The organism is Spirillospora sp. NPDC048911 (genome assembly GCF_043198015.1).
Lineage (GTDB): Bacteria > Actinomycetota > Actinomycetes > Streptosporangiales > Streptosporangiaceae > Spirillospora.
This window is the reverse complement of sequence record NZ_JBICUD010000007.1, coordinates 284,279-341,223: the sequence shown is the minus strand read 5'-3', so window position 1 is coordinate 341,223 and position 56,945 is coordinate 284,279. Positions and strand designations below refer to the sequence as shown.

50 protein-coding genes and 2 riboswitches (2 of these 52 running past the window's edge) are annotated in these 56,945 nt (G+C 72.4%); of the genes, 32 read left to right on the top strand and 18 right to left on the bottom strand.

Annotation, left to right across the window (positions count from 1 at the left end; genetic code table 11):
- The 10 genes from ACGFNU_RS31120 to ACGFNU_RS31075 all read left to right on the top strand — a co-directional run.
- Positions 1–117, top strand: partial view of a cobalamin biosynthesis protein gene (locus tag ACGFNU_RS31120; RefSeq protein ID WP_392599358.1) — the end only. It extends 891 nt beyond the left edge of the window; the window shows 117 of its 1,008 coding nt (coding positions 892–1,008); its start codon lies beyond the left edge, outside the window; it ends in the stop codon at positions 115–117.
- On the top strand, positions 114–1,637 hold the full coding sequence (locus tag ACGFNU_RS31115) for a cobyric acid synthase (protein ID WP_392599357.1): 1,524 nt from the start codon (positions 114–116) through the stop codon (positions 1,635–1,637). Before ACGFNU_RS31120 ends, ACGFNU_RS31115 begins: the two co-directional genes overlap by 4 nt.
- A gap of 67 nt (positions 1,638–1,704) precedes the next feature.
- Positions 1,705–3,735: a hypothetical protein gene (locus ACGFNU_RS31110; RefSeq protein ID WP_392599355.1), complete on the top strand. Its 2,031-nt coding sequence runs from the start codon at positions 1,705–1,707 to the stop codon at positions 3,733–3,735.
- A 190-nt stretch (positions 3,736–3,925) separates the two neighbouring features.
- The gene (locus ACGFNU_RS31105; protein ID WP_392599354.1) at positions 3,926–4,507 is read left to right on the top strand and encodes a DUF1444 domain-containing protein; all 582 of its coding nucleotides are present in this window, start codon (positions 3,926–3,928) and stop codon (positions 4,505–4,507) included.
- Positions 4,508–4,628: 121 nt separating this feature from the next.
- Positions 4,629–6,083, top strand: a complete 1,455-nt coding sequence (locus ACGFNU_RS31100) for an AMP-binding protein (protein ID WP_392599352.1) — start codon at positions 4,629–4,631, stop codon at positions 6,081–6,083.
- A 101-nt stretch (positions 6,084–6,184) separates the two neighbouring features.
- Positions 6,185–7,762, top strand: a complete 1,578-nt coding sequence (locus tag ACGFNU_RS31095; RefSeq protein ID WP_392599351.1) for an ABC transporter substrate-binding protein — start codon at positions 6,185–6,187, stop codon at positions 7,760–7,762.
- 6 nt (positions 7,763–7,768) lie between these two features.
- Positions 7,769–8,779, top strand: a complete 1,011-nt coding sequence (locus ACGFNU_RS31090; protein WP_392599349.1) for an ABC transporter permease — start codon at positions 7,769–7,771, stop codon at positions 8,777–8,779.
- Positions 8,766–9,671 (top strand): ABC transporter permease, encoded by a 906-nt coding sequence (locus tag ACGFNU_RS31085; RefSeq protein WP_392599347.1) that lies wholly within the window; start codon positions 8,766–8,768, stop codon positions 9,669–9,671. The genes ACGFNU_RS31090 and ACGFNU_RS31085 overlap by 14 nt, the downstream gene beginning before the upstream one ends.
- Positions 9,665–11,245 (top strand): ABC transporter ATP-binding protein, encoded by a 1,581-nt coding sequence (locus ACGFNU_RS31080; protein ID WP_392599345.1) that lies wholly within the window; start codon positions 9,665–9,667, stop codon positions 11,243–11,245. Before ACGFNU_RS31085 ends, ACGFNU_RS31080 begins: the two co-directional genes overlap by 7 nt.
- Before the next feature lie 52 nt (positions 11,246–11,297).
- Positions 11,298–12,611, top strand: a complete 1,314-nt coding sequence (locus ACGFNU_RS31075) for a hypothetical protein (protein ID WP_392599343.1) — start codon at positions 11,298–11,300, stop codon at positions 12,609–12,611.
- Positions 12,612–12,635: 24 nt separating this feature from the next.
- Here ACGFNU_RS31075 and ACGFNU_RS31070 read toward each other — a convergent pair whose 3' ends face one another.
- A complete protein-coding gene (locus ACGFNU_RS31070) occupies positions 12,636–13,085 on the bottom strand; it encodes a MarR family winged helix-turn-helix transcriptional regulator (RefSeq protein ID WP_392599341.1) in 450 nt (149 codons plus the stop codon).
- Between the two features lie 125 nt (positions 13,086–13,210).
- On the opposite strand from ACGFNU_RS31070, the gene ACGFNU_RS31065 reads away from it, so the two are divergent.
- From ACGFNU_RS31065 to ACGFNU_RS31050, 4 genes are all read left to right on the top strand, one after another.
- Positions 13,211–13,552 carry a hypothetical protein gene (locus ACGFNU_RS31065; protein WP_392599339.1) on the top strand — a complete coding sequence of 114 codons (342 nt, stop codon included), beginning with the start codon at positions 13,211–13,213 and terminating at the stop codon, positions 13,550–13,552.
- Positions 13,553–13,610: 58 nt separating this feature from the next.
- Positions 13,611–13,859: a LysE family transporter gene (locus tag ACGFNU_RS31060; protein WP_392599337.1), complete on the top strand. Its 249-nt coding sequence runs from the start codon at positions 13,611–13,613 to the stop codon at positions 13,857–13,859.
- Between the two features lie 141 nt (positions 13,860–14,000).
- Positions 14,001–14,573, top strand: coding sequence for a hypothetical protein (locus tag ACGFNU_RS31055; protein ID WP_392599336.1), 573 nt, complete (start codon positions 14,001–14,003; stop codon positions 14,571–14,573).
- Positions 14,574–14,585: 12 nt separating this feature from the next.
- Positions 14,586–15,113 (top strand): hypothetical protein, encoded by a 528-nt coding sequence (locus ACGFNU_RS31050; protein ID WP_392599334.1) that lies wholly within the window; start codon positions 14,586–14,588, stop codon positions 15,111–15,113.
- Here ACGFNU_RS31050 and ACGFNU_RS31045 read toward each other — a convergent pair.
- Both ACGFNU_RS31045 and ACGFNU_RS31040 read right to left on the bottom strand, forming a co-directional pair.
- Complete coding sequence (locus tag ACGFNU_RS31045; RefSeq protein ID WP_392599332.1) at positions 15,070–16,032, bottom strand: MauE/DoxX family redox-associated membrane protein; 963 nt, start codon at positions 16,030–16,032, stop codon at positions 15,070–15,072. The genes ACGFNU_RS31050 and ACGFNU_RS31045 overlap by 44 nt on opposite strands.
- A complete protein-coding gene (locus ACGFNU_RS31040) occupies positions 16,029–17,849 on the bottom strand; it encodes an ABC transporter ATP-binding protein (RefSeq protein ID WP_392599330.1) in 1,821 nt (606 codons plus the stop codon). Before ACGFNU_RS31040 ends, ACGFNU_RS31045 begins: the two co-directional genes overlap by 4 nt.
- Positions 17,850–18,194: 345 nt before the next feature.
- Between ACGFNU_RS31040 and ACGFNU_RS31035 the strand changes: the two genes are divergently transcribed.
- From ACGFNU_RS31035 to cobN, 4 genes are all read left to right on the top strand, one after another.
- On the top strand, positions 18,195–18,365 hold the full coding sequence (locus ACGFNU_RS31035; protein WP_392599328.1) for a hypothetical protein: 171 nt from the start codon (positions 18,195–18,197) through the stop codon (positions 18,363–18,365).
- Positions 18,366–18,446: 81 nt separating this feature from the next.
- On the top strand, positions 18,447–21,155 hold the full coding sequence (gene lanL / locus ACGFNU_RS31030) for a class IV lanthionine synthetase LanL (RefSeq protein WP_392599327.1): 2,709 nt from the start codon (positions 18,447–18,449) through the stop codon (positions 21,153–21,155).
- Between the two features lie 35 nt (positions 21,156–21,190).
- On the top strand, positions 21,191–21,553 hold the full coding sequence (locus ACGFNU_RS31025; RefSeq protein ID WP_392599325.1) for a hypothetical protein: 363 nt from the start codon (positions 21,191–21,193) through the stop codon (positions 21,551–21,553).
- A gap of 11 nt (positions 21,554–21,564) precedes the next feature.
- Positions 21,565–21,722, top strand: a riboswitch (cobalamin riboswitch).
- Positions 21,723–21,778: 56 nt separating this feature from the next.
- Positions 21,779–25,393, top strand: coding sequence for a cobaltochelatase subunit CobN (gene cobN, locus ACGFNU_RS31020; protein WP_392599324.1), 3,615 nt, complete (start codon positions 21,779–21,781; stop codon positions 25,391–25,393).
- A 16-nt stretch (positions 25,394–25,409) separates the two neighbouring features.
- On the opposite strand, the gene ACGFNU_RS31015 is transcribed toward cobN, so the two are convergent.
- Entirely contained in the window at positions 25,410–27,095 is a 1,686-nt protein-coding gene (locus ACGFNU_RS31015; protein WP_392599322.1) for a serine/threonine-protein kinase, read from the bottom strand.
- Between the two features lie 184 nt (positions 27,096–27,279).
- On the opposite strand from ACGFNU_RS31015, the gene ACGFNU_RS31010 reads away from it, so the two are divergent.
- Positions 27,280–27,528, top strand: coding sequence for a hypothetical protein (locus ACGFNU_RS31010; RefSeq protein ID WP_392599320.1), 249 nt, complete (start codon positions 27,280–27,282; stop codon positions 27,526–27,528).
- 184 nt (positions 27,529–27,712) lie between these two features.
- Here the strand turns inward: ACGFNU_RS31010 and ACGFNU_RS31005 are convergent, their stop codons facing one another.
- The gene (locus ACGFNU_RS31005) at positions 27,713–29,575 is read right to left on the bottom strand and encodes a serine/threonine-protein kinase (RefSeq protein WP_392599318.1); all 1,863 of its coding nucleotides are present in this window, start codon (positions 29,573–29,575) and stop codon (positions 27,713–27,715) included.
- Between the two features lie 101 nt (positions 29,576–29,676).
- Between ACGFNU_RS31005 and ACGFNU_RS31000 the strand changes: the two genes are divergently transcribed.
- On the top strand, positions 29,677–30,642 hold the full coding sequence (locus ACGFNU_RS31000; RefSeq protein WP_392599317.1) for an alpha/beta hydrolase: 966 nt from the start codon (positions 29,677–29,679) through the stop codon (positions 30,640–30,642).
- A gap of 3 nt (positions 30,643–30,645) precedes the next feature.
- On the opposite strand, the gene ACGFNU_RS30995 is transcribed toward ACGFNU_RS31000, so the two are convergent.
- From ACGFNU_RS30995 to ACGFNU_RS30985, 3 genes are all read right to left on the bottom strand, one after another.
- Positions 30,646–32,412 carry a serine/threonine protein kinase gene (locus tag ACGFNU_RS30995; RefSeq protein ID WP_392599316.1) on the bottom strand — a complete coding sequence of 589 codons (1,767 nt, stop codon included), beginning with the start codon at positions 32,410–32,412 and terminating at the stop codon, positions 30,646–30,648.
- A 70-nt stretch (positions 32,413–32,482) separates the two neighbouring features.
- Positions 32,483–33,445, bottom strand: coding sequence for a quinone oxidoreductase family protein (locus tag ACGFNU_RS30990; protein WP_392599314.1), 963 nt, complete (start codon positions 33,443–33,445; stop codon positions 32,483–32,485).
- 87 nt (positions 33,446–33,532) lie between these two features.
- Positions 33,533–34,189, bottom strand: a complete 657-nt coding sequence (locus ACGFNU_RS30985) for a TetR family transcriptional regulator (RefSeq protein ID WP_392599312.1) — start codon at positions 34,187–34,189, stop codon at positions 33,533–33,535.
- Positions 34,190–34,463: 274 nt separating this feature from the next.
- On the opposite strand from ACGFNU_RS30985, the gene ACGFNU_RS30980 reads away from it, so the two are divergent.
- From ACGFNU_RS30980 to ACGFNU_RS30970, 3 genes are all read left to right on the top strand, one after another.
- Positions 34,464–34,739, top strand: coding sequence for a hypothetical protein (locus ACGFNU_RS30980; protein WP_392599310.1), 276 nt, complete (start codon positions 34,464–34,466; stop codon positions 34,737–34,739).
- 190 nt (positions 34,740–34,929) lie between these two features.
- The gene (locus ACGFNU_RS30975) at positions 34,930–35,205 is read left to right on the top strand and encodes a DUF6504 family protein (protein ID WP_392599308.1); all 276 of its coding nucleotides are present in this window, start codon (positions 34,930–34,932) and stop codon (positions 35,203–35,205) included.
- 7 nt (positions 35,206–35,212) lie between these two features.
- Positions 35,213–38,704 (top strand): DNA polymerase III subunit alpha, encoded by a 3,492-nt coding sequence (locus ACGFNU_RS30970; protein WP_392599306.1) that lies wholly within the window; start codon positions 35,213–35,215, stop codon positions 38,702–38,704.
- Positions 38,705–38,717: 13 nt separating this feature from the next.
- Here the strand turns inward: ACGFNU_RS30970 and ACGFNU_RS30965 are convergent, their stop codons facing one another.
- The 4 genes from ACGFNU_RS30965 to ACGFNU_RS30950 form a co-directional block, all read right to left on the bottom strand.
- On the bottom strand, positions 38,718–39,404 hold the full coding sequence (locus ACGFNU_RS30965) for a DUF4328 domain-containing protein (RefSeq protein ID WP_392599304.1): 687 nt from the start codon (positions 39,402–39,404) through the stop codon (positions 38,718–38,720).
- A gap of 88 nt (positions 39,405–39,492) precedes the next feature.
- Positions 39,493–39,837 carry a hypothetical protein gene (locus tag ACGFNU_RS30960; RefSeq protein WP_392599303.1) on the bottom strand — a complete coding sequence of 115 codons (345 nt, stop codon included), beginning with the start codon at positions 39,835–39,837 and terminating at the stop codon, positions 39,493–39,495.
- A 66-nt stretch (positions 39,838–39,903) separates the two neighbouring features.
- The gene (locus ACGFNU_RS30955; RefSeq protein WP_392599301.1) at positions 39,904–40,557 is read right to left on the bottom strand and encodes a response regulator; all 654 of its coding nucleotides are present in this window, start codon (positions 40,555–40,557) and stop codon (positions 39,904–39,906) included.
- Entirely contained in the window at positions 40,554–41,780 is a 1,227-nt protein-coding gene (locus ACGFNU_RS30950) for a sensor histidine kinase (protein ID WP_392599299.1), read from the bottom strand. The genes ACGFNU_RS30955 and ACGFNU_RS30950 overlap by 4 nt, the downstream gene beginning before the upstream one ends.
- A gap of 119 nt (positions 41,781–41,899) precedes the next feature.
- On the opposite strand from ACGFNU_RS30950, the gene ACGFNU_RS30945 reads away from it, so the two are divergent.
- The 5 genes from ACGFNU_RS30945 (at position 41,900) to ACGFNU_RS30925 (ending at position 45,692) form a co-directional block, all read left to right on the top strand.
- Positions 41,900–42,031 carry a hypothetical protein gene (locus ACGFNU_RS30945; RefSeq protein WP_392599297.1) on the top strand — a complete coding sequence of 44 codons (132 nt, stop codon included), beginning with the start codon at positions 41,900–41,902 and terminating at the stop codon, positions 42,029–42,031.
- Between the two features lie 101 nt (positions 42,032–42,132).
- Complete coding sequence (locus ACGFNU_RS30940) at positions 42,133–42,786, top strand: ABC transporter ATP-binding protein (protein ID WP_392599747.1); 654 nt, start codon at positions 42,133–42,135, stop codon at positions 42,784–42,786.
- On the top strand, positions 42,783–44,774 hold the full coding sequence (locus ACGFNU_RS30935) for an FtsX-like permease family protein (RefSeq protein WP_392599296.1): 1,992 nt from the start codon (positions 42,783–42,785) through the stop codon (positions 44,772–44,774). The genes ACGFNU_RS30940 and ACGFNU_RS30935 overlap by 4 nt, the downstream gene beginning before the upstream one ends.
- 48 nt (positions 44,775–44,822) lie before the next feature.
- Positions 44,823–45,311: a GNAT family N-acetyltransferase gene (locus ACGFNU_RS30930; protein ID WP_392599294.1), complete on the top strand. Its 489-nt coding sequence runs from the start codon at positions 44,823–44,825 to the stop codon at positions 45,309–45,311.
- Positions 45,312–45,470: 159 nt separating this feature from the next.
- Positions 45,471–45,692 (top strand): hypothetical protein, encoded by a 222-nt coding sequence (locus ACGFNU_RS30925; RefSeq protein ID WP_392599293.1) that lies wholly within the window; start codon positions 45,471–45,473, stop codon positions 45,690–45,692.
- 134 nt (positions 45,693–45,826) lie between these two features.
- Here ACGFNU_RS30925 and ACGFNU_RS30920 read toward each other — a convergent pair whose 3' ends face one another.
- Positions 45,827–46,747 (bottom strand): serine hydrolase, encoded by a 921-nt coding sequence (locus ACGFNU_RS30920; RefSeq protein ID WP_392599291.1) that lies wholly within the window; start codon positions 46,745–46,747, stop codon positions 45,827–45,829.
- Between the two features lie 172 nt (positions 46,748–46,919).
- On the opposite strand from ACGFNU_RS30920, the gene ACGFNU_RS30915 reads away from it, so the two are divergent.
- On the top strand, positions 46,920–47,714 hold the full coding sequence (locus tag ACGFNU_RS30915; RefSeq protein WP_392599290.1) for a methyltransferase domain-containing protein: 795 nt from the start codon (positions 46,920–46,922) through the stop codon (positions 47,712–47,714).
- Positions 47,715–47,720: 6 nt separating this feature from the next.
- Here the strand turns inward: ACGFNU_RS30915 and ACGFNU_RS30910 are convergent, their stop codons facing one another.
- On the bottom strand, positions 47,721–48,293 hold the full coding sequence (locus ACGFNU_RS30910; RefSeq protein WP_392599288.1) for a TIGR03086 family metal-binding protein: 573 nt from the start codon (positions 48,291–48,293) through the stop codon (positions 47,721–47,723).
- Positions 48,294–48,360: 67 nt separating this feature from the next.
- Positions 48,361–50,019, bottom strand: coding sequence for an acetolactate synthase large subunit (locus tag ACGFNU_RS30905; protein ID WP_392599286.1), 1,659 nt, complete (start codon positions 50,017–50,019; stop codon positions 48,361–48,363).
- Positions 50,020–50,232: 213 nt separating this feature from the next.
- Here ACGFNU_RS30905 and ACGFNU_RS30900 point away from each other — a divergent pair, with 213 nt between their 5' ends.
- The gene (locus tag ACGFNU_RS30900) at positions 50,233–51,690 is read left to right on the top strand and encodes a benzaldehyde dehydrogenase (protein WP_392599284.1); all 1,458 of its coding nucleotides are present in this window, start codon (positions 50,233–50,235) and stop codon (positions 51,688–51,690) included.
- A 31-nt stretch (positions 51,691–51,721) separates the two neighbouring features.
- Here ACGFNU_RS30900 and ACGFNU_RS30895 read toward each other — a convergent pair whose 3' ends face one another.
- Positions 51,722–52,741: an LLM class F420-dependent oxidoreductase gene (locus ACGFNU_RS30895; RefSeq protein WP_392599282.1), complete on the bottom strand. Its 1,020-nt coding sequence runs from the start codon at positions 52,739–52,741 to the stop codon at positions 51,722–51,724.
- A 286-nt stretch (positions 52,742–53,027) separates the two neighbouring features.
- On the opposite strand from ACGFNU_RS30895, the gene ACGFNU_RS30890 reads away from it, so the two are divergent.
- Positions 53,028–53,618 carry an ATP-binding protein gene (locus tag ACGFNU_RS30890; protein ID WP_392599280.1) on the top strand — a complete coding sequence of 197 codons (591 nt, stop codon included), beginning with the start codon at positions 53,028–53,030 and terminating at the stop codon, positions 53,616–53,618.
- A gap of 123 nt (positions 53,619–53,741) precedes the next feature.
- Here the strand turns inward: ACGFNU_RS30890 and ACGFNU_RS30885 are convergent, their stop codons facing one another.
- A complete protein-coding gene (locus ACGFNU_RS30885) occupies positions 53,742–54,371 on the bottom strand; it encodes a TetR/AcrR family transcriptional regulator (protein ID WP_392599278.1) in 630 nt (209 codons plus the stop codon).
- Positions 54,372–54,380: 9 nt separating this feature from the next.
- Entirely contained in the window at positions 54,381–55,217 is an 837-nt protein-coding gene (locus ACGFNU_RS30880; RefSeq protein WP_392599277.1) for an oxygenase MpaB family protein, read from the bottom strand.
- Between the two features lie 78 nt (positions 55,218–55,295).
- Positions 55,296–55,491: riboswitch (cobalamin riboswitch) on the top strand.
- 32 nt (positions 55,492–55,523) lie between these two features.
- Here ACGFNU_RS30880 and ACGFNU_RS30875 point away from each other — a divergent pair.
- A protein-coding gene (locus ACGFNU_RS30875; RefSeq protein WP_392599276.1) for a putative cobaltochelatase crosses the window boundary here: on the top strand, positions 55,524–56,945 show its 5' portion. Its footprint extends 594 nt past the window's final position; 1,422 of the gene's 2,016 nt are visible here — the first part of the coding sequence; its start codon is at positions 55,524–55,526; the stop codon falls past the right edge of the window.

The window sequence follows — 56,945 nt, the reverse complement described above, 5'->3', positions numbered from 1 at the left end:
ATGGGTGACGGGCGCGCGCCGGAGGTCCGTGACGTCCGGCGCGCGGTGCGGTTGTCGGCGGTGGTGACCGTGGCGGCCGGGGTGCTGGCGGCGGCCGTGGCCAGGGGAGTGAGATGAGCGGACTGCTCGTCGCCGGGACGACGTCGGACGCGGGCAAGAGCGTTCTGACGGCGGGGCTGTGCCGGTGGCTCGCGCGGCGCGGGGTGAAGGTCGCCCCGTTCAAGGCGCAGAACATGTCGCTCAACTCGATGGTGACCTCGGACGGCGCCGAGATCGGGCGGGCGCAGTACATGCAGGCCCAGGCCGCCGGCGTCGAGCCGAAGGCGATCATGAATCCGGTGCTGCTCAAGCCGGGCAGCGACCGGCGCAGCCAGGTGGTGGTGCTGGGACGGCCGGTCGCCGAGGTCGACGCGCTGCAGTACGGCGCCCACAAGGAGCGGCTGCGGGAGGTCGTGGCCGCGAGCCTCGGGCAGTTGAGGGCCGAGTACGACGTGGTGATCTGCGAGGGCGCGGGCAGCCCGGCGGAGATCAACCTGCGGGCCGGGGACATCACCAACATGGGGCTCGCGCGGGCCGCCGACCTGCCGGTCATCGTGGTGGGCGACATCGACCGGGGCGGCGTGTTCGCGTCGCTGTACGGAACGGTGGCGTTGCTGGAGCCCGCGGACCAGGCGCTGATCGCGGGATTCGTGATCAACAAGTTCCGGGGCGCGGAGGAGTTGCTGGCTCCCGGGCTGGAGCAGTTGAAGGCGCTGACGGGCCGCCCGACGCTCGGCGTCCTGCCCTGGAAGCTCGGGTTGTATCTCGATTCCGAGGACACGCTCGCCCTGGACGCGCCCCGGCCGGACGCTCGGGCGCCCTATGGCCGCGAGACGCTCCGGGTGGCGGTGGTCCGGTTTCCGCGCATTTCCAACTTCACCGATCTGGACGCGCTCAACTGCGAGCCGGGCGTGGTGGTGCGGTACGCGGCCAGTCCCGGTGATCTGGCGGACGCCGATCTGGTGATCCTGCCGGGCACGCGGGCGACAGTGAGCGACCTGGCCTGGCTGCGCGAACGCGGGATGGCCGACGAGGTCGTCCGGCGCGCGCGCGAAGGCCGTCCCGTGCTCGGCGTCTGCGGCGGCTTCCAGATGCTCGCGCGAGAGATCGTGGACGAGGTCGAGTCCGGGGCCGGACGGATCGAAGGGCTCGGGCTGCTCCCGGCACGGGTGACGTTCGAACGGGACAAGACGCTGGGCAGGCCGAGCGGGAGCGCGTACGGCGAGCCGGTCGTCGCGTACGAGATCCATCACGGGATCACCGAGGCCGAGGGCGGCGAACCGTTCCTGGACGGCTGCCGGGCAGGCGCGGTGTGGGGGACGACCTGGCACGGCGCGATGGAGAACGACGGTTTCCGGCGGGCCTTCCTCTCCGACGTCGCCGGGGTGGCGGGACGCGACTTCACCCCCGCGCCGGACGTCTCGTTCGCCGCGCTGAGAGAGGCCACCCTCGACGTGCTCGGTGACCTCGTCGAGGAGCACCTCGACACCGCCGCCGTATGGCGGTTGATCGAGCACGGCGCTCCCGGCGGCCTGCCCGTCGTCCCGCCCGGTGGTGCGCCCGCCGTACCCGCAGACGAGAGGCCTACTGACAAGTAAGTGATCGGTGGCTAAGATCACCCTGCTCTTCTGAATCTTGCTCATGTTCGGACGTGGGGTGGCGCCGGTGAGACGGTCGTTCGGTGTGCTCGTGGCCTTCACCAGCCTGGCCTTCACCGGTCTTGCCTTCACCGGCCTCGCCCCGGGCGCGGCGGCGCAGGCGGCGGCCGATCCGCTGAAGGCGGCCGCGGAGCAGGCGGCGCGCGGGTGCGATCCGATCGCTCCGGCGGCGTGCCTGGTGCCGTTCCCGAACGACGTCTACACCGTTCGCGACAGCCGCAGCGACACCGGCCGCCGCGTGAGCTTCAAGTCCGCGGCGATGCCGAAGAACGTCTTCGGCAAGGGCATCGATCCCGCCGAGTTCAACCGCAACGACGGCTTCTCGCCCGGCACGCCGATCCTCGTCCAGGTGCCCGGCCTCGACCCGGTCAAGACCGGAGTCGCGCCGAGCACCGACATCGCGCGATCGCTGCGCGCCGACGCGCCGGTCGTGCTCGTCAACGCCAAGACCGGGCAGCGCCAGCCGTACTGGGCCGAGCTCGACGCGCAGGATCCGCGGCACCGCACGCTCATCGTCCGACCGGCGATCCGGCTGAACGAGGGAACGCGCTACCTGGTCGCCCTCCGCAATGTTCGCGGCGCCAACGGGCAGACCGTCCAGGCGAGCGCCGCGTTCAAGGCGCTCAGCAAGACCCGCGCGCCGAAGGACAAGCGCCTCAAGCCGCGATGGGCCGCCCTCCAGGCGACCCTCAAAGACCTCCGGCGGCGTGGAGTCGGCGTGCAGGGGCTCAACCTCGCCTGGGATTTCACCACTTCCTCTACGCGCAGCCTCACCGGGCGTGCTCTGGCCATGCGCGACACCTCGTTCGCCAGACTCGGAGCCAAGGCGCCCAAGGTGCGCCTCACCTCGGTGAAGGAACTGACCGAGCAGGAAGACCCGCGGATCGCGCGACGCGTCAACGGCCTCATCGAGGTGCCGAGCTTCCTCGACCCCAGCGGCACCAAGCTCGACTACGGCAAGGCCAAGCCCGGCCCCTACGACAAGCCCGTCGCGCCGACCTGGCGCACGTACCACGCGCCGTTCCAGTGCAACATCCCGCGCGCGGCCGTGACCGGTAAGCAGAAGCTCGATCCGGTGCTGTACGGCCACGGGCTCTTCGGCGATTACAGCACCATCGACGCCACCGCCGTAAAGACGTTCTCCGGCGACCACGGCCTGATGCTCTGCGCCACCAACTGGATGGGCATCTCCGGACCAGACCGGCCCTACCTCGCGCTCCTGGCGGACCTGTCCAACTTCCGGCTCATCCCCGACCGCATGCAGCAGTCGTACCTCAACACGCTCTTCCTCGGCCGCTGGATGATCCACCCGAAGGGCGCCGCCGCGTCCGCCGCCTTCCGCGCCGCCGACGGCTCCCCGGTGCTCGACCCCGCGGCGAAGCTCACCTACGCCGGGGCCAGCCATGGGGGCATCCAGGGCGCCGCGCTCACCGCCCTCGCCCAGGACTTCACCACGTCGGTGCTCAGCGTTCCCGGCATGGGCTTCTCCACGTTGCTCAACCGCAGTTCCTCGTTCAAGAGCGTGCAGCAGGTCATCGACATCCCGTACCCGAACAAGGCCGACCAGCAGATCGGCTTCGGGCTCATGCAGATGTTGTGGGATCGCGGCGAGGCGAGCGGCTATGTCGCGCACGTCGTCAGGAACCCGCTGCCACGCACGCCCGCGCACAAGGTGCTGCTGCACGAGGCGTTCGGCGACGACTCGGTGTCGAACGTGACGACCGAGGTGATGGCCCGCACACTCGGCGTCCCGGCCAAGCAACCCGCGCTGAGGCCGGGGCGCAGCGATGACGTCACGCCGTTCTGGGGTCTCCAGGCGATCCCCGGATTCCCGTACAACGGCTCGGCGCTGGTGATGTGGGACAGCGGCACGCCCGCCCCGCCGCCCGGCAACGTCCCGCCGGCGCCTCCCAGCAGCCCGCACGACAGCACGGTCCGCAGCGAGCTGGCCCGTGCCCAGGCGGCGCACTTCCTCAAGTCCGGCGGCCAGGTCGTCGACGTCTGCGGCGGCGTCCCCTGCGTGATCCCCAACGGCTGACCGGATCTTTCGCCCGAATCTTTCCCGGGTCGTCCCAGCCCAAAGTGTTCGTCGATTACGTATGACGAACGGAGGGGTTCCGGCCGGCGAGGGGTCCGGCCCCGATAAGGTGATCCACTCCGGACCTCACGAGTAGCAGGAGGAACGTGCCGTGTCCGCGGACCCGCGTGCCAGTCTCATCGTCCCCTTGATGAAGGCACGGGTGCCGGCCGAGGTGCAGCTGGAGTTCCCGCTGCCGCCGGGCGAGGAGCCGATCCGCGACCCGTTCGCCGGTGACCTGTACGTCACCTACGCGCTGGAGCTGCTGCCCGAACCCGCCGGCGCCGCGGGCCGCTACGAGCACATCGCCCGGCGCCACTGCGCGGAGCTGGGCGTCGCGCCGGACGAGCTGCGCCGCCGCGCGGCGGTCAACCTGCGCAACCGGCGGCCCGACCTGACGCTCAGCTGGTACCCGGACGTCCGGGCGGTCACGGTGTCGCTCGGCGGGGGGCTGGAGTCCGGCCTGCTCCTGGACGACGGGTTCCTCGACAAGCTCGCCCAGGACGTCGAGGGCGACCTCGTGGTGGCGGTGCCCGCGCGCGACGTCTTCGTCGCGACCGGCACCGGGCATCCCGACGGCGTCGAGAAGCTGCGATGGGCCGTGAACCAGGTGTGGTCCGAGGGCGAGGCCGACGAGGGCGCCGATCCCGCCTGGGACGTGCCGGCGGGCGTGCTGCTCAGCCGTGAGCTTCTGGTCCGCCGCGCCGCTGGCTGGGACATCCTGCCCGGATAGTCCGGCGCAGGTATGGCCTAATCGCGGTCACTTCCGAGACCGAAATCAGCCGAACTCAAAGTATCGGTACGCCTACCCATCGTAGTCTCCGCTTGTCGCCCCCCGACAGAGGAGCTTCGCTATGGAAGGCAATATCGCGGCCACCCTGGCTCGGCGCGCACATACCTACGGATGGCGTGACCGTCCGCTGTTCCACTCGGCCGACGCCACCCACCACCACGGCGAGGTGCACGACGCGGCCGCCCGGGCCGCCGGGGTCCTGCACGCCGCCGGGGTGCGGCCGGGGCACCGGGTGCTCATCGCCCTGCCGGATTCGGTCGGCTTCGTGGCGGCGTTGCTGGGAACGTTCCGGCTCGGCGCCGTGGCCGTTCTCACCGGGCCCGAGCAGACGGAGGCCGGGCACGCCCATGTGCTCGCCGACTCCCGGCCCCAGGCGGCGGTGTGCGTCCCCGAGCTGGCCCCCCGGTTCCGCACCGTCCAGGTCCTCACCGCCGGCGACCTCACCGACGAGCCCGTCACCGTGCCGGATCCGGTCGTGCTCCCGCCGGGCGCGCCCGCCTACGTGCAGTACACGTCCGGGACCACCGGGCCCCCGAAGGGCGCCGTCCACCGGCATCCGGACCCCGAGGCCTACTTCCAGGCCATGGCCATCGGCGCGCTCGGCGTGACCCCGGACGACGTGATCTTCTCGCTGTCCAAGGCCTGCTATCCGTACGGGCTCGGGGCGACGGTGTTCTTCCCGATGTTCTGCGGCGGCTCGGCCGTGCTGTGGCCGGAGCTCCCGACCGTCGAGGGGGTGCTGGAGCAGTTCCGGCGGCATCGTCCGACGCTGCTCCTGACCGTCCCCACGTGGTACGCGCGCCTCGTCGACGCGAGCGAGGAGCACGAGGGCGTCTTCGGGTCCCTGCGGGCGGTGGCGTCGGCGGGGGAGCCCCTGCTGCCGTCGCTGGCCGACAGGATCGAGTCCGTCTTCGGATGCCCGGTGCTGGACGGCCTCGGCAGCACGGAGGTGGGCCACACGTTCATCTCCAACACCGTCACCAGGCGCCGCAGGGGCTCGCTGGGCGTGGTGCTCGACCCGTACGAGATCGCCGTGCGCCGCGCGGCCGGTGGGCCGAGGGAGCCCGGTGTCCTCTACGTGCGCGGCCCGTCGGTCATGGCCGGGTATCTCGGACGCCCCGAGCAGACCGCCGAGGTCCTCGGGGCGGACGGGTGGCTGCGCACGGGTGATCTGGTGCACGTCGACGAGGACGGCTTCGTCCACCATCACGGCCGGATCCGGGACCAGCTGACGGTGTCGGGGGAGCGCGTCTCGCCGCTGGAGGTCGAGCGGGTCCTCGGCCAGCATCCCGGGGTCGTGGAGGTCGTGGTGGTGGACGCGGCGGACGACGACACCGCGCTGCGGGCGTACGTGGTGCTCGCCACCGGAACCCTGCCGACCCAGGAGCTGGAGGCCGAACTCCTGGCTCGGGTCGACGAGTGTCTCCCCGCGCACAAGGTCCCGAGATCGGTGACCTTCCTGGCCGAACTGCCGCGCACCCCCATGGGCAAGGTTCACCGGGCCACCCTCCGGTGACCCGGGCCCGGGAGCGCTTGGGGCGGATGTGGTGATTTGCGGATAAAGGGGGCCTTGTGGATAGAGTCCGTTGTTGCGAATAACTTGCAACAAGGAGTCTTATGCACAAGCTCGTCCTCGTCATCGGCGTGGCCGCCGCCGCGGCCGGCCTCCTCGCCACCGGATGCGGGGCCGGTGGCGGCGGCTCGGCCGGCCGGTCGGGCGGCACGTTCACGTACGCGATCGGCGACGAGCCCGACACCCTGAACCCGGCCCTCCAGGACGAGCACACCGACCCGGTGACCGAGCTGATCTTTCGCGGGCTGACCCGGCGCGACGCCGCCAACAAGGTGGTCCCGGGCCTGGCCGAGTCGTGGACGGTGTCCAAGGACGGCAAGGACTACACGTTCAAGTTGCGGTCCGGCCTGACCTGGCACGACGGCGAGCCGCTCACGTCCGCGGACGTGAAGTTCACCGTCGATCTGCTCCGTGAGTCCGGCACCGCGGACGCGCCGCTGTCGCGCAACTTCCAGGCCGTGTCGGCGGTCGAGACGCCCGACGCGACGACCGCGCGCATCCGGCTGAGCAAGCCGTTCTCGCCGCTGCTGGACGCCCTCGGCATGGGCCTGCTGCCCGAGCACGTCCTGCGCGGCAAGAAGATCACCGACGCGGACTTCGGGCAGCGCCCCGTCGGCTCCGGCCCGTTCAAGCTGACGACGTTCAAGCCGGGCCAGTACGCGCAGCTGGAGTCGTTCGGCGGCTACTACGAGGGCAAGCCGAAGCTCCCGAAGATCGTCGTCAAGTACGTGCCGGACGACACCGCGCGGTTCATCCAGCTCACGAACGGCGAGGTCGACGGCGCGCACCTGCAACCGCAGCAGACCGCCAAGGCCAGGGAGGACGACCGCCTCCGGGTGGAGACCTACCCCACGGCGGACTACCGCGCCCTGATGCTCAACTTCAAGAAGCCCGTCTTCGCCGACAAGCGCGTCCGGCAGGCGATGAACTACGCCGTCGACCGCGACGCGTTCGTCAAGAGCGTCCTGCTCGGCCAGGGATCACCGGCCACCGGCCCGCTCGACGAGAGTCCCTACAAGACGGACGCCCCGTTCACGTTCGACCCGGCCAAGGTCGACGCGCTGATGAAGTCCGCCGGCTACGCCAAGAACGCTCAGCAGCAGTGGGTCAAGGACGGCAGGACCGTCCGCTTCGAGCTCAGCACGTTCGCCGAGGACTCGGCGCGCGTCGGCATCCTGAACGTCGCCGCCACGCAGCTCAAGGCGCAGGGCTTCGACGTCGTCCCCAACCCGCGGCCCCGCGACTGGGTCCGCAAGCACTGGGGCGACCTGGAGGCGTTCGTCGTCGGCTGGGGCACGCCGTACGACCCGGACTCGTCGGTGTTCGGGCCGTTCCACTCCAGCGAGGCGCTCGCCAACGGCGGCTCCAACTATGGTTCGTACGCCAACCCGCAGGTCGACAAGGCCCTCGAACGCGGTCGCGGCACGTCCGACCCGGACGCCCGCAAGGCCGCCTACGCCGACTTCCAGAAGGCGCTCGCCGAGGACCCGCCGTTCGTGTGGATCTCCTACCTGAAGACGTCCAACGCGGTCCCGGCCTCGCTGAGGGGCCCGCAGCAGCGGACCCTCGGCCACCACGGCTACGGCTTCTTCTGGAACGCCGAGAAGTGGTCCTGGTCCTGAGGCCGAGTGGGCGCTGAACGGATGGGCCGCTTCCTGATCCGGCGGGCGGCGACGGCCATGGCGGTCGTCGTCGCCCTGTCGGCGCTGTGCTTCGCGCTGCTGGACCTGGCGCCGGGCAGTCCCGCCGCCGACATCCTGGAGGCGCGGTCCGGCGGCCGCCCGCCCAGCGCGGCGGCGGTGGCGCGGCTGGAACATGAGATGGGCATGGACGATCCGCTGCCGGTCCGGTACGGGCGCTGGGCGGCCGGGGCGGTGCGCGGCGACTTCGGCGTCTCGTACGGCAGCGGCCGTCCGGTGAGCGAGGTCCTCGGCGACACCGTGCCGTGGACCGCGCTGCTCACCCTCGTCGCGATCGTGTTCAGCGTGGCGGGCGCGGTGGCGATCGGGCTCGCCGCCGCTCTCACCCGGCGCGCGTGGCTGCGCGGGACGATCGAGACCGCGATGTTCGCGCTCGGCGGCATGCCGGGCTTCGTGACGTCGCTGCTCCTGCTGTACGTCTTCGCGGCATGGTCGCGGGTGCTGCCGTCCGGCGGGCTGGCCCGTCCGGGCGAACCGGTGACGCTCGCGGTCTTGCTGCCGCACATCGTCCTGCCCGCGCTCGCGCTGGCGTTCGGGCATCACTTCGGGGCGTACGTGCGGCTGGTGGAGACCGGGGTGGGACGGCTGCGGTCCGCCCCGCACGTGGAGAACGCCCGCGCGCGTGGCCTGTCCCGCTGGACCGTCATCACCCGCCACCTGCTCCGGCCCGGGATGGTCCCGTTCACCGCGCGCCTGGGCGTGGGCGTCGGCGGCCTGATCGCGGGCGCCTACGCCACCGAGATGATCTTCTCCTGGCCGGGGGTCGGGCGGCAGGCCGTGTACGCGGCGCGCGAGCAGGACTACGCCGTGCTCACCGCGGTCGTCCTGGTGACCGGCGTGATCGTGATCGTGGCGAACCTGCTCGGCGATCTGGCCGTCGCGTGGCTCGACCCGCGCGTCCGGCTGTCGGGAAGGGGCGCGCACGATGCCGGTCACTGACCCGCCGGAGGCCGACGTTGCGGCGGTCGGCCGTTCGCTGGTCGGCCGTTCGGCGCGGCCCGGCTTCCTGGCGATGCGGCTGCCGGTGCGGCGGCCGGGCGTCCGGGCCGCGGGCGCGGTGCTCGCCGCGCTCGTGCTGGCCGCGGTCTTCGCGCCGCTGCTCACCTCGTACGACCCGATCGCCACCGACACCACCGCCACCGGGCTCGCGCCGGGCTCGCCAGGGCATCCGCTGGGCACGGACCTGCTGGGCCGCGACCTGCTGTCCCGGCTGCTGTACGGGGCGCGGACGTCGCTCCTCGTCGGGCTCGCCGCGGCGGCGATCACGGTGATCGGCGGGGTCCTGCTGGGCGGTCTCGCGGCGGCCGGGCCGCGGTGGCTGGACGAACTGATCTCGCGTACGGCCGACGTGTTGTTGTCGTTGCCGATGCTGATCGTGGTGCTCGCGCTGGCCGCGGTGCTGGGCCCGTCGCTGACCACCGTCATCCTGGCCGTCGCCGCGACCAGCTGGATGCCGGTCGCGCTGGTCGCCCGCGCCGAGCTGGTCGGCCAGCGCGAACGGCTGTACGTGCGCGCCGCCTACGCCCTCGGCCTGTCGCGCGGCGAGGTACTGCGGCGCCATCTACTGCCCGGCGCGGTGCCGCCGATCGCCTCCATCGCCGCGTTCGAGGTCGCGCACGCGATCCTCACCGAGTCGACCCTCAGCTTCCTCGGCCTCGGCGTCCCGCCCAACCGGCCGAGCTGGGGCAACCTCCTCACCGAGGCGCAGTCGCACCTGCTCACCGGCGAGTGGTACACCGTCGCCTTCCCCGCCGCCTGCGTCGTCGTGACGATCCTCGCGGTGAACGTGCTCGCCTCCGCCGCCGGCCGCCGGGAGGGCCGCGCATGGTGAACGTGCTGGAGATCGAAGACCTGACCGTCGATGTCCCGGGCCGCCGGGTGGTGGACGGGCTCTCGCTCGCGGTACCGGCCGGCCGGGTGGTGGCCCTGGTGGGCCCGAGCGGCTGCGGCAAGAGTCTCACCGCCCGTTCGGTCGTACGCCTGCACGACCCGGACGCGGGCGTGCGCCTCGGCGGCTCCATCCTGCTGAACGGGACGGACGTGCTCGCGCTGGGACGCCGCGAGCTCCGCGCGATCCGGGGCCGCACGGTCGGCTACGCCTTCCAGGACGCCGCCGCGAGCCTCAACCCGACCATCACGATCGGCCGCCACCTCGCGGAGACCGTCGCCGCCCACGACTCGGGCGACCCGCACGGGCTCGGCGGCGCGGCGCTCAAGCGCTGTGGGCTGGCCGCCGAGGAGGTGTGGGACGCCCGCCCCTACGAGCTGTCGGGCGGCCAGGCCCAGCGCGCCGCCCTCGCCGTCGCGACCGTCCTCGAACCGGACCTGCTCATCGCGGACGAGGTCACGACCGCGCTCGACCCCATCACGCAGGCCGACGTGCTCGACGCCGTCCGGGAGCAGGCGGCCGGGCAGGGCCGCGCCGTCCTGCTGATCACGCATGACCTCGCCGTCGCGGGCCGCTGGGCCGACGACATCGCCGTCCTGTCCGGCGGCCGCATCGTCGAACACGGCCCCGCAGCCCAGGTGCTCGACGCGCCCCGCGACGAGTTCACCCGCACCCTCGTCACCGCCGCCCGCCTCACCGACCACGCGGCCCAGAACGAGGCCGGCGAGGCGCCGTCCAAGGACGGTGGTTCGCTGGTGTGCTTGCGCGCGGTGCGGCGGGTGCTGAAGGGACGCGGTCGTACCACCGTGGCGTTGAACGGCGTCGACCTGGAGTTGCGGGCGGGAGAGTCGGTCGCCGTCGTGGGGCGCAGCGGGTCCGGCAAGTCGACTCTTGTCGGCACGCTCGCCGCCCTGGACCGGCCCGCCGCCGGGCAGGTGCTCGCGGGCGGGCGCGACGTGTGGGCTCTCCGCGACCGTGAGCGCCGGGCCGTGCGCCGCCGCGCCGGGCTCGTCTTCCAGGACGCGCTGGCCTCGTTCGACCCCCGCTACACGGTGGCGCAGGTCGTCGCCGAGGCACTGCGCTCCCGCGAAGGCGTCGACGCGCTGCTGGAACGGGTCGGGCTCGATCCCGCGATGGGGAAGCGGCGTCCGGCGACCCTTTCCGGAGGCGAGCGGCAGCGGGTGGCGATCGCGCGGGCCCTCGCCGCCGGACCGGGGATCCTGCTGGCCGACGAGCCCACCACCGGGCTCGACGTGCTCGCCCAGGAACGGATCCTGACCCTGCTCACCGAGCTCCGCCGCGACGAGGGCCTCACGATCGTCTTCGTCACCCACGACCTGCGGGTCGCCCGCCGCGTCGCCGATCGCGTGATCGTGCTGGCGGAGGGCTCCGTCGTCGAGGACGTGCCCGCGGCGGCCCTCGACTTCGCGGTGCATCCGGAAACGCGGGCCCTGCTGAACGCGATGCCCGCCCTCAGCACGGCAAACGGCGGGCAACGGGAGCCCCACGGTTCGTGATGGGCCCGCATGTCCTTCGATCCCGTCCGCGCGGAGGCACCACGTTGTCCGGGTGACGGATACGAAGACCAGGATCGGCTTGGCGGCAGGGGCGGCGGCGGTCCTGGCCGCGGGAGTCGCGTGCCACAGCGAGAACGGCGGCCGGACCGGCACCGGGACCGGGAGCGGCTCCGGCGACGCTGCGCCGGTGACCGCTCCAAGGCACCACCCCAAGGCCAGACACGGGCACGGACACGGGCATGGGCACGTCGAAGCGCGGAAGGCAACGCTCATCGGCGACGGCTCCACCGCGTACACCGGCCGGCAGCCCAATCTTCACCGGCCGCGGCGGCTCGCGCCGGGTGAACGCCCGCCGCAGTTCGTCGTCTTCTCGTGGGACGGCGCGGGCGAGGACGACAACAGGCTGTTCTCCCGCTTCCGGCGGCTCGGGCACGAACTCGGCATCACGCAGACGTTCTTCCTCAGCGGCGTCTACCTCCTGCCCCGATCCGAGCGGATGCGCTACCGGCCGCCAGGCAAGCCTCGCGGCGCGTCCGACATCGGCTACCTCGGCAGGAAGAGCATCAGGCGGACGCTCGTCCAGCTACGCCAGAGCTGGGCCGAGGGCAACGAGATCGCCACGCACTTCAACGGGCACTTCTGCGGCCCCACCGGCGTCGGCTCGTGGTCGCCGGCGCAGTGGCGGTCGGAGATCACCCAGGCCAAGTGGTTCGTGCAGCACTGGCGGACCACCACAGGCTGGACTACGGCACGGCCGCTGCCGTTCGACTACGACAAAGAGCTGATCGGTGGTCGCACGCCCTGCCTGGAGGGCCGGACGAACGTCCTCAAGGCGGGCCGGTCGATGGGCTTCCGGTACGACTCCAGCGGCAACGGCGTGCAGGTCTGGCCGCGCAAGAGGTACGGGCTGTGGAATCTTCCGCTCCAGGAGATCCCGATGCCGGGGCAGAGCTATGAGGTCCTCTCGATGGATTACAACTTCCTGGCCAACCAGTCGACGAGCTACCAGGGCCCGGCCGCGAAGCGGCCCCGCTGGAAGCGCCAGATGCGGGCCGGGCTCATGAGCGGTTTCGCACGCGCCTACTCCGGCAACCGCGCTCCGATGATCCTGGGCAACCACTTCGAGCAGTGGAACGGCGGCATCTACATGGACGTCGTCGAGGACGTGATGCGGGCCGTCTGCACGAAGAAGGAGGTGCGGTGCGTCTCGTTCCGGCAGCTCGTGGACTGGCTGGACGCGCAGGACCCGCGGACGCTCCACGCGTTCCGGAAGCTCGGCGTCGGTCAGTCGCCGCCGGACGGCTGGGCGGGGTTGCCGGGGGAGCCGGGCCGTCGCCTGGCCGGCGGCCAGGACCGTGCACGCTAGTCCCTGACCGTGAGCCCCTGACCGTCAGACCTTGAGGCCGCTCAGGGTCTCCAGGGCGCGCACCAGCGGGATCAGCTCCGGCAGGCCGGACGCCTCGGCCAGTGCCGCGTCCAGCGCGGCGTTGTGCGTGGGGGCAGCCTCGTCGTGCAGCTTGCGGCCGCTCTCGGTCGCCTGGGCGTAGATGCCGCGCCGGTCCTCCGCGGAGAGGACGCGGCTGATGAGGCCGCGCTCCTCCAGCCGGGTCACGAGCCGGGTGGTGGCGCTCTGGCTGAGCACGAGCATGTCGGCGAGCTGCTGCATGCGCGTGGACGGGCCGTCCGGGCCGGACAGGTGGTGCAGGGCGCAGAACTCGTTGACGCTCAGGCCGTGCCCGGCCTGGAGCGCCTTCTCGATCCGGGTCTCGATGCGGTGCTGGAGGGCGGCGAGCGTGCGCCAGCCCTGTGCCCGGGCCTCCACGGCGTCAGACGGTGACATGGCTCACGCCCCTTGCCGATTTAGTTGCACAGTCATATAGTCGGCGTGTGCAAGTAGCGAGCGCGTGCAACTAATGCATGCGCCGATTACCTGTTCACGCTGACGACTTTACCCCAGGAGATCCCATGCCCCTCGCCCTGCCGGCGCCGGCGCTCGGCGCCTTCGGCATCGGCACGACCGAGTTCATCATCGCCGGGCTGCTCTCCGAACTCGCGGCCGATTTCGGCACCTCGATCCCGACCGCGGGGCTGCTCGTCTCGGGCTATGCCTTCGGCGTGGTCGTGGGGGCGCCGGTCATGACCGCGCTCGGCTGGGCGCCGTTCCTGGCCGTCGTCACCTACGTCGCGCCGCTGCTGACCGACGTCACCGGCTTCTCCAAGGGCGCGGTGCCCCTCGTCATCACGCTGCTCGGCCTGGGCATGCTCATCGGCGGCCCGATCGCGGCCGCTTCGCCGACCGTGCTCTGATGCCGAGCACCTACGTTCTGCTCAGCGCACTGGGCTCGGCCTCACCTCGCTGCTCTGGGTGGGAGCGCTGATCGGCACGGTGGGCCTCGGCGTCGGCTCGATCGTCGAACGGTCGGTGGCGGTGTTCACCGCGCTGAAGCTCATCGGGGCGGCGTACATCGTCTACCTCGGCGTCCAGGCCATCCGGGAGCATGGCTCGCTCACCGAGGCCCTCGCCGAGACGAGCCCCGACGGCGGACGGCGGTGGGCCGTCGGGCAGGGCTTCCTGGTGGGCGTCACGGTCGCCACCACCGGCCGCAAGGACTGACGCGAGCCTGCGCAAGCTCCGCGCAAGCCCCTCCTCCTATGGTTGGCGCAAGGCGGCCAAAGTCCCGGGAACTCGGGCCGTTGCCCGATCATGCCTCGATAGGGTGCCCGATCGGACATATCGCACTCAAAAGGGGCGTTCGTGAGCGAAGAGCTTGACCAGGTCTACGGGCAGCTGGTGAAACGCAGCTGGCAGCGGTTCGACGAGCAGCGGTTCGCGCGGGAGGTCGACGATCTCCTCGTCGGCGCCGTCGTGACCGCGATGGTCGCCGAGGGCAACGTGCTCATCGACCTCAATTCCGACGGCAACCATCACCATCTGCGGTTCGAGCACCCGCCGACCAGGCAGCGGCTGCTCTTCCGGCTGACCCATCTGACGGGCGACGTGCTGGCGGCGAAGACGCTCGGCCACTACGCGTCGGTGCAGATGGGCTACGGCGAGCAGGTCCAGGACGCGCGCACGGTCTGGCAGGCGCTCAAGTCCGAGATCAAGAGCGGCTTCCTGGACGTCGGCGAGCCCGGCGTGATGACGGTGGACGCCGACCTCACCACGAGCTACGTGTACGTGCAGGTCGAGCTGCTGCTGGATCTGGCGCCCTACTTCGCGGACCAGTACACGATCAAGTATCCGGTGCTGCAGCGACATCTGGCGGCCGTCCGGCAGGCCCTGGCCAAGTACCTGCGCGGCCGTATCTCCGCCACCGTCTCGTCCTGAGGGGATCACTCGATGTTGCAGCTCATCTCGAAGTTCAAGAACAGCGCCGAGGCCCGTGAGAGCAAGGACGAGGTCCTCATGGGCGAGATGGTGTTCATCCTCGCCTACCAGGGGTGTCCCACCATCGGCTTCCACGCCGGTACCGACCTCCAGTACGTGAAGTTCAAGCCGGTCCAGGACGGCGTGCTGCACAGCCTGACGATCGTCCTCGACCGCAAGACCGGTGACAGCGTGCTCCAGCAGGCCGTGATCGGCAGCAAGGCGACCCTCACGTTCGTCGCCGAGGTCAAGAACTACATCGCCGACCCGGACGACCTCGTCCACATGTTCAAGACCGACATGGCGAACCTGTTCCGCAGCCCCTGGATGGGCGACATCAAGCTGGACCACCAGCTCAACTCGGTGACCGCCACGAAGAAGCAGATCATCGACATCGACCGGTACACGGGCGCGAACCCCGAGAGCCGCGAGCTCCTCAAGCAGTTGCTGGTCGGGACTATGCGGGAGCTCCGGGAAAAACTCGTCCCCTATAAGAAGTGACGCGGCGGAGGAGCGAGTCGAGACGCTGCGGGGTATCGGCGCCGCCCGCTGCCAGGACCGTGCCCTCCACGTCGGTGATGACCACGAACGGCGGCCACGCGATGTCGTTGGCCTCGTAGACGTCCGGGTCGATCGCCAGCGGAAGGTCCGCGACGCCGTGGGCGGCCAGGTGCTCGCGCACCGGCCGTTCCCCGGCGGCGCTCACCAGGACGACGCGCGTGGCCGGGGCCGCCGCCGAGAACGCGGGCAGCATGGCGGTGCAGGTGCCGCAGTCCGGCGAGATCAGCGCGTACAGCGTCGGCCTCGTGTCACCGGCGCGCCGCAGGGGAGCGGCCGTCACCGTGAACCGCGCGCCGGGACGCGGGCCGGCGGGCGGCGGGGACTCCGGCGGAACGGGGCGGCCGCGCAAGCGGGCGACCACCGCGAGGAGACAGAGGTAGAACGCCCCGAGGAGGCACAGGTCGAGCGCCGACAGGACGAGATGGACGACCGAGAACGTGGCGGGCGGAGCGGCCATCGTCGTCACGGCGAGGATCAGGAACAGGCTCGTCCGGGCCACGGTGCGGCGGCTCACCGGGTTCGAGCGCCTGACGGAGCCGAAGCAGCCGCAGTCGACCCGCAGGCCGCGCCGCAGGACCGACACCATCGCGCCCAGGAAGGCGGCGAAGAGGGCCGTCGCGAGGAGCGCGCCCCACCGCCGGGTGCCGGGCGCGGCCAGGAGCCCGGCGGCGATCAGCTCGGTGGCCAGCACGGCGACGGCGGCGGACATGGTCAGGCGGCCGGGCATGATGCGGTAGCCGCCGATCGTCGCGGCGAACTTCCGTACGTCGCGGACCTTGCCCGCCATGGCGACCAGCAGCACGCCGATCAGCGCGGGATAGGCCGCCGCCGCGAGCCCCGCCACCGCACACCCGATCACAGCGCCTCCTGCGGGGCGTTCTGGTAGGCCGAGGCCTGGAGTTCGTAGAGGTCGGCGTACAGGCCGCCGCTCGCCAGCAGTTCGGTGTGGGTGCCGTGCTCGGCGACCCGGCCGTGGTCGAGGACGTAGATCCGGTCGGCGAACCGCACGCTGGCGAGCCGGTGCGTGATGAGGACGACCGTGCGGCCGTGCGCGTGCCGCCGGATCCGGTCGAAGAGCGCGTGCTCGGCGCGCGCGTCCAGCGCCGACGTCGGCTCGTCGAAGATGACCAGCGTGGCGTCCCGGTAGAAGCCGCGGGCCGCCGCGATGCGCTGCCACTGCCCGCCCGACAGATCGTGGCCGCCCCGGAACCGGCGGTCGAGCAGCGCGTCGTACCCCTGGCCGAGCTCGTCGATCACCCGGTCGGCGCCCGCCGCGGCGGCGGCGTGGACGAGCCGTTCCTCGTCGAGCGGCCGCCCCATGACGATGTTCTCCCGCACCGTGAGCGGCCAGCGCGTGTGGTCCTGGGCGATCACGGAGATCCGCTCGCGCAGCGCGTCGCCGTCGATCGTGGCGAGGTCGGCGCCGTCCCAGCGGACCGTCCCGGAATCGGGGTGGTAGAGCCCGGCGAGCAGCTTGGCCAGCGTCGTCTTGCCCGAGCCGTTCTCGCCGACGAGCGCGACGACCTCGCCCCGTTCGACGGTGGCGCTGACCTCCGTCAGGGCGGGCCGGTCCGCGCCCGGATAGGTGAACGAGACGCGGTCGGCGGTCAGCCGGGTGAAGCCCTCGGGCGGCGCGACGGCGGTGGGAGAGGGCGGGATGCGGGTGGCCGCGAGGTCGCAGAAGGCCAGGTAGTCGCCGAAGTAGAGGCCCGACTCGTACAGCCGGTTCATGTTCTGGATCATCGTGGTGAGCGACGCCTGGCCGGTCCTGATCGCCAGCACGGCGGCGCCCGCCACGGCCAGCGGGATGACGCCGGCCGCGAGGAGCCCGCCGAGCGCGCAGTAGACGGCGGCCGTCGCGACGCCGGTCAGCAGGTCGCCGGCGGCCTCCGCGCCGGCCTGCCGCCGGGCGACGTCGAGCTGGACGTCCTGTTCGAGATCGGCGACCCGGTCGTACTCGCCGAGCAGGAACTCCCGCAGGGTGAACGCGCGGACCTCGGCGGCGGGCTGCCGCTCGGCCATCAGGTCCGACAGCATGAACTTGCGCCTGCGGGCCGCCGAGAGCCGGTAGAACGCCTGGTAGCGCATCCGCGCCGTCCGTACCGCCGCCCAGCCCGCCGGCAGGGCGGTGACCAGCAGCAACGGCATCAGCAGCGGATGCAGGAGGCCGAGCGCGACCGCCGGGGCCGCCACGCCGACCGCGCCGGTGAGCACGCTGATCGTGGTCTCCACGACGGTCGCGGTGTCGGGCACTCCGTTGTCGCGGGCCCGGCGCATGCCGTTGTGGAAGTCGTGGTCGTCGAACGCCGTCAGCTCCACCCGCGTGGTGAGCTCGAACAACCGCCGCTCGGCGTGCCGTTCGACCTGCGGCTTGAGCCGTGCCTGGGCCCACCGCGCGGCGGCCAGCAGGACGCCGCGCAGCGCGGCCGCCGCCATGACCACGACCAGGCCGGGCACCGCGTCGCGCACCCGGTCGGGCGTCGGCCCGGCGGCGAACAGCGAGGCGAGCACGTCGGACGTCGCGAGCAGGCCGAACGCGGTGAAGAAGCCCGCCAGCAGGTTGCCGCCCAGCGCGATCGCGGTGTCCCGGGGATTCGCCCGCCACGCCAGCCCGCCCGCCGCCATCGCGAGTGCCGGGAGCCGCCGGACCATCGTGCCGAGTCCGGTCGCGAGCAATTCTTCGTCGTGGCTTTCCCAATAGGTGATTTCGAGTCCGGACCGGTCAGCCGAAGAGTCTGCCGAGTCCGGAATCACCCGGCCAAATGTAGATCAAGTTCGGTGGGCTGTAAACGCCTGACTCCAGATTTTCCCGGATGTCCGGACGGTATCTGACAGCCGGTGAACCGATGTCTGGACAGCCCGGTCATCGTCTGCTCATAATGCGTCCGTTTGATCATCTCCGGTGGTCGCCCGAGTGCGGCTCCGGCAGTGGTCCGACGCGGGAAACGGCGCTTACAAGGCGCGCTCCCCGGCTCAGATCCCCAAGCGGCCGCCGGAACGGCGGTCAAGGAAGGAGCCCCCATGTCCGTGCTCGCCCTGGAGCCCAGAGACGCCGGTGTCCTCGACCCGGAGAGCCTCGACGTCGACTTCGAGATGGAGCTCATGGAGCTGCTCCACGGCCCGCAGGCCTGCGTGAACACCTGCAAGCGCACGGTGTGCACGCGCTACCCCTGCTGTCCCTCCATCGTCTGATCAGGCGATAACGCACGCCTCGGCCTAGCTCCCGGTAATGGCTCGGCCGTGTTGAAGCATGCGTCGGGAAAGGCCATCGACGTGCTTCGATGGCCTTTCCTCGCCATTCGCGGTGCCCGTACCGCGTTCGCCGCGTTCGCCGCGACCGAGGGAAACACATTGGATACTTCCGTCCTTGACCTGCTCACCCGGATAGCCGACAAGAACGGTAGGGAAATAGAGTCGGACGACACCTGGATCGGTGTGCACGACCCGGGCTTCGAGCTTCCCCTCCAGGGCTGGAAACTGCACGTCTCCGCGCGTCCCGGCACCCTCCGCGACACCCTCGAACGGGCACTTCCCCTCCTGCTCGCCACGTCCTGCGACTTCAAGGTGGCCCGGTCCGCGGACCTGCTCCGGGAGCTCAACTCCGGCGACCTCGACGCGGGCGCGGTCGGCAAGGCCATCACCGTCTATCCGCCCCAGAGCTCGGTCGCCGAGCTCGGCCACGCCCTCGCCGCCGCGCTCACCGGCCTGGCCGCCCCGCGCGTCGTCAGCGACCGGCGCGTCCGTCCCGACGCCCCCGTCTACTACCGCTACGCGCCGTTCGCCCCGCAGTACAAGGTGGACGACAACGGCGACTTCGAGCTGGTCGTCGTCGGACCCGATGGCGAGCGCCTGCCGGGCGCCGCCGGCAACGAGTACAGCTGCCCGCCCTGGGCCACCGACCCGTTCCGCCCCGACCCGCCGGCGACGAACGAGCCCGCATCCGGCCGCACGGCGAGCGGCACGGCGGCGGTGACGGACCGGGCGCGGCTGATCGGCGGGCGCTATCGCGTCACGACGGGCGTCATGCGCGGGCCGCGCGGGAACGTCTACCGGGCCGCCGCGCCGGACGGGCGCCCGGTCGTGGTCAAGGAGGCCCGCGCCTACGTGGGCGAGGGGCCCGACGGCACCGACCTGCGGATGTATCTGCGCAACGAGCTGCGGATCCTGCGGGCGCTGGCCGGGGTGGCCGGCGTGCCGGAGGCGATCGACCACTTCCGGCACGGCGAGGACGAGTTCCTGGTCATGACCGACGCGGGCACGACCGACCTCAACCGCCATGTGGGCGAGCACGGCACGTTCTCCCAGGCGCCCGGCACGCCACCGCACCGTGATCTGGGCGCGCTGGCGACCCGGTTGCTGACCGTGCTGGACGACGTGCACGCGCGCGGCGTGGTCGTCCGGGACCTGTCGCCCAAGAACGTCGTGTTCGGCGAGGAGGGCGGGACGTTCGACGAGGACGGCCGCTGCACGCTGATCGACTTCGGCACCGGCCGGTACGAGGGACTCCAGCTGTACGGGTGGAGCCGCGGCTACTCCGTTCCGGACCAGCGGACGGATCGTCCGTCGACGCCTGCCGACGACCACTTCTCGCTGGGAGCCACCCTCTTCTTCGCGGCCACGGGCATGAACCCGGTCATCATCGACCCCGATCCGGAGCGCGGCGTCGAGCGGACCCTGCACTGCCTGGACCGGATGTTCCCCGGCGTCGAGACCGGCACGATCGGCCTCCTGCCCCGGCTGCTCAGCCTGGATCCGGCGGAACGCACGCAGGCCGCCGCCGACATCCGCGCCGGTCACCACGTTCGATCAGAGCCACCGGCATCGACGCCGCGGCCGAGCCCGCCGAGGCTGACCGGGAGCCTGCTGGCGGCCGTCCTCAAGCACACCACCCGCGAGTGCGTGCTCTTCGCGGAAAAGACGATGGACACCCCGGCCGAGCGCCGGTCGAGCCCGCCCGTCACCAACGTGTACGCGGGCACGGCGGGGGTCGGCATGGAGCTGCTCCAGCACGCGGAAGGCCAGGCGATCGGCGCCGACCTCGCCCGCTGGACGGTGGAGAACACGCCGCCCGCCGCCCTTCCCGCGGCCCTCTACTTCGGCCGCACCGGCACGGCGATCTTCCTGGCCGCGAGCCAGGTGGCCGCCGTGGCGCCCGTCCGGCTGACCGGGAACGAACGCGCCGATCAGGCGCACGGGCTCGCGGGCATCGGCACCGGCCACCTGGTCCTCGCTGCCCAGGTCCCCGACGATCCCGCCCATCTGGACCTGGCCGCCGAGTGCGCCCGGCGGCTGATCGCCGGGGAGGTGGCCGAGCCCGACGAATCGGTGGCGATCGAGCAGCCCGGATCCGGCGTCGCCGTGGACACCGCGTTCGCCCACGGCGCGGCGGGCGTTGCCGACTTCCTGCTCGCCTACCACGAGGCCACCGGCGACGTCGCGGCCGGAACGGCGGCCGAGGAACGTTTCGCCGCGCTCGCCAAGGCGGCCGCTTCGCTGATCGGCGACCTGGACGGCCCGGAGGCCCGCCCGATGGGCGCGTCCTGGTGCCAGGGAATGTCGGGGATCGTCAGCGCCCTGCTCCACGCGGCCCGCGCGTACGACGACGAGACGTACCTGTCGCTCGCCGAACGCGGCGCCCGCGCCTGCCTCACGGTCGCGCCCGGAGCCTGGGTGACCTCGCAGTGCTGCGGGCTGGCAGGGATGGGCGAGGCGCTCATCGACACCGCCATGACGACCGGGAACGACGCGTACTGGCAGAGTGCGGAAGAGATCGCCGAGTTGATGCTCGTCCGCAGTGGAGGACCGGCCGGAAAGCCGATCTTCCCCGGGAACGATCTCGACACCCAGGGCTTCACCTGGGGCACGGGCACCGCAGGGGTCCTGTCGTTCCTGCGCCGGCTCGACCGCCGCGGCGGCACCCGCCTCTGGACCGCCACACGCCCGTTCACCCGCACGGGGGAACGCACCGGCCCGCGCGGGTGATCATCTCACCGCGCGGGCCGACGATCGTGGTGGGCATGACCGAAACACCTGCTCCGGGCCGGCTCCGTTCCGCCTGGGCCGCCGCCCACGTCCGCGCCGACGGCGTACCGAACTGGGCCTGGACCGCCGCGCTGGCCGTGCCCCTCACCGTCCTCCCGTCCAGCGTCTGGCGGATCGCCATCGGCACCTTCCACCTGCCGATCGGCGAGGGCGACCAGGGCGACGGAGACCTTCCGTCGTGGCTGCCCGGCGAGGTGTACGTGGTGCTGCTCTCGCTCGTCTCGGAACTCCTGGCGTTCACCGCGGTCGGGCTGGTCGCCACGTGGGGCGAGACGTTCCCCCGCTGGATCCCGGGCCTGCGCGGCCGCCGCGTACCGACCCTCGCCGACGTAGACTGAGCGCGCGACGGTGAGGGAGGAACCCGGTGCGGCCGTGCCGACTTTGTTCGGCTCCGCCAAATCCGGGGCTGTCCCGCAACTGTGACCGGGGAGCCCGCCCCCACGCACGGCCACGGCGGTGACGCTGGAAGGCCGGGGGCGCGGTGGTGATCCGGGAGCCAGGAGACTCCCGGCCGGCGCGTACCTTCCCCTAGCCGGGGCGCGGACCCCGGAGGAGGCTTGCCGATGCGTGCCCTGCTGCTGTCCACCGCCGACACCGAGCTCCTCGCCGCGGCCGACGCGGGGTTCGCGACCGCCAATCCGGTGCGGGTCGACGAGCCCGATCTGGAGGGCGTCGATCTGGTGGTCGTCCGGTTGCTGGGCGGGCGCAAGACCTGGCCGGAGGGCGTGGAACGGCTGCGTGGCAGTGGGCTGCCGGTCGTCTTCCTCGGGGGCGAGGCCGACCCGGACGCTGAGTTGATGGCGTTGTCGACCGTTCCGGCGGGGGTGGCGGCGGAGGCCCTGGATTACCTGCGGGAGGGCGGGGTCGCCAACCTGCGGGAGCTGGCACGTTTCCTGTCCGACACGGTGCTTTTGACGGGTGAGGGGTTCGCGCCGCCGGTCTCCATGCCGTCGTACGGGGTTCACGGGCGTTACGGGGTGGAGTCTGGGCGGCCCACCGTCGGCGTTGTCTTCTACCGGGCCCATGAGCTGTCGGGCAATACGGCGTTCATCGACTCGTTGTGCGAGCAGATCGAGGCGCACGGGGCGAACGCGCTGCCCGTCTTCTGCGGATCGTTGCGGGGTGTGGACGAAGGCCTGCTGGAACTGCTGGGCGGGGCGGACGCGCTGATCACCACCGTGCTGGCGGCGGGCGGGTCGGCGGAGGACGGGTGGGACGCGGGAGCGCTCGCCGGCCTGGACGTCCCGGTGATCCAGGGGCTGTGCCTGACCTCTTCGCGGGCGGCCTGGGAGGAGTCGGACGCGGCGCTGTCGCCGATGGACGCGGCCATGCAGGTCGCGATCCCCGAGTTCGACGGGCGGCTGATCTCGGTGCCGTTCTCGTTCAAGGAGGAGGGGCGCGACGGGATCCCCGTGTACGTGGCGGATCCCGAACGGGCGGCGCGGGTGGCGGGGATCGCCGTCCGGCACGCGCGGCTGCGGCATGTCCCGAACGCGGAGAAGAAGGTCGCGCTGGTGCTGTCGTCCTACCCGACCAAGCACTCCCGCGTCGGCAACGCGGTCGGGCTCGACACGCCCACCTCCGCCGTACGGATGTTGCGGCAGATGGCGGAGGCGGGATACCGGCTGGGCGACGACGCCTCTCTGTGGGCCGACGCCGACAACGGGGACGCGCTGATCCATGCGCTGATCGCGGCCGGTGGGCACGATGTGGAGTGGCTCACCGAGGACCAGTTGCGGCAGGCCCCGGCGCGCACCTCGCTGGCGGCGTACGAGGCGTGGTTCGCGGAGGTGCCGGAGTCCTTGCGGGAGGGGGTGCGGCGGCACTGGGGCGACCCGCCCGGCGAGCTCTACGTGGACGGCGACGACATCGTCCTAGCCTCTCTCAGGTTCGGGAACGTCGTCTTGATGATCCAGCCGCCGCGGGGCTTCGGCGAGAATCCGATCGCGATCTACCACGATCCCGATCTGCCGCCGTCGCACCACTATCTGGCGGCCTACCGGTGGCTGGACCGGGAGTTCGGCGCGGACGCCGTCGTGCACCTGGGCAAGCACGGCACGCTGGAGTGGCTGCCGGGCAAGGGGCTCGGGCTGTCGGGCGGATGCGCGCCCGACGGTGTGCTGGGCGATCTGCCGCTGGTCTACCCGTTCATCGTGAACGACCCGGGTGAGGGGACGCAGGCCAAGCGGCGCGGGCACGCCACGGTCGTCGATCACCTGGTGCCGCCGATGGCGCGTGCCGACACCTATGGTGATCTGGCCAAGCTGGAGCAGCTCCTCGACGAGTACGCGACAGTCAAGGACCTCGACCCCGCCAAGCTGCCGACGGTGCGGGCGCAGATCTGGACGCTGATCCAGGCCGCCCAGCTGCATCACGACCTCCATCAGGAGGACATGCCGGGCGAAGACGAGTTCGACGACTTCGTCATGCACCTCGACGGCTACCTGTGCGAGATCAAGGACGTGCAGATCCGCGACGGCCTGCACATTCTCGGCCAGGCGCCGGCGGGCGAGGCGCGGGTCAACCTGGTCCTGGCCGTGCTGCGCGCCTCGCAGGTGTGGGGTGGTGTCGCGGGGGCGCTGCCGGGTTTGCGTGCCGTCCTCGCTGGGATGCACGGCCTGGACGAGAAGGTCCTCCTCGCGAACCCTGGGGCGGAGGTAGATCCTGGCGGGCTGACGGAGCTCGCCGACGGTCCCGCTCGTACGGCCTCGGATGCCGTCGACCTGTTGGAGGCGGTGGCGCGCCGGCTCGTCGAGGGGATGGAGCGGTGCGGCTGGGACCTGGCGGAGGCCAAGGCGGTCTGTGCGGAGGTGCTCGGCCGCGAGGTGCCTGACGTCCTGAGGTTGCTGGAGTTCGGCGCGGTGGAGGTCGTGCCGCGGCTGAACGCGACGGACGACGAGATCGGGGCCGTGCTGCATGCCCTGGACGGCGGGTACGTGCCGGCCGGGCCGTCGGGCTCGCCGACGCGCGGCCTGGTGAACGTGCTGCCGACTGGACGCAACTTCTACTCGGTCGACCCCAAGGCGATCCCGTCGCGCAACTCCTGGGACGTGGGCGTCGCGCTCGCCGACTCGCTCATCGAACGGCACCTGGCCGACATGGGCGACTACCCGTCGAGCGTCGGGCTGACGGTCTGGGGCACGTCGGCGATGCGCACGCAGGGCGACGACATCGCGGAGGTGCTGGCGCTCATCGGCTGCCGGCCGGTGTGGGACGACGCGTCGCGGCGGGTGACGGGCTTCGAGATCCTGCCGCCGGACGAGCTGGGGCGGCCGCGCATCGACGTGACATTGCGGATCTCCGGGTTCTTCCGCGACGCGTTCCCGCACGTCATCGGGCTCATCGACGACGCGATCCGGGCCGTCGCCGAGCTGGACGAGCCTGCCGACCGCAACTTCCTGCGGAGGCACGCCCTGGAGGACCGGGCGGCGCACGGCGACTGGCGGCGCGCCACCACGCGGATCTTCGGCTCCAAGCCGGGCGCGTACGGCGCGGGCCTGCTGCCGCTGATCGACGCCCGGAACTGGCGCGACGACCGCGACCTCGCCGAGGTCTACGCGGTATGGGGCGGCTACGCCTACGGGCGCGGGCTCGACGGGCGGGAGGCGCGGCCGGACATGGAGGCCTCGTTCCGGCGCATCTCGGTCGCCGCCAAGAACCAGGACACCCGCGAGCACGACATCGTCGACTCCGACGACTACTTCCAATACCACGGCGGCATGGTGGCCATGGTCCGTACGCTGACCGGCCGTGACCCGGCCGCGTACGTAGGGGATTCGGCGCTTCCCGAGCAGGTGCGGACCCGCACGCTGGCCGAGGAGACCCACCGGGTCTTCCGTGCCCGGGTGGTCAACCCGCGCTGGATCGCGGCGATGCGGCGGCACGGCTACAAGGGCGCGTTCGAGCTCGCCGCGACCGTGGACTACCTGTTCGGGTACGACGCGACCGCCGGGGTGGTGGACGACTGGATGTACGAGTCGCTCGCCAAGGAGTACGTCTTCGACGAAGAGACCCGCGCGTTCATGGAGCAGTCCAACCCGTGGGCGCTCCGCGGGATCACCGAACGGCTCCTGGAGGCCGCCGACCGCGCGCTCTGGGCCGAGCCGGATCCGGGCGTCCTCGACCGTCTCCGGGAGACCTACCTCCAGCTGGAAGGCGACCTCGAAGCGGGCGGGTGACTGATCGGGCGGGTGACTATCCGCCGACCTGGCTGAGCGTGAAGTCGTCGAACGTGGCGGCGACGCGTTCCTTGGCACCGGCGTCGAAGAGGACCAGCCCGGTCGTGCCCTGACGGAGCGGCTTGGCGTTGTCGGTGCGTTCGAAGGCCTTGCGCCCGTTCACCCAGGCGGCGATGCGGGTCGCGCCGCCGCGCAGGTCCAGCTCGGCATGGAGCCGGTTGTAGTCGCCCGCCTTGAAGCCGGGGACCTTCGCGGTGGCGAGCTCGGTGCCCTGCCCGCCGACGAGCTTCTCCAGCCGCGCCGTGCCGTCCGGCCGCAGCACGACGTCGTACCGGTCGTCGTTGGTGTTGAGCAGGTGCACGCCCGCCGCCCAGTTGGCGGTGGTCTGGACGGAGTTGAGCTTCACGCGCACGTCCACGAGCGAGCGTTGCGGCACGGTGGCCTTCGTGGACGCGGTGCACGTCTCGGTGCTGCCGGCCTGGGCGAGGATGTCCAGGAGGAACGTGCCGTCGCGGTAGCCCGCGCAGTCGCCCGAGCCGTTCGGCCATCCCGTCGAGGTGTCGGCGAAGTCGTCGCGCACGACGGTCGCCCCCGCCGCCGGGGGGCCGTCGGAGTTCGACGGCGAGCCGCCGTCCGACCGCCACGGCTGTGTGATCGCCAGCGCGGTGGCCGCGAGCGCCGCCACCAGTGCCGCGGCCCCGATCGCGAGCGTCCGGCGATGCTTCCGGCTGCCCGGCGGTGCCGGTGCGGTGGGCGATGTCGGCTCGGGGCGCGGCGCGGCGACCGTTGGCGCGGGGAAGGAGTCCGGGGGCACGACATCAGGGCTGGTCGACGGCTCCGCGGCGAGGGCGGCCGGTGGCGCGGTCACCGGCGGCCCGGCGGTCACCGGCGGCCCGGCGGTCAGCTCGCGGACCAGCTCGGCGGCGTCCGGACGGCGGGCCGGGTCCTTGTCGAGGGCGCGCACGACGAGGTCGCGCAGATCCGGATCGAGGCCCTCCACGGCCGGGGGCTCGTTGACGACCCGGTGGATGATCTCCGGGATGGTCCCGCCGCTGAACGGGGCGTGCCCGGTGCCCGCGTAGGTCACGACGCAGCCCCACGAGAACACGTCGGCCGCCGAGGTCAGCGCGCCGCCCCGCATGAGCTCGGGCGCGATGTAGGAGGGGGTGCCGACGAACTGGCCCGTCCGCGTCAGCCCGCCCGCGAGCGCGTCCAGGGCGCGGGCGATGCCGAAGTCGATCACGCGCGGGCCGGTCGAGGACAGCAGCACGTTGGACGGCTTCAGGTCGCGGTGCACGATCCCGGCGCCGTGGATGGCCCCCAGCGCGGTCGCGATGTTGACGGCCAGCCCCTCCAGCGCGCCTTCGCTCATGGGGCCCTCGGTACGGATGGCCTGTTCGAGCGTGGGCCCGTCGACGTACTCGGTCACCACGTACAGCGGCTCGCCGATCAGCCGCGCGTCCAGGACGGCGGCCGTGCAGAAGCGCCGCACCTGGCGCGCGGCCGTCACCTCGCGCCGGAACCGCTCGTTGAACGCGGCGTCGTCGGACAGCTCCTGGTTGATGACCTTGATGGCCACCCGGCGGCCCGACTCGTCGAGGCCGAGATAGACCGTGCCCATCCCGCCGCGTCCGAGCCTGCCGGTGATGGTGTAGCGCCCGAGCCGTTCAGGATCGTTCGGCCGGACCGGGGTCGTTGGCATCTTCCCTCCCACCATCATGAGATGCGCCAGGGAAGATCCACGTTCAGCCGCGGCGCGGGGAGATCTCGCCGGTGACCGGCGGGGTCCTGCCGAAGCGCCGGCGCAGCGGGTAGATCGCCGCGACGGCGAGCAGGCTCACGACCGAGGCGATCAGCTGCGGGCGCTGGCCAAGTACCGGCGCCGGATGGCCAAGGTGCGGGCCGAGCTGCAGGCCAAGGGCACCAAGTCCGCCAAACGCAAACTCAAGGCACGTGCGCGCAGGGAGGCGCGGCACGCCACCCACATCAACCACCGGATCGCCAAGACGGTGGTGGCCGATGCCGAACGCACCGGACGCGGAATCGTGTCTCTCGCAAGAACCGTCCCTGCCGGGACGGCTTCCGTTGCGGGGTGTGCGGGCTTGCTGGCCCGGCCGATCACATCGCCGCCGTGAACGTGCGAACACGCGCACGGCGAGCGTGGGTGCATGTCAACACGCCCCATGCGGCCGTGTCACCGCCCCCCATCGTCAGGGACAGTCACGAGCTGCAAGCCCGGCCCTTCAGGGCCGGGTAGTTGACCAGGAACTTGAAGACGGCGTCGGGGGAGACGTAGCGGGAGTCTGTCCCCCCTCGGGGCTACTCCCTGGGCTCGGAGAGCGAGAAGTCGTCGAAGAACGCCGTCGCGTCGGTGTTCTGCGCGGAGATCCTGGGCCGGTGCACCAGCAGGGAGGTGCTGCCCGTCTTCAGCGGCGCGCTGGTGTCGGTGTAGCTGAACGCCGGCTTCTCGTTGGCCCAGACCTTGATCGTCGTGCCGGTCCCGCTGAGGTCGAGCAGGACCTGGAGCCGGTTGAAGTCGTCCACCTCGAAGTCCTCGACGTCGGCGACCCGCAGGCTGTCGCCGGGCTTGCCGGGGAGTTGCTTGCGGATGCTCACCTTGCCGTCCGGCCCCATCACGACGGCGTACCCCCGGGTGCCGTCGCCGGCCAGGAGCAGCCCCGCCTCCCACCGCTTGTTCGCCGGCCCGGACTGGAGCTTGATCTTCACGTCGTGCAGGTAGCGGCTGGACGTCCTGACCTGCTGCCCGGGCACGGTGCAGTACTTGCCGTCCTCGGCGAGCACGGCCCCGATGCGGAACGCGTTGTCGACCACCTGCCCGCAGCCCGGGGGAGTGGTCCCCCAGCCCGGCGCGCCGTCGTCGAACCGCTGGCGTTCGACGATCGCCTCGCCCGCCTTGAGCGGATCGGACCGCGAGCCGCCCGTCTGCGCACCGCTGGTCTTCGAGCCGCCGGCCCGCACGGGATCGGGTGTCGAGCCGTCCGACGAACCGTTGGAGGAGTCCCAGGGGGAGAGGATGATCGCCAGGACGAGGGCGCCGACGACCGCGGGGGTGCCGCCGGCCATCGCGAGGTACGCCTTGCGCTTCGAGCGCCGGGGGTGGTGGACCGGAGGCAGGCCGGCCCGCGGCGGGAGCGTCGGTGGAGGCGGGCTCCAGTTCGCCGCCCGCGTGGCCGCCATGGGCTCGGCGGGTGCCGGCGGCGGGCCGAGCGGCGGGCGGGGCGGCGGGCCGGGCGTCGGCGGCATGTGGATGTCGGCCTGGGTCCTGCCGTCCCGGGCGGCGCCCTGGGGCGGCGGTGCGTGCTGCGGCCAGGAGGCCTGCAGCGTGTCCGCGAGCTGGCCGGGGTTGGGGTCGGCGTGGCCGACGAGGCTCGCCAGGACGTCCCGCGTGGACGGGCGGCGGGCCGGGTCCTTGTCGAGCGCGGCGGCCACCAGCTCGTGCAGGTCGGGATCGAGGCCGTCGAGCAGGGGCGGTTCGTTCGCCACCCGGTAGAGGGTCTGCATGATGGTGGTGCCCGCGAACGGCGCGCGCCCGGTGCCCGCGTACGCGACCACGCAGGCCCAGGCCCAGACGTCGGCGGCCGGGCTGACGTCCTCGCCGCGCATGAGCTCGGGAGCGATGTAGGCGGGCGTGCCCACGAACTGGCCCGTCCGGGTGGGGCCGTCCACGGCGTCCAGGGCGCGCGCGATGCCGAAGTCGATCACGCGCGGGCCGGTCGAGGACAGCAGGACGTTGGACGGCTTCAGGTCGCGGTGCACGATGCCGGCGCCGTGGATGGAGCTGAGCGCGGTCGCGATGCCGACGGCCAGGCCCTCCAGCGCGCCGCCGTGCATCGGCCCGTTCTCCTCGACGGCCTCGCCGAGCGACGGCCCGTCGACGTACTCGGTCACCACGTACAGCGGTTCGCCGTCGAGCTGGGCGTCCAGGACGGCCGCGGTGGAGAACCGGCGGACCTGCCGGGCGGCGGTGACCTCGCGCCGGAACCGCTCGTGGAACGCGGGGTCGTCGGCCAGCTCGGCGTTGATCACCTTCACGGCGACCTTGCGCCCGTCCGCGCTCTCGCCCAGGTAGACCGTCCCCATGCCGCCGCGCCCGAGCCGGGCGGTGATGCGGTACGACCCGAGCCGGGTGGGGTCGGCTGATCGCAAGGGCTCGGGGGACATCAAAGGCTCCTGACACGATTCCTGGGGCTTTGTGAAGATACCGCTTCCAGTAGGACGCCCGTCCATTCAACCGCGTTCCGGAAGCCCGTACGCTGACCGCCATGAAAGCGACGGAGGACATCCTCGGACCAGGGTACGAGGCCATCGAGCTACCTCTCGGTAACGACGCCGAGGGCGAGGTCGTGGCCACCCTCGTACGGCGCAGGTGCCCCGGGGACGAGCCGTCGCGGCGCGCCGTCCTCTACGTGCACGGGTTCGTCGACTACTTCTTCCAGGCCCACCTGGCCGACTTCTACGTTGAGCGCGGCTTCGACTTCTACGCTCTGGATCTGCGCAAGTACGGTCGGTCACTGCGGCCGCACCAGACGCCCAACTTCGTCCAGAGCCTGTCCGACTACTACCCGGAGATCGACGAGGCCGTACGGATCGTCCGCGAGGAGGACGGGCACGACGTGCTCCTGCTCAACGGGCACTCGACCGGCGGCCTGGTCGCGGCCCTCTGGGCGGACCGGGTGCGGGGCGAGGGGCTGGTCGACGGGATCTTCCTCAACAGCCCGTTCCTCGACATCGCCGAGCCGCTGGTCATGCGCAAGGTGGGCGCCGGGCTCGCGCGGGCGCTGCGCCGCCCGTTCCCGCAGGCCAAGCTGCCCGCGGCGGTCTCGGACCGGTACACGCGCAGCCTGCACCGCGATCATGACGGCGAGTGGGACTTCGACCTGGCCTGGAAGCCGCTGCTCGGCTTCCCCGTCCGGGTGGCGTGGCTGGCGGCCATCCGCCGCGGCCAGCTGCGCCTGCACGCCGGGCTCGACATCGACGTCCCGGTGCTGGTGATGGCCTCCGCGCGCAGCGTCCGGCCCACGCCCAAGCTCGCCGTGGCCGACCTGTCGAGCGCCGACGCGGTGCTGGACGTCGCGCACATGGCGCGCTGGGCGCCGCGGCTGGGGCGGCACGTCACCCTCGTCCGGATCGACGGCGGCCTGCACGATCTCGTGCTGTCGCCCAAGCCCGCCCGCGACGAGGTGTTCGCCGAGCTCACCCGCTGGATGACCGGCTATCTGCCCGGGTGACCGTCAGTCGACGATCTTGGAGATGTCGAAGTCGTCGAAGTCGCCGACGGCCTTGGTCGCGGTGTTGCCGCCGACCGTGACGTCCAGCCCGGCCCGGCCGTTGGCCAGCGGCTGGTCGCCGTCGGTCGTGTCGATGACCTGCTCACCGTTGACCCAGAGCCGCAGGCGCACCTTCTTGCCCTTGTCCTGCTCCTCGCAGGCGATCTGCAGCTTGTCGGCGGCGCCCTTCCCCTTGAACCCGGGCACCTCGTCGGGCGTGGCCAGGTTCTTGGTGCCCTGGTCGCCGGCGGTCTTGACCAGCAGCGCGCCCTTGCCGTCCTTGCGGACCTTGAAGACGTACTGCCTCTTGCCGTCGTCGTTCGCCCGGCAGGAGAGCCCGGCCTGGGCGTCGTCGGAACCCTGGGGCAGCGTGACCATGGCCGTGACCAGCACCCGGGAGGGCATGTCCTTGCTCTCCTTGGGCGACCAGCGGCCCCGGAACGGCGTGATCGAGTCGGCCTCCATCCGGAACCTGCCGTCCTTGTAGCCGTACTGGCCGGTGAAGGTGCCGCCGCCCCAGCCGGACTGGGGGCTGACGAAGGTGTCGCTGTACGCCGAGGCGAGCTTGTCCGGCGGGCCGCCCGGGCCGAGCAGCGCCCGGACGCCCAGGACCGCGACCAGGACCCCCGCGAGGACGGCGGCACCGATGATCAGCGGCTTGCGCGGGACGCCACTGTCCAGCACACCGTTGCCCGGACCTTCGCCGCCCGAGGGCCGCGGTGGCGGCGTCCGGTGGACGGACGGTGGCGGTGGCGGCGTGAAGCCCTGCGGCGCGTCGCGGCGGGTGGTCTCGGTGCCGGGGGCCACCAGCGTCCGTGGCGGGGCGACCCAGGTGGGCCCGGTGGGCTGCGGCCCGTGCCACGACGCCTGGACGGTCTCGGCGAGCCGGGCCGGGCTGACGTCGGAGTGGCCGACCAGCCGGCCCAGCGACTCCCGCACGGTCGGCCGCTTGCGCGGATCCTTGTCGAGCGCGGCGGTCACGAGGTCGCGCAGCCCGGGGTCGAGCCCGTCGAGCACCGGCTCCTCGTGCGCCACCCGGTAGAAGATCTCCGGCAGGGTGGCGCCGGTGAACGGGGCCTTGCCGGTGCCCGCGAACCCGACCACGCAGCCCCAGGAGAACACGTCGGAGGCGGGGGTGATCGGCTCGCCGCGCAGCAGCTCGGGCGGCAGGTAGTTGGGGGTGCCGACGAGCTGCCCGGTGCGGGTCGGGCCCTCGGCGGCGTCCAGGGCCCGCGCGATGCCGAAGTCGATCACGCGCGGGCCGGTCGAGGACAGCAGCACGTTGGCGGGCTTGAGATCGCGGTGCACGATCCCGGCGCCGTGGATGGCGGCCAGCGCGGTGGCGACGCCGACGGCGAGGCCCTCCAGGTCGGAGCCGGGCAGCGCGCCGCGATCGGCGACGGCCCGGTCCAGGCTCGGCCCCTCGATGAACTCGGTGACCACGTACAGCGGGTCCCGGTCGAGCTCGGCGCCGATCACCGGCGCGGTGCAGAACCGCCGCACCTGGCGCGCCGCCGTCACCTCGCGCCGGAACCGCTCCCGGAACGCCGTCTCGCCGGCCAGCTCACGGTTGATGACCTTGACCGCGACACGGCGGCCGGACGGGTCCTCGCCCAGGAGGACCGTCCCCATGCCGCCCCGGCCGAGCCGGGCGAGCAGCCGGTACGGGCCGAGCTCCCGGGGATCGTCCGGCTGGAGGGAGTCGAAGTTCTCTCCTGCGTGCGTGGTCATCGTGATCCTGGAGGGTCTGGGACGTCGAGGGTGCGGGGGTTCGTGTTGAAAGCACACCCTAGCGCCCCCCTTATGGCGTCAGGATCAGCTTCCCGGTGGTACGGCGGCCGGCCAGGTCCTCGTGCGCCGTACGGGCGTCGGCGAGGTCGTAGCGGCGCCCGATGTGCAGCCGCAGCTCGCCCGCCGCGACCCACCCGTACACCTCGCCGGCCCGCTGGAGGAGCTCCTCCCGGGTGGCCGTGTAGTGCCCGAGGGAGGGCCGGGTGAGGTAGACGGCGCCCGCGGCGTTGAGGCGTTGCGGGTCGAACGGCTCGACCTTGCCGCTGGCCGCCCCGTACAGCGCGAGCAGGCCGCGGCGCCGGACGCTGGCGAGGCTGCCGTCGAACGTGGCGGCCCCGACGCCGTCATAGACCACGTCCACGCCCTCGCCGCCGGTCAGCCGCCGCACCTCGTCGGCGAAGCCGTCGTAGCCGAGCACCTCGTCGGCCCCGGCGTCGCGCGCGAGCTTCTCCTTCTCGGGGGTGGAGACGGTGCCGATGACGCGGGCGCCGAAGAGCTTGCCGAGCTGGGTGAGCAGGAGCCCCATGCCGCCGGCGGCGGCGTGCACGAGGATCGTGTCGCCCGCCTTGATCTCGTAGGTCGAACGGGTCAGGTAGTGGGCGGTCATGCCCTGGAGCATGGCGGCGGCCGCGTCCTCCAGGCCCACCCCGGCCGGCACCGGGACGATCTGGTCGGCGGGGGCGGCGACCCGCTCGGCGTACGAGCCCGGCACGTTCGACCACGCCACGCGGTCACCGGCCGTGAACCCGGTCACGCCGTCCCCGACGGCCGCGACGGTGCCCGCGCCCTCGACGCCCGGGACGTACGGCGTCGGCTGCGGGTAGGCGCCGGTGCGGAAGTAGATGTCGATGAAGTTGACGCCGCTCGCCGCGATGTCGATGAGGACCTCGCCGGGACCGGCCACCGGGTCCTCGCGCTCGGCGGGGGTCAGTACCTCCGGGCCGCCCGGGCCCTCGACGACGATCGCGCGCATGTGGAAGCTCCTCCGGTCCGTCACCTTTGACATCGGCCAACCCGGCCCGCGTGGATCCTATTCCGGCCGTCCGTGCGAGATCGGGAGTCAGACCAGGTCGCGGAGGGTGGCGTGGGCCAGCGCGACGCTCTCCTCGACGCGCGCCGCGACGGTGGGGGCGTCCCAGATCTCGTGCCGGGCGCAGTCCTCGAAGGCCACCCGCACCGAGGCGGTGTAGAACGCGACGATCAGCAGCGGGCGCAGGTCGGTCTCGGGGTCCACGCCGAGCCGGCGGGCGACGCCGCCGGCGAGCACCTTCTCGGTCTCCTTGTGGCGGGCCATGTGCCCGTGCACGAGGGCGGGCGTCGTCTCCACGATCTGGTGGATCTTGCGGAACCGGGCGCTCTCGTCCGGCCCGCTCGCCGCGATGTCCTGCAGGACGACGCGGAGGCTGGCGAACAGCGCGGTGAGGGGTTTCTCGCCGGGCGGGCGGGCGGCCAGCGCGTCCAGCAGGATCTGGTCGTACTGGACCATGGTGTCCATCACGACGTCCTCTTTGGTGGCGAAGTAGCGGAAGAACGTGCGCTGGGAGACGTCCACCGCCGCCACGATCTCGTCGATCGTGGTCGCCTCGTACCCCTGGGCGAGGAACAGGTCGAGGGCGGCGTCGATGAGGGCCACCCGGGTCCGCTGCTTCTTGCGCTCGCGGAGCCCGTCCAGCGTTCCCGAGAGCGCGCGGCCGTCGTTCGCGGCGGCTGCGGTCATCGTCGGTCTCCTGTCATGGGGGGAAGGGACGAGCAGAACTCGGCAGGATCGGCGCCTTAAGGGGTCTTATCACGGCGCGCCGGTCCGTGGACGGCTCGACCGGCCGGACGGCGCGCGGACTTCCGCCGGGTCCCACCTTTGAAGCGGTACGTAAGCATCTAGTTCCCCTACGTTACGTAGGCCGGCCGGCCCCCCGGGGCAGGAAACGGATTGCTCGATCCTGTGGGATTCCTCGAGCGTCCGGTGCTTCACACCCCTGACGAGGCGGCTGATCGTGGTGTCTGTTGTCGGTGCGCGGGAAATCGCCGAAGTGCGGCGGCACCATCTCGCCGCGCTCGCGTACGAGGCCGAGGCGCGCGGTCTCAGATGGCGGCTGGCCGGCCCCGAGGAGTCGGTGCTCGGCATCGCCCACCCGATCACCCGGCGGCAGGTCATGGTCGTCGCGACCCCTTCCGGTGAGGGCTGGTCCTATCTCTGGACCGGTGGCGGCATCGCCGACGTCGGCAAGGTCGCCAGGGTCGCCGACCAGCTGGTCCGCATCCTCACCTGAGGGCCCGGCGATCCGCAGGGAACAACCCCGGCCGGCGCGCTGGTAATCCCGCTTCCGGACGCCCGCGCGGCGACCCCGCCTTGCCTCCGGACGGTGACCTTCCCTAGACTCGTGGCGAACGTATGTTCGAAACGGGCTGCATGCCTTCCCCCGTGCGGCGATCACATGATCTAAGGGCCGGGGGAGGCAGATGACTCGCGTATTCGGGGATCCCGTGGACGTCTGGGTGACCGATGGGCGTCCGGTCAGGTTCGTCTGGAGGGGGCGGCTCTACACCGTCCGCAGGGTGCTGGAGCACTGGGTCACCACCCGCGACTGGTGGCGGGAGCAACAGCCCGACGAGGAGGCGACCGGCGAACGGGAGTTCTGGCGGGTCGAGGCGTCTCCGGAGACCGAGGTCGGCGTCTACGAGCTGCGCCACGACACCGCGACCGGTGACTGGATGCTCTCCCGGGTGTGGGACTGAGGCGGCCGTGCAGCTGCATGTCGCCTCCGCCTACTCGCTGCGCCACGGCGCCGCGACGCCGCGGGCGCTGGCCGAACGGGCGGCCGAGCTGGGCATGGAGAGTCTCGCGCTGACCGACCGCGACGGTCTGTACGGGGCGGTCAAGCATGTGCGGGCCTGCCGTGCCGCCGGCGTCCGGCCCGTCCTCGGCGCCGATCTGACGATGCCCGGGCGGCGGCGCGCCGTCGTCCTGGCGGTGGGCGGCGCGGGGTGGCGGTCGTTGTGCCGTCTGGTGACCGCCGCCCACGGCGCCGCGGAGCCGGCGGGCGGGCAGGGCGAGCGGGGGAAGCCGATCGCCGGCCGCGAGCTGATCGGCGCGCACGCCGAGGGCGTGGTGGTCTTGCTGGGGCCGGCCTCCGACGTGGGGCAGGCCATCGCCGATCGCCTGCCCGACCTGGCCGCGCGGCGGCTCGCGGCCTGGCGGGAGCACGCCGAGGTGGTCATCGAGATCGTCAACCACCACGATCTCGGAGCCGGCCACCGCGCCGCCCGGATGCTCGCCCTCGCCCGCGCCGCCGGGGTCCCGGCCGTCCTGGGCAACGCGGTGCGCTACCTGGGGCCCGCCGACCATCCGGTCGCGCAGGTGCTGGACGTGACGCGGCGCCTCGTCCCGCTGCACCGGCGGCATCTCGACGATCGGACCGGCCACGCCTACCTGAAGTCCGAACCCGAGATGCGCCGGGTCGCCGAGCTGACCGTCGGGCCCGGCGCGGCGGGCGAGGTGGAACGGTTGCTGGCCGACACGCGCGAGCTGGCCGCACGCTGCGTCCTCGACCCCGCCCGCGACCTCGGCATGGACCGGACCCACCTGCCGGACGTGCCTGGCGACCCGTACGAACGGCTCGTCGCCCGATGCGAGGCGGGGCGAGTGCGGCGCGACCTGGCGACGCCGGAGGCCACCGCGCGCCTCGACCACGAGCTGGGGATCATCAAGCGCAAGGGCCTGGCCGCCTACTTCCTCACGGTCGCCGAGGCCGCCGCGCTGATCCGGGCGCGCGGCATCCGCTGCGCGATCCGCGGGTCGGGGGCGGGCAGCCTGGTCAACTACGTGCTCGGCATCGGCGACCTGGACCCGCTGCGGCACGACCTGGTGATGGAACGGTTCCTGGCCGATAGCCGCGAGGGCCTGCCGGACATCGACCTGGACGTGGAGTCGGCGCGGCGGCTGGAGGCCTACCGGGCGCTCTTCGAACGTTTCGGTCACGACAGCGTCGCGTGCGTCTCGATGATGGAGACCTACCGGGCCCGCAGCGCCCTCCGCGACGTCGGCAACGCGGTCGGGCTGCCGCCGCACGAGATCGACGCGATCGCCAAGGCGTTCCCGCACATCCGGGCCCGGCAGATCCGCGCCGCCCTGCGCGACCTGCCGGAGCTGCGGCAGAGCAACCTGGCCCAGGGGCAGCTCGATGTGATCTTCCGGATCGCCGAGCGGCTGGACGGGCTGCCCCGCCACATCGCGATGCACCCCTGCGGGGTCCTGCTGTCGAACGCGACGCTGCGCGACCGCACCGCCGTGGAGCAGAGCCTGCTCGGGTTCCCCATGAGCCAGTTCGACAAGGAGGACGTCGAGGCCATGGGGCTGCTCAAGCTCGACGTCATCGGCGTCCGCATGCAGTCGGCGATGGCCCACACGGTCGCGGAGATCGCGCGCGTCACGGGCGAGCGGATCGAGCTGGAGGCCGTGCCGCACGACGACGGCCCCACGTACGAGATGATCCGCTCGTCCCGGACCCTCGGCTGCTTCCAGATCGAGTCGCCGGGGCAGCGTGAGCTGGTCGGCAAGCTGCAGCCGCGCGATCTGGCCGATCTGGTGATCGACATCTCGCTGTTCCGGCCGGGGCCGGTGAACGCCGACATGGTGCGGCCGTTTCTCGAGAGCCGGTACGGCCGGCGGCAGCCCGACTACCCGCATCCCGACCTGATCCCGGTGCTCCGGGAAAGCCTCGGCGTGGTGGTCTTCCACGAGCAGGTGCTGCGGGTGCTCGACGTCATGACCGGCTGCGGGCTCTCCGACGCCGAGGCGGCGCGGCGGAGCCTGGCGACCGAGGCCGGGCAGGAGCAGGTGGCGGCGTGGTTCCGGGAGCTGGCCCTGGCGCGCGGCTACGACGGGCCCACGGTCGAAAAGGTGTGGCGCATGCTCACGGCGTTCGGCGCGTTCGGCTTCTGCAAGGCCCACGCCGCCTCGTTCGCCCTGCCCACCTACCAGTCGGCGTGGCTGAAGCGGCACCATCCGGCGGCCTTCTATGCCGGGGTGCTCACCCACGATCCCGGCATGTATCCCAAGCGGGTCATCCTCGACGACGCCCGGCACTTCGGCGTCCCGATCCTGCCGCTCGACGTCAACCGCTCAGCCGAGACCTGGCATGTAGAGGCTGTTTGCGGCGGCGCTTGCACGGCGGCGGAGCCGCCCACTTCGCGCTGCGGGGGGTGTGGGGGGTCGTCCCCCCTCGAGGAATACTGCGGTTCCTCCGGGATCAGGGTGGCGTTGAACGAAGTCAAGGGGATCAGCGAGGCCGAGGTGGAGCGCATCGTCGGGGAGCGTGACGGGCGGCCTTACTCCTCCCTGCGTGACTTCTGGCGGCGTGCCCATGTCTCTCGTCCCATCGCGGAACGCCTGGTCATGGCGGGCGCCTTCGACGACCTGCACGGCGACGGGGTGTCGCGGCGCGATCTGCTGTGCCGGGTGGGGGCGCTCGACCGGGCGAGCGGAGCGGCGGCGCTGGCGATGGAGGGCCAGTTGCCGCTGGACGGCGACGGGTTCGGCGAGTTCGCCGAGGAGATCCCCGCCGGGGAGCTGCCCGCGATGACCCCGGCCGAGATGGTCGAGGCGGAGCTCGCGATCCTCGGCATGGACGTGAGCCGACATGTGCTGAGCTTCTACGACGAGCTGCTGGCGGCGCTCGGCGTCGTCCGCGCCCGCGACCTGCCCGGGCGGCGGGCGGGCGCCGAGGTGCTGGTGGCGGGGGTCAAGGTCGCCACCCAGACACCGGCGGTGCGGTCCGGGCAGCGGGTCATCTTCGCCACCGTGGACGACGCGACCGGGCCGGTGGACGCCACGTTCTTCGAGTCGGTGCAGGATCGCTGCGCGGCGACCGTCTTCGGCTCGTGGCTGCTGGTGATCCGCGGCCGGGTCCGGCGTCCCGGCTTGCGGGCGGTCACGCTCAACGCCACCGCCTGCTGGGATCTGGTGGGCCTGTACGAGGAGTGGCGGCGGGGCGGGATGCCCGCCGTGCGGCGGCTGATGGCGGCCGCGGACGAGGCGGCGACCGGCCCCGGGGTGGCGAACCGGATCGTCTACGCCAACGGGTTCGCGATGTCCCCCTATGCCATCCCACAGCCCCCGCCCAACCACCCTCCCAAAGGACAAGCTGCGCTTGGCCCCCATATTGGCCATGCGGGCGGCGCCGTCAAGCGTCCGCCCGGCCGGTTCTGGCACGCCAGCGGCGGCAGCTCCGGCTGATCTCGCGGGCGGTTCAGAGCAGGACGGGGGAGCGCACCTGGAGACGGGTGATCTGGAAGACGTTCATCATGCAGAGCGCGGCGGCGAGGGCCTGGAAGGCGGCCGCGGCCACGCCCAGGTGGACCGAGTAGCGGGCGTCCGCCAGCGTGTTGACGCTGCTGGCCGAGAACATCCGGGCGAGGCCGATGCCCAGCAGCACGCAGGCCCACCAGCCGCCCACGATCACGGCGACCACATGCCGTTCGGCGGTGCGGTAGCGGCCGCTGCTGACCCAGATGTCGTAGACCAGCCGCGGGGGCATCCACAGGTTGACCACGGGCAGGACCCAGCCGAAGACCACCCAGGCCCGGTGGTGCCGGTGCGGCCCCGCGGACTGCCGGTAGGCCCGCCACAACCAGCCGAGATAGAGCAGGCCCGTGATCACCGCCATGATCCCGCAGACCAGGAAGACGTCGGCGTACGGGCTGAGCGCCTTGCCGGTGGTGGCGGGGTCGTAGGTGTCGTGGGTGGCGTCGTGGAGCGGGTCGATCAGCCGCAGCAGGCTGATGCCGGAGCCGAGCGCGACGAAGGCGTTGAAGCCGAGCAGCATGAACACGGCGATGCCGACGGCGCGGAAGTCGCGGCGCCGCGCCCAGGCCCCGCAGGCCGGGCAGCGCACGACTTCGGTCGGGATGATGTCGCCGCACAGCGCACACGGCATTGCCCGCACCTCCGAGATCCTTTGCCCACCGCTGCCTCGGATGCTACGTGGCTTTGCCGCCGGTTGCCCAACGGCTGGTCGGCGCCGGTCAAAGGATCATGTGGGCGGCGATCGTCGCGGCGCCGCCGGTGAGCGCGAGCCAGGCCGCCAGACCCCGCAGGTCACCCCGGAGAACGAGGCGTTCGGGCCGGCCCCGGGTCACCAGGATCAGCGCCCACCATTCGGCGGCGGCCGCGATCGAGGCGTACAGGAAACCGAACCCCAGGATCGACGGGAACAGCACCACCCCGGGCAGGGTCAGGACGTGTGCCAGCAGGGCCAGCCGGCGCGGGTAGCCGGACAGCCCGCGGCCCAGCCCGCCCGCGACCACGCCCCAGCCGATGACCGCGGCGATCCACACCACCAGGACGGTGGCGGGGACACCGTTGGGCAAGCCGTTCAGCAAGCCGTGCCCATCGGCGCCGTGCCGGATCTCCCGGTGGCCGTCGCGCGTGGTCCGCTAACGGCCAAGGCCGGACTCCCAGGCCCAGGCGGCGACCTCGACGCGGTTCCGCGCGGAGAGCTTGCGATGGACGCTGCCGAGGTGGGTCTTGACCGTGGAGATCGACACGAACAGCTCGGCGGCGATCTCCTCGTTCGTCCGGCCGCGCGCGACGAGCCGCACGACGTCCAGCTCGCGTCCGGTGAGCGGCTCGCCCGGCTGCCGCGCCGCCGCGGCGGCCGGGGGACGGGCGAGGTTCTTCAGGAGCCGGACGGTGATGGAGGGCGAGACCATGGCCTCGCCATTGGCCGCCGCGCGCACCGCCTCGACGAGGAGGGCGGGGCCGCTGTCCTTGAGCAGGAAGCCCGTCGCGCCGCCGCGCAGCGCCCCGTACACGTACTCGTCCATGTCGAACGTCGTGACGATGACCACCCGCAGCGGCTCGGCCACGTCCGGCCCGGCCAGCAGGCGGGTCGCCGCCAGCCCGTCCATCGTGGGCATCCGGATGTCGAACAGGCAGACGTCGGGCCGCAGCCGCCGGGCGAGCTCGACCGCCTCGGCGCCGTCGGCGGCCTCGCCGACCACCTCCAGATCGGGCTGCGAATTGATGATCATCCGGAATCCGGTCCGGACCATCTCCTGGTCGTCGGCGATCAGTACGCGGATGGTCACGATCCCGATTGTGGCAGGTGATCGGGGTCGGGGAGCACCGCGACGACCTCCCAGCCGCCCTCGGGCCGGGGGCCGGCGTAGACCCGGCCGCCGAGCGCCTCGACGCGTTCACCCAGCCCGACCAGCCCGAACCCGCCCGACGGCAGCCGCCGCCGGGCCGCCTGGGACGGCCCGCGCCCGTTGTCGCGCACGGTCACCTCGACGCCCCGCGCCGTCCGGCAGATGCCGACCTGGACGGCCGTGGCGTAGGCGGCGTGCTTGCGCGCGTTCGTCAGCGCCTCCTGGACGATCCGGTGGATCGAGGTGGTCACCTCGGGCGCCAGGACGCCCAGCTCGCCGGCGATCTCCAGGGACGCGGGCGGGTCGGTGAACCCCGCGACGAGCTCGGCCACCTGGCTGAGATCGCCGACCGGGCGGGTCCTGGAATCACCGTCCGCGCTCGTGTCCTGGGCCTCGCGCAGCAGGCCGACCATCCGCCGCATCGACGTCAGCGCCTCGGTGCCCGCCTTCTCGATGCCCGCGAACATCGTGTCGAGCTGCTCCGGGCTCTGCGCCGCGCCCGACCCGGCGATGAACCGGGCCGCCTGCGCCTGGACGACGATGCCCGTGACGTGATGGGCGACGAAGTCGTGCAGGTCGCGGGCCAGTTCGAGGCGTTCGTCGCGGCGCGCGGCCACCAGCGCGCGGGCCCGGCGCGCGTCGATCGCCCGCAACCACAGCCCGGCGCCGATCGCGACCGCCACCATGACGGTCAGCGGCGCGGTGAAGAGCACCTGGTTGACGGCCGAGCCGCCGCGCGCCGGCATGGACACCGCCGCGCCGCCGATCACGACGGTCAGCGCCACCAGGCGTTCGCGCGGCTGCCGCCAGACCACCCGGGCCACCAGGACCAGCAGCCCGCAGAACTCCAGCAGCATGCTCGGGTTGTCGATCCGCGGCCCTGCCAGCGCCGCGAACACCGTGAAAAGGATCGACATGGCCGCGGCCGTCAGGGTCCAGAACAGGAACCACTTGGTGGTCAGGGCCGCCCAGGCGCAGACCGCGGCGATGACGATCATCCCGAGGTACGTCGTGAGGGAGCTCTCGCCCTGGCCCTCGCCCTGGCTGATGACGGCGACAAGGCACAAGAGCAGGAAGAGGGCCGCGAGCCCGCCGGCGGTGCCGCGGACGAGGCAGCCGCCCACCGACGTGACGCGGTCCAGCCGGGTCCCTGAGTCACTCATGGTTACGCAGGCTACGACCCGGGCCTGATCCCCGTATCGACCATTCGGCCGATACGGGCGATTCAGGACCGGCCCTGCGTCCGATGCGGCTGACCTGGCCGTCAACGCACGCTTGAGACATGAACGCCATATATCTGCTCTATGTCCCGATCGCCGTCCTCTTCGCCGTCTTCGTCGTCTACGCGGGCCTGATCATGCCGGCCAAGGAGATCACCGAGTCGTTCCGCGACGAGCGGAAGGCCGCGGCGTGACCGAGCCCGTCCTCCCCCAGCCCGTCGTCCCCCAGCCCGTCGCCCCCCAGCCCGTCGCCCCCCAGCCCGCCCTCTCGCAGCCCGTCCTCTCCGGGCACGGCCTGGTCAAGCGGTTCGGGCCGGTCGTCGCCCTCGGCGGGGTGGACCTCGCCGTCGGCCGCGGCGAGGCCGTGGCGATCATGGGCCCGTCCGGCTCCGGCAAGTCGACCCTGCTGCACTGCCTGGCCGGGATCATGAAGCCGGACGCGGGCGAGGTGCTGCTGCTCGGGCAGCGCATCGACGCGCTCGGCGAGCGGCGCCGCAGCGAGCTGCGGCGCACCCGCTTCGGGTTCGTGTTCCAGTTCGGCCAGCTGCTGCCGGAGCTGCCCGCCGACGAGAACGTGGGCCTGCCGCTCATGCTCGGCGGGGTCGCGCGCGGCGAGGCCGTCCGCGCCGCCCGCGGCTGGTTCGGGCCGCTCGGGCTCGCCGGGATGGAGGGGCGGCGGCCGGGCGAGCTGTCCGGCGGCCAGGCCCAGCGTGTGGCGATTGCCCGCGCGCTGGTGACCCGGCCCGCGGTGGTCTTCGCCGACGAGCCCACCGGCGCCCTCGACCAGAACACCGGCCACGAGACGATGCGGCTGCTGGTCGAGGCCACCCGGCACAACGACGCCTCGCTGGTCGTGGTGACGCACGACCCCAACGTGGCGCGCTGGTGCGACCGCACGGTCGAGGTCCGTGACGGGCGGCTGCTGGTGCCCGCGGGCGGTGCCGCGTGACGCGCACGACCCTCGGACTCTCGTGGCGGCTGCTGCGCGGCGGCGGTCGCCGGGGCCTGCTGGGCTCGCTGCTCACGTTCGCCGCCGTCGCGGTCTCCACCGGGCTGCTGCTGTTCGCGGTCGGCGCCAACCACGCCTTCTCGGAGCGCGCCGACGCCGACGCCTGGCGGCATCCCGCCAAGCCGTCGGGCCCCGCGACGGCCGTCCAGGCGATGGACACCGACTATGTGCGGGGCACGCCGATCACGATCGTCGACCTCGCGGCCATGAGCGGGGCCGCGAAGGGGGCGCCGCCGGTGCCGCCGGGGATGAAGGCGTTCCCCAAGCCGGGCGAGTTCTGGGTCTCGCCCGCGCTCGCCGACCTGATCAAGAAGCTGCCCGCCGACCAGCTGGCGAAGCGGTTCCCCGCCGGGGCGCCGACGGGGATCCTCGGGGACGCGGCGCTCGTTCATCCCGGTGAGCTCGTGGCGGTGGCCGGTCGCACAGCGGCCGATCCGGCCATGACCGTCGAGCGCGGTAGCGAGATGGGCGCGGACACGACCGCGTCACCGGCGCGGATCGATCACTACGCCACCGGCGCGGTGTCGACGACCCCGCAGATCTACCAGGTGCTGGCGATCATCGCCTCGGTGCTGATGGTCGTGCCGCTGCTGGTCTTCGGCGGCGCCGCCGCCCGGCTCACGGTCGCCCGCCGCGACCAGCGGCTGGCCGCGCTGCGCCTGGTCGGCGCCACGCCCGGGCAGGTGGTCGCGATCACCGCGGCCGAGGCGATGCTCACCGCGGCGGCGGGCGCCGTCGCCGGGGCGCTGCTGTACGCGGCGGCGATCCCGGCGCTCACGCGGATCACGATCGGCGGGGGCGGCTGGTTCGCGAGCGATCTGTGGCCCGGCCTGCCGCCGCTGGCCGCCGTCCTCGTCGCGGTGCCCGTGCTCGTCGGTGTCAGCGCCATCGTGGGCCTGCGCCGCGTCGTCGTCAGCCCGCTCGGCGTGGCCAAGCGGGAGACGCCGCCGGGCATGAAGGCGATCCGGCTGGTCGTGTTCGGCGCCATCGTGGTCGCGTTCGCGCTGGTCAGCGGCAACCTCACGGCGATGGGCAGGACGGGCGCCGTCATCCTCGTGGTCTTCCTCGGACTCGGGTTCCTGTCCATCAACCTGGTGGGGCCCTGGGTGATCGCGCTGATCGGCCGCGTCACGGCCGGCACTGCGCGCGGGCCCGCCCGGCTGCTGGCGGGCCGCCGCCTGGTCGACGACCCGCGCGCCGCTTGGCGGACCGTCGCGGGAGTGGCGCTCACCGGATTCGTCGCGGGCTTCCTGTCGCTGATGAACCCGGCCGCGATGCCGGGCGCCGACGCCGAGGACCGGATGCGGCTCACCGTTCCGGCGGCGCGGGCGACCGCGGTGGCGGACCAGGCCAGGGACCGGCTGGCCGGGATCCCGGCCAAGGTGACGGTGGGCAAGTCCGCTGTCGACGACGGTGCCCGGACACTGGAGATCACGGTGCCGGGCGGGGACGCCGCGATCGACCGGGCCCGCACGGCGCTGCACGGCGTCGTCCCCGGCGTGAGCCCCACGCCCCCGGCGGGCTCGGGAGCGGAGCTCTACCTGCTGGCGGACCTGCGTACGGGCGCGCTCACCGTGCTCATCGTCTCGTTCCTCATCGCCATCACCAGCGCGGGCATCACCGGCGCGTCGGCCGTGCTGGACCGGCGGCAGACCTACGCGATGCTGCGGCTGGCGGGCACGCCGCTGGAGGTGCTCGACAAGGCGCGGCGCCAGGAGACCCTGATCCCGCTCGCCATCATGGGCGGTGGATCGTTGCTGACGGGGTTGTTCTTCGCCGCGCCGTTCGCCGCCGGGTTCGGGTCCTCGGGCGCGCTGACGCTGGCCGCGTTCGTCGTGCTGGGATTCGCCGGGATCATCGGCGCCGGCGCGCTGAGCCGCCCGCTGCTGCGCTCGGTCACCACCGACCCGGCGCCGCGCCCGGACTGACGGGAAAACGCGTCGCGTCCGCATGGGCGGCGCGGGCATGCTGAGGGCATGGAGATCCGGGAAGCGACGGCCGGCGACTGGCCGGCGATCTGGCCGTTCCTGCACGAGATCGTCGCTGCCGGTGACACGTTCAGCTGGCCGCGCGACATCGACGCGGAACGCGCCCGCCTGTTCTGGATGAAGGAGCCGCCGGGCCGGACGGTCGTCGCGGTCGGCGCCGGCGGCGTCGTGCTCGGCACGGCCAACATGAACCCCAACCACATGGGGCCCGCCTCGCACATCGCGAGCGCGAGCTTCATGGTCGCGCCCGAGCACGCGGGCCGGGGCGTGGGCCGGGCGCTGGGGGAGCACGTCATGGACTGGGCGCGCGCCGAGGGCTACCGCGCGATGCAGTTCAACGCGGTCGTGGAGACCAACGAGCGTGCCGTACGCCTGTGGCGTTCCCTCGGCATGGAGGTCGTGGCGACCCTGAAGGAAGGGTTCTTGCACCCCACCGAGGGTTACGTGGGCCTCCACATCATGTATCGCCTGCTCTGAGCGAACGCACGTTCGAAAAAATGTCAGAGGTGAGGCGTAAGTTCGCAGCGTGACCGGGGAGACACCGGGGAATACACATCGAACCAAGGAGTCGTTCGGTGCGTACCTCCGGGTATCCCGACCGGCGCTCCGCCGGTGAAGCAGGAAGGGGTCGTCGCAGTGAACGCATTCACGTTCCATCACCTCTCCCGCCCGTGGTTGAGCGGGCCCGCAGAGCGCACCGTCGTCGAGCCGTGGCTGACGCATACCGCCGCCAGCCTGGCGCTCAACACCTATGCCGAGCCTGAGATCCCCGTCGCCGCGCCCGCCGCGATCGCCGTGGTCGAGCCCCTTCCCATCTACCGCCCGCTCGCACCGCACCTCGTACCGCTGGCCGCATAAACGCCCCGCACAACGCCCGCCCGCGCGGCACTTGTCCGCACGGCACCTGTGTGCACGACGCCCGCCCGCACAGCGGATGTCCGCAGGGCGGATGTGCGCGGCGCCTGTGTGCGCGACGCCTGTCCGCAGGGCGCCTATCCGTTCGCCTTTCGGGGGCGGACGGCCCTCGTCGCGAGGGTGGCGACGCGTTCGACCGTCGCCACCCCGGCCGGCAGCGAGGGATGGCCGGCCGAGATGACGGCGACCAGGCAGTCGTGCCCGCCGCCGCTGATCCGGCCGATGCTGTTGACGGTCCAGGCCCCGCCGTCCACCTGGCGCGGCAGCCAGCCGTTCTTGAGCGCGACCGTCGCGTCCCGCTCCGCGGCCGCGCTGACGCCCCAGGCCTGCTCGTCCACCACGCCCTCCATCAGGCGCAGCACGTAACTCCGGTGCTTCGCGGAGAGCGGGCTCTTCTTCGAGGTCAGCGCGCCGAGCAGCCGCAGCTGGTCGGCGGCGCTCGTCGTGGTCGAACCCCACGCTCCGCCAGGCCCGGCGGTTGTCTGCTTGAGTCCGAGCTTGCGGTTGGCCTTGTCCAACCCGGCCCCGCCGCCGATCGAGCTCCACAACGTCGAAGCCGCGCCGTTGTCGCTGTGCTGGATCATCTGGGCCGCGAGCGACCTCTCGTAGGCGCTGAGCGCACGCTCGTCGCGCTGGGCCTGGAGCAGGAGCGCCATCAGGATGTCCACCTTGACGATGCTGGCCGTCGCGGTCCGGACCTTGCTCCCGTACGAGTACGTGGTGCCCGTGGCCAGATCCTTGACTGCCACCGAGACGCGTCCCGCCCGGTCGTCCAGATACTTCCTGATCGCGCGCGACACCCGCGTCCGCTCCGACGGCGTCGGCTCATGCGTCGGCGCGGGTGCCGGCGTGATCGCCGGGGCGGGTGCGGCGACCGGCGCTCGCGGCGTCGCGGCCATCGGCGCGTTGTCGGGCTGCTCGTGCACGGTCAGGCCCACCACCGCGATCGTGGTGACGGCGGCGACCCCGGTGCGAAGCGCGGCATGCCGGAATCTCATGCCGCCCGAGGCTGATCGGTCAACCTGGAGGTCCGGTGAGCCGAACCTGAAAGTCGTGTTTCCTCCGCAGCCCCGCATCCGGCAATCTCATATAACAAGACACAGTTCTCAAATTTTGAGAAGACTGCTTATCGTAAGAGGGCATCAGTCACAGCGACGAGAGGTGCCTTCGATGCCCGCCTACACGCACGGCTTCCACAAGACGGTGCTGAGCTCGCACACCTGGCGCACCGTGGAGAACTCCGCGGCCTACCTGATCGAGCACCTGCACGCCGGCGCCTCGGTCCTGGACGTCGGTTGCGGCCCCGGGACCATCACCGCGGACCTGGCCGAACGGGTGGCGCCCGGCCGCGTCACCGCCATCGACGCGTCGGAGGATGTGCTGGAACAGGCGGCCCAAGAGGCCGCCAGACGCGATGTGGACATCGACTTCGCGGTAGAGGACGTCCTCGCGCTGAGCTTCCCCAGCGACACGTTCGACATCGTGCACGCCCACCAGGTCCTGCAGCATGTGGCCGACCCGGTGCAGGCGCTGCGCGAGATGCGACGCGTCTGCAAGCCGGGCGGCGTGGTGGCGGCTCGCGACGCCGACTTCGGCGGCTTCGTCTGGCACCCGAATCCGCCCGGCATGGACGAGTGGATGCCGATCTACTACAAGACCGCGCGCGGCAACGGCGGCGAACCCGACGGAGGCCGCCGCCTGCTCTCCTGGGCACGCGAGGCGGGCTTCACCGACGTCACCGCCGGCGCCTCCATCTGGTGCTACTCCACGCCGGAAGAGCGCGAGTGGTGGAGCGAGTCATGGGGCGGCCGCCTGCTGAACTCCTCCGTCGCCGACCACGCCGTCGCCGGAGGCCACGCCACCCGCACCGACCTCGAACGGATCTACGCCGGCTGGAAGGCCTGGGCCGCCGCTGAGGACGGCTGGTTCGCCGTCCCCCACGGCGAGATCATCTGCCGCCCCTGACCTGGTTCACGCCGCGGACCAGCGGGGGTCCCGGCCGGTCAGGGCGACGAGGCGGTCGAGGGGCGGGGCGTCGGCGGGCACCTCGACGGGCTTGCCGAACGGGCCGTCGCCGTCGCCGGGAGCCTGGGACACGAAGCTCAGGCAGGCCTCGACCGTCTCCGGCGCGGCCTCGTACGGCCGCGCGACGGACCGGGCGACGTCCCAGCCGTGCACGACGACCTCGTTCAGCGCCACCAGCCCGGCCACCTGGCCCGGCAGGTCGACCCCGCCGGCCTGGGCCATCCCCTCCCACGCGTCCGGCTTGCGCCACGCCTCGGCCAGCCCGGCGAGCCCCTTCGGGAGGGACTCGCGCCAGCCGGCGGGGAGGCGCGAGGCGTCGCCGGACGGGGCCTGCGACCCGCCGGGCAGCGTGCCCTTGGCGGCGGCGACGGTGAACGCCAGCGTCAGCCCGTTGATGTGGTCGATCAGGTCTCCCAGCGTGTACTCGGGACACGGCGTCGGCAGCGTGAGCTGATCATCGGTCACGGTCACGAGCAGTTCGGCGAGTCGCCGGGTGGCGGGACCAAGGTCCGTCGTCATGGAGATCTCCTCATCGATGGTCGTGACATGGAGACCAGGCGGCGCCGCGAAAGTCATCGCTCTCGCGTCACAGGGCGTCGGTGAGTTCGCCCAGCTTGCTCGTGAGCTGGAGGTTGTGGGAGTAGTCGACCGGGACCGTGATGACCGAGACGCCGTCGTCGGACAGGGCCTTCTGGAGGGTGGGCAGCAGTTCGGCGGCGGACGTGACGCGATAGCCCTTGGCGCCGAAGCTCTCCGCGTACTTGACGAAGTCGGGATTGTTGAACCGGATGTTCGAGTTGCGGCCCATCTCCAGGTCCATCTTCCACTCGATCAGGCCGTACGCGTCGTCCTCCCAGATGAGGACGGTGATCGGGATGTTCTCGCGGACGGCGGTCTCGAGCTCCTGGGAGTTCATGAGGAACGCGCCGTCGCCGGTGGCCGCCAGCACGCGCCGGTCGGGGTGGGCGAGCTTGGCGGCGAGCGCGCCCGGCACCGCGAAGCCCATCGACGACAGGCCGTTGGACACCAGCAGCGTGTTGGGCTCGTACGTCGGGTACATGCGGGCCATCCACATCTTCACCGCGCCCGTGTCCGCGAGCACGATGTCGTCGCGGCCCATCGCCTCGCGGATGTCGGCGACGATGCGGCGCGGCGAGAGCGGGAAGCCGTCTTCGGACCTGCCCTGGCGGAGCTCCTCGGCCATCAGGTCGCGGATCTTGCGGCCCGTGCCGTTGACGTCGAAGCGGCGGTGGACGGACTCGGCGAGGGCGCGGAGCGAGCGCGAGATGTCGCCCTGGATGCCCACCTCGACCGGGTAGTGGTCGTCCACCTCGGCCGGGAACCGATGAATGTGGATGATCTTCTTGTCGACCTTGGGATTGACCTTGACCGGGTCGAACTCCTGCAGCTCGTAGCCCACCGCGATGATGACGTCCGCCTCGTCGAAGCCGAAGTTGACGTAGTCGTGGCGCATGAACCCGACCGCGCCGAGCGCGTTGCGGTGGTCGTCGGGGAAGACGCCCTTGCCGTTGAACGTGGTGGCGACCGGCAGCCCGAGCTGTTCGGAGAAGTGGATGAGCGCCTGGCTCGCCCGGGCGCGGGTCGCGCCGTGACCGGCCAGCACGATGGGCTGCCTCGCTAGGGCGATGACGTCGGCGGCGCGGGCGATCTGCGCCGGTGAGGGCTCCTGCGGGCGGACGACGTTGAGCGGGAGCGGCTTGAGGTCGGGCGACACCTGGGCGGCTTCGACGTCCTCCGGGATCGCCAGGTAGACGGCGCCGGGACGTTCGGTCTGCGCGGTCTTGAACGCCTTGCGGATCATCTCGGGCAGCGCCTCGGGGGTCGGCGCCAGCTCGGCCCACTTGGTGATCGGCCGGAAGAGGGACACCAGGTCGACGATCTGGTGCGACTCCTTGTAGATGCGGTCCAGCCCGACCTGGGCGGAGATGGCGACGACCGGGGTGCTGTTGGTGGTCGCGTCGGCGACGCCGAGCTGCAGGTTGATCGCGCCGGGGCCGAGCGTCGCGGAGGCCACGCCCGCCTTGCCGGTGAGCCGGCCGTAGATCTCGGCCATGAACGCCGCGCCCTGCTCGTGGCGGACGAGGACGTAGCGGATCGAGGAGTCGTTGACCGCGTCGACGAAGTGGATGTTCTCCTCGCCGGGAATGCCGAAGACGTACTCGACGCCCTCGGCCTCCAGTGCGCGAACGAGCAACCGGGCGGCGCCGGCCTGCGGGCTGGACATCGTGTGTCCCTCTCCAAGGAGCTTCTGTCGATCAAGTCTTGTGGACATCCGATGTAGCGCCGGCGCGCCCCCGTACATTCCGCCGCCCGTTTTGAGTGGTTTCTTCCGCTCAGCGGAAGGGCCGGCGTGCGTGCGGGCGTTTCGGGGGCCACGATCGCGAGGGGGCCCGCATCCACCCCGCGCCTGGCCCCCGGCTCGCGCCGAGGAGGAACCATGACGCTGCTCGACTCCGGGATCTGGACCGGCAAGATCTTCAACGGGGGGTGGGCCGGCCCGGCGGGCGGCGCGTACGACGTCGTCGAGCCGGCGACCGGCGCCACGCTCGGCGGGCTCGGCCGGGCCGGCGCCGCGGACGTGGCGGCCGCCGCGACCCGGGCCGCGGAAGCGCAGCGTGACTGGGCGGCGCGCACCTACGAGGAGCGGGCCGCCGTCCTGCGCACCGCCGGCCGGCTCTTCGCCGAGCACGCCGCGGAGATCGAGGGCTGGATCGTCCGCGAGGCGGGGTCGATCCCGCCCAAGGCGCAGCTGGAGACGCACTTCGCGGAGCAGCTCTGCTACGAGGCCGCCGCCCTCGCCTCGCATCCGCAGGGTCTGGTGCTGCCGTCCGCACAGCCCCGCTGGAGCCTGGCCCGGCGCCGCCCGGCCGGGGTCGTCACCGTGATCGCCCCGTTCAACGTCCCGCTGATCCTCTCGATGCGGTCGGTGGCGCCCGCGCTCGCCCTCGGGAACGCGGTGCTGCTCAAGCCCGACCCGCGGACGGCCGTCTGCGGCGGGGTGGTCGTCGCGCGGATCTTCGAGGAGGCGGGCCTGCCCGCCGGGCTGCTGCACGTGCTGCCGGGCGGGACGGACGTGGGCGAGGCCGTCATCGCGGCGCCGGAGGTGCGGGTCGTCTCGTTCACCGGCTCCACCCGGGCGGGCCGCCGCGTCGGGGAGGCGTGCGGGCGGCTGCTCAAGCGCGCCCACCTGGAGCTCGGCGGCAACAGCGCGCTCATCGTGCTGCCCGGCGCCGACGTCGCCAAGGCGGTGTCGGCCGGCGCGTGGGGCTCGTTCCTCCACCAGGGGCAGATCTGCATGACCACCGGCCGCCAGCTGGTGCACGAGAGCCTGCACGAGGAGTACGTGGCGGCGCTCGCCGACAAGGCCGACAAGCTGCCGGTCGGCGACCCGGCCGCCGAGCAGGTGGCGCTCGGCCCCATCATCGACCGGTCACAGCTGGAGCGGATCGACGGGCTCGTCCGCGACAGCGTCGGGGCGGGCGCGCGGCTGGCGGCGGGCGGCACGCATGAGGGCCTCTTCTACCGGCCGACCGTCCTGGCGGAGGTGACGCCCGACATGCCCGCGTACGCCCAGGAGGTGTTCGGCCCGGTCGCGCCGGTCGTGCCGTTCCGCACGGTCGACGACGCGATCGCGCTGGCGGCGGACAGCGAGTACGGCCTGTCGCTGGGGATCCTCGGCGACGTGGGCGAGGCGATGCGCGTCGCGGACGCCGTGCCGACCGGGCTGGTCCACATCAACGACCAGACGGTGAACGACGAGCCCACCGTGCCGTTCGGCGGCCTCGCCGCCTCGGGCAACGGGTCCCGTTTCGGCGGCCCGGACGCCAACATCGAGGCGTTCACCGAGACCCAGTGGGTCACGATGCGCGGCGAGATCGCCCCGTACCCCTTCTGACCGAGGGGCCCGGGGCGGTCAGGGGCCGCGATCAGGCGTGCACGAGGTCGCGGATCTCGCGCAGCGTGGGCTCGTCCCGGACGCCCGCGATGAGGAGCGTCGTGACCGGGCTGCCGCGCCACAGCTGCAGGCGCTCCTTGATGCGGCCGATCGGGCCGAGCAGCGAGATGGAGTCGGCCAGCTCGGCCGGCACGGCCTGGATCGCCTCGTGCCGCCGGCCGTCCAGGAACAGCTCCTGCACGCGCTTGGCCTGCTCGGCGAACCCGAGCCGGCCGATCAGGTCGAGGTGGAAGTTGTGGTCGCGCGCGCCCATCCCGCCGATGTAGAACGCGAGCGGGATCTTGGCGAACTCCAGGGCGGCGTCGAGGTCGTCGGTCACGATGGTGGTGACGGTCGCGGCGATCTCGAAGTCGTCCGGCCGGCCGGCCAGCGACTCGCCGAAGAGCGTGTCGATCTGCTGGGGGTCCACGAACAGCGGCAGCCAGCCCTGGGTGTTCGTGGTCGCCAGCGCGATGTTCTTCGGCCCCTCGGCGCCCAGATAGATCGGGATCTCCGGCCGGACGGGATGCACGATCGACTTGAGCGGCTTGCCGAGGCCCGCGCCACCCGGGTAGGGCAGCGGATAGTGCGGGCCCTCGTTCGTCACCGGGCCCTCGCGGCGCCACACCTGGCGGACGATGTCGAGGTACTCGCGGGTGCGCGCGAGCGGCTTGGGGAACGGCACGCCGTACCAGCCCTCCACCACCTGCGGCCCGGACGCGCCCAGCCCGAGGATCACCCGGCCCCCGGACAGGGCGTCGAGGGTCAGCGCGTGCATCGCGGTCGCGGCCGGGGTGCGGGCCGACATCTGGACCACGGCGGTGCCCAGTTTGATCCGGGACGTACGGGCGGCGTACCAGGTCAGCGGGGTGAAGGCGTCCGAGCCGTAGGCCTCCGCGGTGAAGACCGCGTCGTAGCCGAGCCGCTCGGCCGCCAGCACGGTCTCGGTCTGGTCGTCGGGGTCACGCTGCCAGTAGCCGACGTTGATGCCGAGCTTGAGTTCTGCCGTCACGGGTCACCCTCCGATGAGTGGAAGCACCGGCGATACTAGAACACGTTCTAGTCTTGCCGGAAGGGCGGCCCGGCCGCGCGCCGCGGGCCGGCCGTTCGCGGAGGTGAGAGTTCCGTATCCGGACCGTCCGCTACGGCGGGATTGCGCCGCGCCGGTGAGAGCAATCTCGCGAAGAGAGTTGCGGCGGCGAGATTCTCACGCGACGCTGAAACGTGACCGGTCGGGGACTGAAAGTGACGGAGCAGTACGAGGCCGCGCAGTACGGAACGTAACCGCGGGAGGACCCGTGAAGGCTTCGCCTGAGTTCACGGACGATGATACGGAGCTGCCCGGCTGGGTGTGGGCGCTCCCGCGCGGGCCCGGCTGTGCCGGGTACGCCCGGTCGGTGCTGGCCGAAGCGCTCACCGGCCTGGGGGTGGGCCGCGACACGGTCGGCGACGCCCAGCTGATGGTCAGCGAGCTGGTGACCAACGCCCACCAGCACGCGGCCGAGCACGGCCCGCACGAGCTCTGGCTCTATCTCGGCGAACGGCCCGGCGCGCGGATCCCTCCCGCGACGGCGGCCACGGGCCCGGCGCATCCGGCCGCCGCACGTCCGGCCCCGGCGCGCGAGGTCCGCTGCGCCGTCTTCGACGGTGACGCCGACGCCCGCCTGCCCGGCTATTCGTGGACGTCCGGCGACTGCGGCCGCGGTCTCAGCATCGTCCGTGAGCTCTCCGAGGGCCGCTGGGGGGTCCTGCACACCCTCTCCCGGCTGGGCCCGCCGATCCCCGGCAAGGCCGTGTGGTTCGCGGTGCCCGTGCCCGCCACGTTCCTGAGCCCTTCGAGCCCGGCGCCCACATCCGACGACGCCCCACCCGAACCCGGCGCCGCCTGAACGAGCGCCGCCTGAACGAGCGCCGCCTGAGCTTCGCGGCGCCTGTGCTCCGGCGCGGCGTGAACCTGGCGCGAGACGTCCGGCGGCGCCTGAGCGGTCGCCGATCTGGCTGAGCGCTCGGGCTCAGGCTCGTTCGACGGCGGGTGCGATGTCCCTGACGAGGACGAGCAGCGACCCGGCCAGCAGCGTGTGCACCTGGGCGCGGCTGAGCGTCTTCTCCTGAAGCCACTGGCGGGTCGCCGTCTCGGCCAGCCCGGAGTACGTGCGGAGCACGGCGCGCAAGGTATCGGTCGGCTCGGGCACGCGCAGCACCGTGAGCATGTGCTCGACCGTCACGTCACGGGTCTTGTTGACGATGCGCCGCAGCTCCGGATCCTGACCGAAACCCTCCGCGTCGAGGGCGGCGAGCCAGGTGTCGGCGTTGGTCTCGGCGGCGTCCAGGAACAGGTGCACGCAGAGGTCGACCGTCTCTTCCAGCGGCATCGCGGCATCGGCCGGCGGGGCCTGGCCGGCGTAACTGAGCGTGAGCCCGCGCACGACCTCCAGGAACAGCTCGCGCTTCGTGCCGAAGTAGTAGTGGATCAGCCCGCGCTGGACGCCCGCCTCGCGCGCGATCGCGGCGGTGGAGACGTCGGCGTAGGCCAGCTCGGTGAACATCCTGCGGGCCACGCCGAGGATCTGGTCGCGCCGTTCATCCCGGGGAAGCCGCTGATAGCTCGCCCTGGCGGCACGGCGTGAAGACGGAGGGGCCACTCCGACAGCCTATGCCGCCCGGCGCCGCGGTTGCCCGAAGAGCCGCAACGGCCGCTCCCGCGCGACAAGGTAGGCGGTGGGGCGGTGCCGTACCGACACGGGCACGACCTTGGTCGCCGTCTTGTTGGCCTCGATGAGGGAGGCGAACGCGAGGGAGCGCGTCCGGCTCCACGGGACGCCCAGCTCGCTCCGCAGCCGGGGCGGCAGCAGCGCTCCGGCGGCGAGCAGGTTGAGCCGGATGTAGGCGGGGCCCAGCGGCCACGGCATGGGCAGCTTGCGGGTGGTGTCGAGGAGCTTGGCCGAGACGGTGGTCGGGCGCAGTTCCTCCTGGACGATCCGGTCGAAGTAAGCGCGGAAGTCCTCGTAGATGACGGGACAGTGGCCCTCGGGGACGCCGCACGCGTACGCGATCAGCTTCTGCTCCTGGTAGAACCGCTCGCGGTCGCCTGACGGCAGCCGTCCGAACGTGCGCTGGTAGAGGTCGAGCCCGTTGTGCACCAGCGTCGCCCAGACCCAGAGCAGGAGGTCGGGATCCAGCGCGCGGTAGCGGACGCCCTCGTCCGAGACGCCGGTGACGCGTTCGTGCACGCGCCGCAGCTTGGCGGACTGGCGGGCCGAGACCTCGGGTTCGGCGAACGACAGCTTGAGCATGATGTCGGCCGTCCGCCACAGCCGGGCGAACGGGTCGCTCTCGAAGTCGGAGTACTGCTCGACGCCCGCGGCCACGAGCGGGTGCGTCACCTGCAGCAGGAGCGTCGGCGCGGCGCCGAGGCCGAGCACCGGCTCGCGCATGACCGTCCAGGAGACGTCGCCTGGCCGGAAGGGAAGTCCACCGGTTCGTCGCATGACCTCAGTAGAACACGTTATTGGCACATCGCCAATAGCCCGCCCGCCCGGCCGCCTCGCGGCCGCCGCCCGGCCGCCTCTTGGGCGGCCCGCGGCGGTGTGCCATCCTTGGCCTGCGACGGAAGCGGAGGAACCCGGTGCGATTCCGGGGCTGTCCCGCAACTGTGACCAGGGGAGTTCCCTCTCTGGTGCGCCACGGCGGCAACGCTGGAAGGCTGAGGGGGAGCGGTGATCCGGGAGCCAGGAGACTCCGGCCGTCGGACCTGACCGCCACGGGCGTGGACACCCGAGGAAGGACGATGAGGCGTGCCCTCTGATCTGCCGACCAGCCGCGATCTCCCGGCGAGCCGCCGTGGCCGCGCCGGTGCCCGCTATCCGTTCTCCGCCGTCGTCGGCATGGCCGATCTCAAGCTGGCCCTGCTGGTCAACGCGGTCTCCCCGAGCGTGGGCGGCGTGCTGGTCCGCGGCGAGAAGGGCACCGCCAAGTCCACGATCGTCCGCGCCCTGGCCGGGCTGCTGCCCGAAGTCGGCGTCGTGCCGGGCTGCCGCTTCTCCTGCGACCCGGGTGATCCCGATCCCGAGTGCCCCGACGGCCCGCACCCCGACGGCCCGCATGCCGGAGCCGACTCGGCGGAGCGCAGGCCCGCGCGGCTGGTGGAGCTGCCGGTCGGCGCGTCGGAGGACCGGCTCACCGGCTCCCTCGACCTCGAACGGGCGCTGACCGAGGGCGTGAAGGCCTTCGAACCCGGCCTGCTGGCGGCCGCGCACCGCGGCGTCCTCTACGTCGACGAGGTCAACCTGCTGCACGACCACCTCGTCGACCTGCTCCTCGACGCCGCCGCGATGGGCGAGTCGTACGTCGAGCGCGAGGGCGTCTCCGTCCGGCACGCGGCGCGCTTCCTGCTCGTCGGCACCATGAACCCCGAGGAGGGCGAGCTGCGGCCGCAGCTGCTCGACCGGTTCGGGCTGACCGTCGAGGTGGCCGCCACGCGCGAGCCCGGGGAGCGGGCGGAGGTCGTCCGGCGCCGGCTGCGGTTCGATGACGATCCGGTGGACTTCGCCGCGGGCTGGGCCGAGGCCGAGGCCGAGCTGGCCGGCCGGATCGCCGCCGCGCGGAGCAGGCTCTCGCGGGTGGTGCTGACCGACGCGGCCCTCCGCCAGATCACGGCGGTGTGCGCCGCGTTCGAGGTGGACGGCCTGCGCGCCGACCTCGTGACCGCCCGCGCCGCGATCGCGCTGGCCGCGTGGCACGACCGGACGGAGGTCACCTCCGACGACGTGCGGACGGCCGTGCGTCTCGCCCTCCCGCATCGCCGCCGCCGTGACCCGTTCGACGCCCCCGGCCTGGACGAGCAGAAGCTCGACGACGTGCTGGACGAGCACGCGGAGCGCGGCGAGCCGGAGCCTCCCGACGATGATCCAGGCGGGCCTGACGGCGGCGGACCCGCTCCTCGGGACGGTGACGGTCCACCGGCTTCGGACGAGCAGCGGTCGCCGGACGGGCAGGCACCGGCGCCGGCGCCGAACGAGCCCGCTCCCGCCGACGCCGCGTACAAGCCCCGGCTCTTCACCGTCCCCGGGACGGGCACCGGCGCGCCCGGCCGCCGTTCCAAGGCGCGGAGCCCGTACGGTCGCGTCTCGGGCGCGCAGCCCGGATCGCGCGGCCTGCACCTGACCGCGACCTTGCGCGCCGCCGCGCCGCACCAGCACGCCCGTGGTCGCGGCGGC

Bases quoted from the DNA above. Each gene is read 5' to 3' on its own strand.
- ACGFNU_RS30930 (WP_392599294.1), top strand. From the start codon at position 44,823: ATGGAGATCCGGGAAGCGACGGCCGGCGACTGGCCGGCGATCTGGCCG.
- ACGFNU_RS31115 (WP_392599357.1), top strand. From the start codon at position 114: ATGAGCGGACTGCTCGTCGCCGGGACGACGTCGGACGCGGGCAAGAGC.
- ACGFNU_RS31010 (WP_392599320.1), top strand. From the start codon at position 27,280: ATGGCCAAGGTGCGGGCCGAGCTGCAGGCCAAGGGCACCAAGTCCGCC.
- ACGFNU_RS30950 (WP_392599299.1), bottom strand. From the start codon at position 41,780: ATGAGTGACTCAGGGACCCGGCTGGACCGCGTCACGTCGGTGGGCGGC.
- ACGFNU_RS31035 (WP_392599328.1), top strand. From the start codon at position 18,195: ATGTCCGTGCTCGCCCTGGAGCCCAGAGACGCCGGTGTCCTCGACCCG.
- ACGFNU_RS31105 (WP_392599354.1), top strand. From the start codon at position 3,926: ATGAAGGCACGGGTGCCGGCCGAGGTGCAGCTGGAGTTCCCGCTGCCG.
- ACGFNU_RS30975 (WP_392599308.1), top strand. From the start codon at position 34,930: ATGACTCGCGTATTCGGGGATCCCGTGGACGTCTGGGTGACCGATGGG.
- ACGFNU_RS31100 (WP_392599352.1), top strand. From the start codon at position 4,629: ATGGAAGGCAATATCGCGGCCACCCTGGCTCGGCGCGCACATACCTAC.
- ACGFNU_RS31025 (WP_392599325.1), top strand. From the start codon at position 21,191: ATGACCGAAACACCTGCTCCGGGCCGGCTCCGTTCCGCCTGGGCCGCC.
- ACGFNU_RS31065 (WP_392599339.1), top strand. From the start codon at position 13,211: ATGCCCCTCGCCCTGCCGGCGCCGGCGCTCGGCGCCTTCGGCATCGGC.
- ACGFNU_RS31015 (WP_392599322.1), bottom strand. From the start codon at position 27,095: ATGCCAACGACCCCGGTCCGGCCGAACGATCCTGAACGGCTCGGGCGC.
- ACGFNU_RS31085 (WP_392599347.1), top strand. From the start codon at position 8,766: ATGCCGGTCACTGACCCGCCGGAGGCCGACGTTGCGGCGGTCGGCCGT.
- cobN (WP_392599324.1), top strand. From the start codon at position 21,779: ATGCGTGCCCTGCTGCTGTCCACCGCCGACACCGAGCTCCTCGCCGCG.
- ACGFNU_RS31095 (WP_392599351.1), top strand. From the start codon at position 6,185: ATGCACAAGCTCGTCCTCGTCATCGGCGTGGCCGCCGCCGCGGCCGGC.
- ACGFNU_RS30900 (WP_392599284.1), top strand. From the start codon at position 50,233: ATGACGCTGCTCGACTCCGGGATCTGGACCGGCAAGATCTTCAACGGG.
- ACGFNU_RS30915 (WP_392599290.1), top strand. From the start codon at position 46,920: ATGCCCGCCTACACGCACGGCTTCCACAAGACGGTGCTGAGCTCGCAC.
- ACGFNU_RS30905 (WP_392599286.1), bottom strand. From the start codon at position 50,019: ATGTCCAGCCCGCAGGCCGGCGCCGCCCGGTTGCTCGTTCGCGCACTG.
- ACGFNU_RS30880 (WP_392599277.1), bottom strand. From the start codon at position 55,217: ATGCGACGAACCGGTGGACTTCCCTTCCGGCCAGGCGACGTCTCCTGG.
- ACGFNU_RS31000 (WP_392599317.1), top strand. From the start codon at position 29,677: ATGAAAGCGACGGAGGACATCCTCGGACCAGGGTACGAGGCCATCGAG.
- ACGFNU_RS31050 (WP_392599334.1), top strand. From the start codon at position 14,586: ATGTTGCAGCTCATCTCGAAGTTCAAGAACAGCGCCGAGGCCCGTGAG.
- ACGFNU_RS31005 (WP_392599318.1), bottom strand. From the start codon at position 29,575: ATGTCCCCCGAGCCCTTGCGATCAGCCGACCCCACCCGGCTCGGGTCG.
- ACGFNU_RS30965 (WP_392599304.1), bottom strand. From the start codon at position 39,404: ATGCCGTGTGCGCTGTGCGGCGACATCATCCCGACCGAAGTCGTGCGC.
- ACGFNU_RS31070 (WP_392599341.1), bottom strand. From the start codon at position 13,085: ATGTCACCGTCTGACGCCGTGGAGGCCCGGGCACAGGGCTGGCGCACG.
- ACGFNU_RS30910 (WP_392599288.1), bottom strand. From the start codon at position 48,293: ATGACGACGGACCTTGGTCCCGCCACCCGGCGACTCGCCGAACTGCTC.
- ACGFNU_RS30990 (WP_392599314.1), bottom strand. From the start codon at position 33,445: ATGCGCGCGATCGTCGTCGAGGGCCCGGGCGGCCCGGAGGTACTGACC.
- ACGFNU_RS30920 (WP_392599291.1), bottom strand. From the start codon at position 46,747: ATGAGATTCCGGCATGCCGCGCTTCGCACCGGGGTCGCCGCCGTCACC.
- ACGFNU_RS30945 (WP_392599297.1), top strand. From the start codon at position 41,900: ATGAACGCCATATATCTGCTCTATGTCCCGATCGCCGTCCTCTTCGCC.
- ACGFNU_RS30995 (WP_392599316.1), bottom strand. From the start codon at position 32,412: ATGACCACGCACGCAGGAGAGAACTTCGACTCCCTCCAGCCGGACGAT.
- ACGFNU_RS30985 (WP_392599312.1), bottom strand. From the start codon at position 34,189: ATGACCGCAGCCGCCGCGAACGACGGCCGCGCGCTCTCGGGAACGCTG.
- ACGFNU_RS31080 (WP_392599345.1), top strand. From the start codon at position 9,665: ATGGTGAACGTGCTGGAGATCGAAGACCTGACCGTCGATGTCCCGGGC.